The sequence below is a fragment of the uncultured Sphingomonas sp. genome, from assembly GCF_913774285.1.
Lineage (GTDB): Bacteria > Pseudomonadota > Alphaproteobacteria > Sphingomonadales > Sphingomonadaceae > Sphingomonas.
Genome location: NZ_CAJYHX010000021.1, coordinates 55419 through 110374 on the forward strand (window position 1 = coordinate 55419; position 54956 = coordinate 110374).

Genomic DNA, 54956 nt, shown 5'->3' on the forward strand with positions numbered 1-54956 from the left:
GTTCACGCACGCCTCGGCCGGGTGGCGACACCGGCGAACGTGGCCGCACGCCTCGGCCGTCGCGGTTCGGCGGTGACGAGAGCGAGCGTCCTCGCGGCCCCCGTACGCCGCGGCCGGGTGGCAACACCGCGTCGGATCGACCGCGCACGCCGCGACCCGGCGGTGGCGGCGATCGGCCGCAGCGGCCCGGCGGTCCTGGGCGTCCGCCGCGGGGGCGCGGCTGATGCGGATCATCGCCGGAGACTGGCGCGGCCGTCCGCTCGCCGCGCCCAAGGGCGACACCACCCGCCCCACCGCCGATCGCACCCGCGAGGCGCTGTTCTCGATGCTCGCGTCGCGGCTCGGCAGCTTCGAGGAACTGGCGGTCGGTGACTTCTTCGCCGGATCGGGCGCGCTGGGGCTGGAAGCGCTGTCGCGCGGCGCCGCCTCGTGCCTTTTCGTCGAGCAGGACCGGGCGGCGCTCGATGCACTCAAGGCCAATATCGCCAAGCTCGGCGCCAAGGGCACCGATGTCCGGCCGGGTTCGGTAATGGCGCTGGGCCCCGCCCGCGCGCCGCTCGACCTGATCCTGATGGACCCGCCCTATGGCACCGGCGCCGGGATCGTCGCGCTCGACAAGCTGGCCCGGCTCGGCTGGACGGGACCGGGCACGTGGATCAGTATAGAGACGGGCAAGACCGAGGATGTCGAACTCGCCGGCTTCGTGGTCGATGCCGATCGCGTCTACGGCAAGGCAAAACTGACCCTGCTCCGCCCGGAATGATTCCGGAGCCAGGCATGGAGGGTGTCGCGCCTGCGCTGCTCCATGCCTGGCTGGCCGGCAGGTCGCTCGCCCGCGGCCTCCCGGCGCCGGTAGTGGATCGCGGCGGCTACCGGGTCGATACCCGCTCCGACAGCGAATATTGTCGCTGGGTTTTCGCCGCGCCACATCCGGGCGTCGCGGCGCTGGCCCGCGACGTCGATCAGCCTGCGCGTCTGATCAAATTGTGCGGGGCGGACGATGCGCTGCGCCGACTACTGCCCGATGGCTGGCAACTCCACGCGCCCGCCTTCTTCATGCAGGCCGGAAACTGGCCCGCGTCGCCCGCACTTCCGGCAGGCTATCGGTGCGAGTCGTCGCGAGCGGGCCCGGTCTGCCATGTCGCGATCCTCTGGGCGGAGGGCACCCTGGCCGCCTCGGGCTATGCGGCGGAGACCAGCGAAGCATTCGTCTTCGATCGGATCGTCACCGCGCCAGCCCATCGGCGGCGAGGATTGGGCGCTGGCGTGATGGCCACGCTACGGGCGATGCGCACGCGCCACGACATCCCCGAACTGCTCGTGGCAACCGAAGAAGGACGATGCCTTTACCAGCGCCTCGGCTGGCGGGTGCTCTCGCCCTATGCCACGGCCGAGCGTGCTACCTAGCGGCGGCGCGTCAACAGCAGCCCGATCAGGCTGAGACCGGCGGCGCCTGCCAGATACCAGCCGACCATGCCGATGCCGCCGCGCTCGACCAGGGTCTGCGCGATCAGCGGGGTAAGCCCGCCGCCGAGGATACCGCCCAGGTTGAAGGTCACCGAAACGCCGGTGTAGCGGACCTGTGCCGGGAACAGGCTAGGCAGCCAGCCGCCGAGCGGGCCATAGACGAAGCCCATCACGAACAGCCCGACCGCGAGCCAGGCGAACACCGCGAGCAGCGACCCCGGCACCAGCAGCACCGGCATCGCCAGCCCCAGCGGCACCATCGCGACGCAGCCGAGCGCCAGCACGAGGGTCGCGCCGCGCTTGTCGGCCAGCCAGCCGGCGACACCGATACCCAGCGCCATGAACAGGATCGCGGCCAGTTCGGCGCCGAGGAACGCCGCGCGCGGATAGCCGAGCGTCTTGGTGCCGAAGCCGATCGCGAACAGCGTCGCGACGTAGAACAGCGCGAAACAGGCGACGGTACCCAGCGTCCCCGCCAGTATCGCGCCGAGATGGTTGCGGAGCAGCTCGCCCAGCGGCACCTGTGGCGGCGGGGCATGCTCGGCCGCCTCGACGAAGGCCGGAGTCTCGGCGATGCGGAGGCGCACCCACAGACCCAGGCCGACCAGCGCGGCGCTCGCCAGGAACGGCAGGCGCCAGCCCCAGTCGCGGAAGGCGTCGTCGGTCAGGAAGGCGCCGAGCAGCAGGAACAGGCCGTTGGCGGCGATGAAGCCCACCGGCGCGCCGAGCGGCGGGAAGCTGCCATAGCGGTACGCCCAGCCCATTGGCGCATATTCCACGGCCAGCAGGCTCGCCCCGCCCCACTCGCCGCCCAATCCCAGCCCTTGGCCGAAGCGGAGCAGGCAGAGCAGCAGCGGCGCCACCCAGCCGATCATCGCATGGCCGGGCAGGCATCCGATCAGCACGGTCGAGAGGCCCATCAGCATCAGCGAGGCGACCAGCGTGGACTTGCGCCCGAGCCGATCGCCAAAATGGCCGAACACCAGCCCGCCCAGCGGTCGCGCGAAGAAGGCGACGCTGAAGCTGGCATAGGCCGCGACCTGTTGCAGCCAAGGCTCCTGCGCCGGGAAGAACAGTGGGCCGAACACCAGCGCCGTCGCCGTCGCGTAGATGTAGAAATCGTAGAACTCGACCGACGTCCCCACCAGGCTCGCGAACAGGATGCGCCGGTGGGAGGCGGGCGTGGCGGCATGGGCCATGTGCGATCCTCCGGCCGCCTCACTCGGGCCAGTCGTCGCGCGGGTCAAGCCGCGTTCAGCGCAGCGACAGTTTCGGCTCGGTATCGAACCCCTGCACGCGTTTCACCGGAAATAGGGAGTCGGATATGCGCGAATCGCCCATCAAGCGTCTGGTCTATGCGGCCGTCTTCAGCCTGCTCGCGGGCGTGCTGGTCGCCGCCTATAATCCCGTCGATCATGTGAAGGCGGATCTCCGCGCCGATACCAGCGGCGTGCGGGCCAGCCTGCACCTCGCCGCACACGATCTGCTGCGCGGCTGATGCGAAAAGGGCGGGACCCCGGTCCCGCCCTTATGATCAGTGGATGCCGAAGAGGCGGATGCCGGTGAGCATCAGCCAGTAGAGCCCGCCGGACAGCAGCATCGCCGCAGGCAGCGTCATCAGCCACGCCAGCGCCATGTTGCGGATCGTCCGCACCTGCAGCCCCGCACCGCTGCCGACCGACGCGCCCGCCACGCCCGACGACAGGATGTGGGTGGTAGACACGGGAACGCCGAGATGATCCGCCCCCATGATCGTGGCGGCGGCGACGATCTCGGCAGCCGCGCCCATGCCATAGGTCATGTGCTGCTTGCCGATCTTCTCGCCGACGGTGACGACGATCCGCTTCCAGCCGATCATCGTGCCCAGCCCCAGCGCCAGCGCGACGACGATCTTCACCCAGAGCGGAATGAAGCGCGTGCCGCTTTCCAGGCTGTCCTGATAGGCCTTCAGCGCCTTCAACTCTTCCGGCATGAAGCCCTCCGGCTTCTTGGTCGCGAGCTTGCTGGTATCCAGCACGAGATACATGTCGTTGCGGATGTTCGAGCTCGCGCGCGCCGGCACCTTGCTGAGCGAGCCATAGCTCGCCACCTGCTCGGTCAGCGACTGGGACAGCGCCTCCAGCGCGGCGTACACCTTCGCCCCCTCGGCCTTGCGGTGCTGCAGCGCATCGGTGAGGGTCGTGCGCGCCTGGGCCGGCGTCAGCCTCGCGCTGCCGCTGCGGGCGTCGAAGACGCTGGTGGCCGCGTGCGAGGTCTGGACGAAGGCCGCGGTGGCGCTCGTCGGCAGCGTGCGGTTGAGGGCATAGGCGGTGGGGGCGCAGCCGATCAGGATCAGCATGATCAGCCCCATGCCCTTCTGGCCGTCATTGGAGCCATGGAAGAACGAGACTGCCGTGCAGGTGCCAATCAGCAGCGCACGGATGCCGTGCGGCGGCGGCGCATTGCCTTCCGGCGCCCGGAACAGCGTCTTCCGCCTGGACAGCGCGACGCGCATCACCACGATCAGCAGCAGCGCGCAGGCGAAGCCCATCAGCGGGCTCCAGAACAGCGCCGAGAACACCTTGGTCGCCTGGCCCCAGTCGACCCCGGCGGTGCCGCCGCGCGATCCGCTGAGGATCAGCTGGTTGGCGAAGCCCACGCCCAGCACCGAACCGATCAGCGCATGGCTGGAGGAATTGGGCAGGCCGACATACCAGGTCGCCAGGTTCCAGAGCACGGCGGCGAGCAGCAGCGCGAAGATCATCGCGAAACCGCCCACCGAGCCGACATTGAGGATCAGGTCCACCGGCAACAGGGTGACGATGGCATAGGCGACCGCGCCGCTCGACGTCATCACGCCGAGGAAATTGAAGAAGCCCGACCAGATCACCGCCAGCTGGGCGGGCATCGAGTTGGTATAGATCACCGTCGCCACCGCATTGGCGGTGTCGTGGAAGCCGTTGACGAATTCGAACCCCAGCGCGATCAGCAGCGCGAGGCCCAGGAAGGCGAACACGCCCAGCGCCAGCTGCTCGCCCGCCTCGCGGGTGTCGACGACGATGCTCCATCCGGCAAAGGCCAAGCCGCCCACCAGAATGGCGACGAACAGCAGCTTGGCTATGGGGTGGGTTTTATCGGTGAATCGGGGACTTCGCGGCAATTCTGCCGACGGAGCCTGGTCCATTGCTAGCGTCGCCATGATGTTAGCGCCTTTGCGGATGGCTTGTGACGGGGTGATGACAAAGCCGGGAGGACACGGGGCTCAGCGCAGGCATTCGGTGTGCCGGATACGCACCACCTTGCCGCTTTGATCCCGCTCCTCCTGGCGGCCGGGCACGCAGCCGGGCGCGCGCGTCTGCGGCGCCCGCCATGCAACCACTGCCGCGACGATGGCGAGCGTCAGCACCGCTGCCAGCCGGACCTTTGTCCGGCGAGAGGAAAACCAGTTTGCCATGGGTTAATCTGGCGCCGCCCATAGGCGCCGCATTGCGCCAGGGCAATCCGCCGTGCGACGCCCTGCTACGGAATTCGGGTTAGCGGCAGTGAGACTGCCGCGCGCTGTTCAGAAGTCGAGCTGGGCGAACACCCGCGGCCCCGAAGGCGCACCGCCGCCGGCTACCCGCACCATCCAGGCCAAGCCGAGTTCCAGACCCGATCGCGGGCTGCGATAGGTCACGCTCGGCCCCGCATAATGCTGGCCGGCGGGTGCTGCATCGTCGTCTCCGGCAAGCCGGGCGGCGCGCCCCGACAGTTCGATACCGTACCAGAACGGGGCAGGCCCGTGCTGGATCGAAGCGACATAGGCGATATTGGCGCCCGCCTCGCCATCGTCGCGGCGGTGGCGGAGCATGAGATTGGCCTGGAGCCACCAGCGCGCAGTGCGGGACTCGGCGATGCCGCGCAGCTCGGCACCGGCATAGCGCCCAACGCGGTCCACCGAGACCTGGCCCATCAGACCAAGCCCGACTGGCCGGTCTTCCGGTTCGACCAGGCGCACCAGCGCAACCGCGGAAAGGCCATCCAGCGCGAGATGCCCGTCCACCGCCTCCACCTCGGCGCCCACGCCCAGCGCCCAATGCCGGCCGACGCCGCGGCCGATCTCGAGCTCGTGGCTGTCGGCGCCGCCATAGGCGCCCGAATATTGCAGCTGCCACTCACCCGCTTCGGGTTCGAGCTGCTCGATCTGCTCCGGGCCGCTCTGGGCACGCGCCGCGAGCGGCACCGCCAGCGCGGCGATCGCCCATGCCCAGCGTCGCCTCATGCGCGATCGACCTCGCTCGGTCCGTCGCCGCGATCCTCGGCGGCGTGCGGCGCGGGATCGGCGACGGCCCTGGGGCGCCCGTAGAAAAAGCCCTGCGCCTGTTCGCAGCCCATTTCGCGCAGCGCCTCGGCCGCGGCCGGGGTTTCGACGCCCTCGGCGGTCACCGGCATGCCGAGCGCGCGTCCAAGCCCCGCCACCGCGCGCACGATCTTGCGGCTCTCCGCCGAGTCCATCGTGCGGACGAAGGAGCTGTCGATCTTGAGGTGGTTGAAGCGCAGCTGGCGCAGGTGCGACAGGCTCGAATAGCCCTTGCCGAAATCGTCGAGCGCGATGCGGATGCCGGTGCGCTGGAGCGAGCGGAACAGCTCGCTTACCGCGTCAATGTCCTCGATGATCGCATTCTCGGTCACCTCGACGATCAGCCGTCCCGGCGCGAAACCGGTTTCGCTGAGCACCGCGAGCAGTCGTGCCGACAGCCAGGGATCCTTGAGCTGGATCGGCGAGATGTTGATCGACAGGGTCGCATCGGGCGGCCAGTCGCGAGCGGCGATGCACGCCTGGTGGAGGATGCGCACCGAAAGCATGTCGATCAGGCCGATATCCTCGGCAATCGGGATGAAGTCGTCCGGCGCGATCATGCCGCGCGTAGGGTGCTGCCAGCGGGCCAGCGCCTCGTAGCCGACCACCCGACCGTCGGCGAGTGCCATGACCGGCTGGTAATAGGGCAATACCTCGCCCCGCTCGATCGCGCCGCGAAGGTCGGCCTCCAGCGCGGCGCGCGCGCGCAGCCGCGCATCCATTTCGGTCTGGAAGAAGCGGCAGGTGCCCCGCCCCGCCCGCTTGGCCTCGTACATCGCGACATCGGCGGCACGAAGCAATTCGTCGGCCTGGAGCGCATCGTTCGGGCTGCGCGCGATGCCGATCGTGGCGCCGATCTCGATCCGGCGATCGCGGACCTGATAGGGCGCGCTGAGCCCGCGGATGATCCGCGTGGCCAGCCTTTTGGCGGTATCGCTGCCGTCGCCATGCACCAGCGCCAGCACGAATTCGTCGCCGCCCACCCGCGCGAGCAAGCCGCCGCGCGCCAGCTTCGCCAGCCGCTCCGCGACCTGCACCAGCACGGCGTCGCCGGTGTCATGGCCATGCACGTCGTTTACCGGCTTGAAGTGATCGAGATCGATGCAGAACAGGCTGCACTGCGTGCCGTCATCGGCCGCGCGCTCGATCAGCAGGGGCAGTTCGTCCTGCAGCACGCGGCGATTGGCAAGGCCGGTCAGCGGATCGTGCCGGGCCAGCTGGTTGGCGCGCGCCTCGGCGGCTTCGCGTTGGTCGATCTCGCGGGCAAGGTCTGCGGCGCGGCGCACCGCGAGCACGATGAAGCCGATGCCCGATAGCGCGAAGGTGAAGAAATATTCGTCGAGCTGCCACGCCTCATGCGCGGCCATGAACGCGAGCAGCTGCTCGAACATGTCGGTCCGGTCAAACACCATCGCGATCGCGGCCGCGACGCCGAGCAGCACCGCCGCCTCGATCGGGCGGATGACATGGCGGTGAGTCTGTTTCGGGGGCCGGCGCATGCTGTCTCCGTGGCCGGGGGGCCTTATTCATTGTAGAGAGGTTATGAAAATCGCTGCTTCCGTAGCGTTACGGAGGCTACGGGCCTTGCGGGTGCTTGCCCCCGGCGGCGGCGTTCCCTAGTTGTTCACGGATGTCGCTTGCCCCTACTCCCCAGGACACCCCTTATCTGCAGGGCCTGAACGAACCCCAGCGCGAGGCCGTGCTGACCACCGAGGGCCCGGTGCTGGTGCTGGCCGGCGCGGGCACGGGCAAGACCGCGGCGCTCACCGCGCGGCTGGCGCACCTGCTGTGGACGCGAAAGGCCTATCCGTCGGAGATCTTGGCGGTGACCTTCACCAACAAGGCCGCGCGCGAAATGCGCGAGCGGGTCGGCCGGCTGGTCGGCGAGGCGGTGGAGGGCATGCCCTGGCTCGGCACCTTCCACGCGATCGGCGCGAAGATGCTGCGCCGCCATGCCGAGCTTGTGGGCCTGCAGAGCAACTTCACCATCCTCGACACCGACGACCAGCTCCGCCTGCTCAAGCAGCTGATCATTGCCAACGATCTCGATGAGAAGCGCTGGCCGGCGCGCCAGTTGGCCGGGCTTATCGACGGGTGGAAGAACCGCGGCATGATCCCCGCCGACCTCGATGCCGGCGAGTCCGAGAGCTACGCCAATGGCCGTGGCCAGTCGCTCTATGCGCAGTATCAGGAGCGGCTGCGGCTGCTCAACGCCTGCGACTTCGGCGATCTTCTCCTGCACATGCTCACCATTCTTAAGACGAATCGTGAGGTTCTGGAGCAGTATCAGAAGCGCTTCCGCTACATCATGGTGGACGAGTATCAGGATACCAACTCGGTCCAGTATCTCTGGCTGCGGCTGCTCGCGCAGGAGCGCAAGAACATCTGCTGCGTCGGCGACGACGACCAGTCGATCTACAGCTGGCGCGGCGCGCAGGTGGAAAATATCCTGAAGTTCGAGAAGGACTTCCCTGGCGCCGTTGTGATCAAGTTGGAGCAGAATTACCGCTCCACCCCGCACATCCTCGGCGCCGCCTCGGGCGTGATCGCCAACAATGGCGGGCGGCTCGGCAAGACGCTGTGGACCGAGGTCGACGTCGGCGAGAAGGTGAAGGTGCTTGGCGTCTGGGATGGTCCTGAGGAAGCGCGCCGGGTCGGCGAGGAGATCGAGGGGCTGCAGCGCGGTGGGCTCAGCCTCGACGCCACCGCTATCCTCGTTCGCGCGCAGCACCAGACACGCGAGTTCGAAGACCGGTTCATCGCGATCGGCCTGCCTTATCGCATCATCGGCGGCTTCCGCTTCTATGAGCGGCAGGAAATCCGCGACGCGCTCGCCTATCTGCGCGTCGTGGCGCAGCCGGCCGACGACCTTGCCTTCGAGCGCATCGTGAATGTCCCCAAGCGCGGCCTCGGCGACAAGGCGCTGGCCAAGGTGCACCAGTTCGCCCGCGCGCAGGGGCTGCCGCTGGCCACCGCCGCCGCGCGCATCCTCGATACCGACGAGCTGACCCCGCAGGCCCGCCGTTCGCTCGGCAACCTGATCGGCGACATGATCCGCTGGCGAAGCATGGGCGACGATCTGCAGCTCCCGGACCTCGCCCGCATCATCCTCGACGAGAGCGGCTATACCGCGATGTGGCAGGCCGATCGTACCGCCGAGGCGGCCGGGCGGCTGGAGAACCTCAACGAACTCGTCCGCGCGATGGAGGAGTATGAGAGCCTCTCTGCCTTCCTCGAGCATGTCAGCTTAGTAATGGATAACGAGGCCTCCGCCGAGGAGCCCAAGGTGACGATCATGACGATCCATGCCGCCAAGGGGCTGGAGTTCGACACCGTGTTCCTCGCCGGCTGGGAGGAAGGCCTGTTCCCCTCGCAGCGCGCGCTCGACGAGGGCGGGCTGGCGAGCCTGGAGGAGGAGCGCCGGCTCGCCTATGTCGCGATCACCAGGGCGCGGCGGCGGGCAATCATCCTGCATGCCGCCAATCGCCGCATCTATGGGCAATGGACGTCGAGCCTGCCGAGCCGCTTCGTCGGCGAGCTGCCGCCCGAGCATGTCGAGTCGGAAAGCACGATGACCGGGGGCGAGAGCCTGTGGCGGGCGAACTGGAGCGAGCGGAGCGATCCCTTCGCCGATGTGTCGCGCGGCGCCGGGCGCGGGCCGGGCTGGCAGCGCGCGGCGGGGGTCGACACCAAGAACCCGGGTGGCGGCTTCACCAGCCGCACCTTCACCCGCGACCAGCCGCGCGTGCTGGAGAGCCGTGCGTCGGCGGTGAGCTTCGGCGCCAAGCCGCGCGGCGACCTCACGCTCGGCATGCGCGTGTTTCACCAGAAGTTCGGCTATGGCCTCATCGCCGAGATCGAGGGCAACAAGCTGGAGATCGATTTCGAGCAGGCCGGCCGCAAGCGGGTGATGGACAGCTTCGTCAGCGTGCCCGATTGACGGGGAAGGTCAGGCCTCGGGCTCGACCTTCATCAGCGTGTTGCCGACATATTTGTCGAGCTCGGGATCGAACATCTCGCCGATCTCGAACGCGCGGTCGAGCACCGAGACTTCCTTGAGGCCATCGACCTTGAAGGTGGCGATCTTGGGCTCGCGGGGCAGCATACCCTCGCGTGAAACGATCTGCGCGTCGGTGTAGAGCGATTCGTTGCGCGTGTAGAGGATATACGGCGCGACGATCATGCGCGTGCGATTATAGGTCACCTGCAGACAGCGCAGGCGGACGATGCCCTCCAGGACGAAGGGCGTGTTGTTGATAGGTGCTTCGGTCACGGCAGCGCTAACGTTCATGAGACAAATATGATACCAATGCTGCAGAGCAGCAAGTGCAAAGCGCATAGACCATGGGACACGCCTCTCCCAGCTTTGTTTCGGCGATAGCTTCGTTCAGCCGTGCTTCACGCGCAAGGGTAGATGGAAGCACCGTTCCCGGCCTTAGCGCCGGCCGGGTGAATGAAGGAGACTCGCATGAAGCATGTCCTGGCCCTGGTTGCGCTCGCGACCGCAGGCCTTTCGGTCGCAGCGCCGGCCTCGGCGCAGCAATATTCCTCGCCGGATCAGGAGCGCGCCCGGTTCGAGGCCGCGCGCGACCGGTTCGACCGCGAATATCGCCTGTTCCAGCAGGCATCCGAGCGCTACGCCAACTACAGCGACTGGCTGGCCCACGCACCGCCTCCGCCGCGCGTCGACATCCGCGACGAAGGCGATTGGGAGCCGTCGCGCTACTACCGTCCCGGCAGCAGCGAGCGCGTGTTGAGCCGCGACGACCGTGTCTATCGCGGCGACGACGGCCGCTATTATTGCAAGCGCCCCGACGGGACCACCGGCTTGATCGTCGGCGCAGCGGCGGGCGGCCTGTTCGGCAACGTCATTTCCGGCCGCGGTTCGAGCACCGTCGGTACGCTGCTGGGCGCGATTGCCGGCGGCGCGATCGGCAACTCGGTCGACCGCAACAACCAGATGAACAACCAGGACGTGCGCTGCCGCTGAGGCGCGCGCTCGGGGCTTCGCACGCTTCGTCGCGAAGCCCCTTGTCCTCGAACGCGATGATCCTATGTTGATACCGCGGGACCGGGCCCCTCTGGCGGCGGCTTCAGCTGAAGCCCCGTGATGTCGGACCGCATCGAGCGTGCTCGGTGCAGGATCGGCGGTCTTTCCCACTCGCACCACCCTCTCCATCGGGCCGCTCGATCGATGCAATCATCGATTTGGAGCCATGACGATGACGATTGTTGAACGCTTGATCGCTACGCACCGGATGCTGGAGCGCGAGATCCGCAGCGAATTGCGCCGCCGCCTGCCGGACGCCTTTCGCCTGGCGCAGCTCAAGAAGCACAAGCTTGCGGTGAAGGACCGGCTGCACCTGCATCTGCCGGGGCCGGCCGCGCGGCTCGCGCTGATGCCGAGCCGGCGCTGAATGCCGGCGGGATGGGTCCGGCGAGCATTCGCCGGACCCGCGATCCTCAATGCCAGAAGATCAGCAGCAGGATGATGATGGGAAGCGGAATCCCCAACAGCCACAACAGGATGCCCTTACCCATTCCAATCTCCTGAAAACGTCGTTTCGCTTTCGACTAAACCATGGGTTCGCCCTGTTGTTCCGGGCTGGGAACCGAGCGCGTGCTGATGCACTAAGCCCGCAATGCAAACCGACGGCCTTCCCATGCCCCGCCGCCTCACCGCCATCGCCGCCGTGTCGTTCGGCACGGCGCTGGTGGTGATCGACGGCGCCATCGCCACCGTGGCGCTCCCCACCATCGCGCGCGACCTGCACGTCGACTCCTCGGCCGCTGTTGCCGTAGTGACGGTGTATCAGCTGGTGCTGGTGATGCTTCTCCTGCCCTTTTCCGGGCTGGGCAACCGCATCGGCCTGAAGCGGCTCTACCAATGGGGCCAGATCGTCTTCACCGTCGCGACGATCCTGTGCTTCTTCGCCAAAAGCCTGCCCTTTCTGCTGATCGTCCGCGCGGCGCAGGCGGCCGGCGCGGCCGCAGCACTCAGCGTCTCCTCGGCGCTGGTGCGGCAAATCTATCCCGCGAAGCAGCTCGGGCGCGGGCTGGGCGTGAACTCGGTGGTGGTGTCGGTCTCCGCGGCGATCGCGCCCACCCTGGGCGGACTGGTGCTGGCGGTAGGGCCCTGGCCCTGGGTATTCGCCTCCGCCGTCCCTTTCGCGGTGGCCAGCCTGCTGCTCGGCCGCGCGTTGCCCGACATCCCGCGCTCGAAGGCGCCGTTCGACGTGCTTGGCGCAGTGCTGTGCGCGGCCATGTTCGGGCTGGTGATCGGCGGGCTGGAGAGCGGCGTACATGGCGACAGCCCGGTGGTATCGGCCGCGGTGGTGATCGCGGGGATCGCCGTGGGGGTGATCTTCGTCCGCCGCGAACAGGGCGAGGCCGAGCCGATCCTGCCGGTCGACCTGCTCGCCCGGCCGGTGCTGGCGCTCTCGACCATCGGCGCCTTCACCGCCTTCATCGCGACGATGACGCTGCTGCTCGCGCTGCCGTTCCGCCTCCAGCATGGCTATGGCTTCGCGCCGTCGGAAGTCGGCGCGGTGATCGCACCCTGGCCGCTGACGACGATGTTCGTCGCCCCGCTCGCCGGCACGCTTTCCGATCGCTATCCGGCCGGGGCACTCGGCGGCATCGGCATGGCGATCGCGATCTCCGGCCTGCTCGCCCTCGCCTTCCTGCCGCACGACCCCAGCTATTTCGACATCGCCTGGCGGATGTCGCTCACCGGCGCGGGGTTCGGCATGTTCCTCTCGCCCAATGCCCGGCTGATCATCGGCTCGGCACCGGTGGAGCGCGCGGCCGCGGCGGGCGGCCTGATCTCCACGACACGGATGGTCGGCCAGACCACCGGCGCGACGCTGGTCGCCGCACTGCTGGCGATGGGCGTCGGCGCCGGGAGCACCCCGGCGTTGGTCGCCGCCGGCCTCGCGCTGATCGCGGGGCTGTGCAGCCTCGCGCGTCTGCGCCCGTCGATCCGCAACCCGGCGAAGGTCGAGGCGGACCAGGCGCAGCCCGCGCAGATGGGGTAAAGCTTTACCGGCCCCAAACCATCGAAGCATTGCGCAGGGCCGGGCAGCGCGCCAAGAGCGAGACCATGTCACCGCATCCGTTCGCCATCGGCAACTTCCGCGCCTATTTCGTAGCCCGCCTCGCCGCCACGCTGGGCCAGATGGCGATGGTGATCGTGATCGGCTGGCAGGTCTACGATATCGCCCGCCGCACGATGAGCATCAAGGAAGCGGCGTTCCAGCTCGGCATGATCGGCGTCGCGCAGTTCCTGCCGCTGCTGTTCCTGTCGCTCTTTGCCGGCTGGGTGGCGGACAGGCTCGACCGGCGCTGGATCGCGCGCGCCGCGGTTGCACTCGAAGCCGGATGCGCGCTCGCGCTTGCATGGCTGACCTGGCAGCACACCATCACCCTGCCCGCACTGTTCGCCATCGCCGCGCTGCTGGGCGTCGCACGCGCATTTGTGAGCCCGGCGCTCGGCGCGCTGGCCCCGAACCTCGTGCCCAAGCACGTGCTGCCGACGGCGATCGCGCTCAGCTCGCTCGCCTGGCAGACCGGCACCGTGATCGGCCCGGCGATGGGCGGCTATCTCTACGCCGCCGCCTCCTGGCTCGCCTATGCCGTGTCGGGCGGGCTGTTCCTCGTCTCGCTGCTGATGCTCTTCCTGATCGGCGCGGTGCCGGTTGCGAACCGCAAGTTCACCGGCAGCCCCTGGTCGCAGATGGTCGACGGGCTGCATTATGTCCGCCGCAACCGGCTTGTGCTGGGCGCGATCTCGCTCGACCTGTTCGCGGTGCTGCTCGGCGGCGCGACGGCGATGCTGCCGGTCTATGCGCGCGACATCCTGCAGGTGGGATCCGAGGGCCTCGGGCACCTTCGCGCCGCGCCTGCGTTGGGTGCGGTGGTGACGGCCCTGTTCTTCTCCTGGCGCCCGCTCAAGACCAATGTGGGCGTGAAGATGCTGGTCGCGGTCGCGCTGTTCGGCCTGGCGACGGTGGTGTTCGGCGCGGCGGCGCCGCTGCTGGTGCCGGTGCTCGGCCCCAAGGCGGTCGGCACCGATCTGTCGCCCGCCGTGCTGATTTCGCTCGCCGCGCTGTTCGTGCTGGGCGCGGCCGACATGGTTTCGGTGTACGTCCGCCAGTCGCTGATCCAGCTCTACACGCCGGACGAGATGCGCGGCCGCGTCGGTGCGGTCTCCACCCTGTTCATTTCCGGCTCCAACGAGCTAGGCGAAGCCGAAAGCGGCTTCCTCGCCGCGCTGATCGGCCCGGTTGCCGCGGTGATCGGCGGCGGCATCGGCGCGATCCTTGTCACATTGCTGTGGTCGAAGCTATTCCCTGAGCTCAAGCGGGCTCGAACCTTCGATCCTCCGGCCACCCTCGAAGTTCCTCCCAAGGAGATGACGACATGAAGGCCAATACGATCCTCGAGACGATCGGCAACACGCCGCACGTCCGTATCAACAAGCTGTTCCCCGGCGCCGAGGTGTGGATCAAGTCCGAGCGCTCGAACCCGGGCGGCTCTATCAAGGACCGCATCGCACTCGCGATGATCGAGGCTGCCGAGAAGGACGGCAGCCTCCAGCCCGGCGGCACGATCGTCGAGCCGACCAGCGGCAATACCGGCGTCGGCTTGGCGATGGTCGCGGCGGTGAAGGGTTACAAGCTGATCCTGGTAATGCCGGAGAGCATGTCGCTCGAACGCCGCCGGCTGATGCTGGCCTATGGGGCGAGCTTCGACCTCACCCCGCGCGAGAAGGGGATGAAGGGCGCGATCGAGCGTGCGCTGGAGATCGTCGAGAGCACGCCCGGCGCCTGGATGCCGCAGCAGTTCGAAAATTCTGCGAACATCGACGTCCATGTGCGTACCACCGCACAGGAAATCCTAAACGATTTCCGTGACACCCCGATCGATGTGATCATCACCGGCGTCGGTACGGGCGGCCACATCACCGGCGTCGCCGAGGCACTGAAGAAGGAATGGCCGAACCTCAAGGTGTTCGCGGTCGAGCCGGAACTGTCGCCGGTGATCTCGGGCGGCCAGCCGGGTCCGCACCCGATCCAGGGCATCGGCGCGGGCTTCGTGCCCAAGAACCTGCACACCGACGCGATTGACGGCGTGATCAAGGTCGATGCGGCGGTGGCCAAGGACATGGCGCGGCGCTCGGCCGCCGAAGAGGGCATGCTGGTCGGCATTTCCTCGGGCGGCACGCTGGCGGCGATCCTCCAGAAGCTTCCCGACCTGCCCGATGGCGTGCGCGTGCTGGGCTTCAACTACGACACCGGCGAGCGCTATCTGAGCGTGCCGGACTTCCTGCCCGAGAGCTGAGATCTGATCGAAAGGTGGAGGGCGCTGCCCCTCCACGGTCATCCCGGCGGAAGCCGGGATCCATTGACTTCAACGGCGCGGCTCCTGCCGAGCCGGAGTGATGAATGGATCCCGGCTTTCGCCGGGATGACAGCATGTTGGAATCTATTGCTGGGCCTTTGCATCAGCCGTGGAAGCCTCGGCGGTTCCGTTGTCCGCTGGAGCGGTCGGTGTCTCCGCAGCGACAGGCAGCGCCACCTGCACCTCGACCCGGCGGTTCTTCGCCCGCGCCTCGGGATCGTCGGTGCCATCCGCTTTGGCGTTCGGCACCAGCGCGCGGGTTTCGCCGAACGCGATCACCGTCATTCGCTCGGCCGGGACACCCTTCGATAGCAAATAGTCCCGCACTGCCTCCGCGCGCTTGCGCGACGAGACCAGATTGTCGCGGTCATTGCCGCGCGTATCGCTGTGGCCGCCGATCTTGATCGGTCCGCCCGCTGCCAGGGTCGCGTTGCCCAGCATCTCGTCCAGCAGCTTGCGGCCTGCATCGTCCAGCTTCAGCCCGGATGCGCCGAAGGGGACCACGACATCCAGCGGCTTGAGCGCGGGCGTTTCGGGCTCGTCCGGCACCACCTCCGGGCGCAGGATGGACTTGGGCGCCTCGGCGGCGCTGTTGTTGGCGAGGCCATCGTCCTCGGCAAGGATGCTCTTGTTCTCTGCCGCTTCATTGTCGCGGGCGGGCTCCCGCACATTGCAGCCCGCCAGCGCCACCGCGAGCCCCAGCATCGCCCATCTGCTCATGCAACCTCCTCCTGCAGTCGTCGCGCCGCCGGCATGGGGGGCACGTACGAGATGATCGTGTCGCCCGGCTGCGGCGTCGGGCGGCTGGCGTGCGAGAAGAAGCGGAGCAGCCCGCCCTTGCGCACGAGCAGCAGCATGTCCGCCGCGTCCGGCAGGTCGGCCTTGGCGGCGTCGAAATCGAACTGCTCGGTCAGACGCGTCTTGCGGAAGGTCCAGCCGTCGCGGTCGCGCTCGACGATCTCCTCGACGCCGTGCCCGCTGGTGAACAGCGCACGGCCGCGCAGCGACTCCGGCAGCGCCCGGGCATCCTCTTCATCGCCGCCGCTGCCGAGCTGGTAGACATTGTCGCGCCCCATCTCATGGGCGAATTCGTTGCAGACCAGCGCGTTATAGGCCTCGTTGTCGCTGGTCGCGGCGAGTACCTGGAACTGCGACATGTCCAGCCTGTCCTCGGTCGCCTCGGCGAGGATCTCGCCGTGATAGGTGGCGATACCCGCCGAGCGCGCCGGCCGCAGCCGCTGCCAGCTGGTGTCGCAGATCGTCACCGGCACCTCCAGCTGGCGCAGCTGGTCGGCGAGCGCCAGACTCCACGGCGTGCCGCCGACGATCAGCAGCCCGCGCTCGGTGGCGCCGGTCACCTTGAGCAGCTTGGCCACGGGCCCGATCGAGAAGCCGTGCGCGACGATCGTCGCAACCACCACGGCGAAGGACAGGGTCACCAGGATCGATCCGTCGCTGTACCCCAGCTTGTCCAGCCGCAGCGCGAACAGGCCCGAGATCGCCACCGCCACGATTCCGCGGGGCGCAATCCAGGCGACCAGCAGCCGCTCGTTCCACGGCACCTTGGTGAAGGCGAGGCTCAGCAGCACGGTGATCGGCCGCACCAGGAACAGCAGCGCCGCGAGGAAGGCGAGGAAGCGCCACTCGAAATGCCGCAGCACTTCGAAGTCGAGCGAGGCGGAGAGCAGCACGAAGACGCCCGAGATCAGCAGGACGGTGACATTCTCCTTGAACGGATGGATGTCGCGCAATGAGTCCAGCTTCATATTGGCGAGGGCCACGCCCATCACCGTCACCGTGATCAGCCCGGTCTCCTGCTGAATCAGGTTGGAGCCGACGAACACGCCGATCACCGCAACCAGCAGCACCGGCGCCTTCAGATATTCCGGCACATGGCCGCGCTGGAACGCCCAGCCGATCGCCTTGGCGACGACATAGCCGATCAGGCCGGCGACCAGACTCGCGGCGAGCAGCGAGCCCAGCACGCTGAGCAGCGTGCCGCCATCCCCGGCACGGCGGAGATATTCATAGGTCACCAGCCCGCACAGCGCGCCGATCGGATCGTTGACGATCGCTTCCCACTTCAGAATCGCACGGGGCCGCTGCGCGACATTGCTCTGACGAAGCAGCGGCAGCACCACCGTGGGTCCGGTGACCACGAGGATACCGGCGAACAGCGTCGCCACCGGCCAGACGAGCCCGGCAGCATAATAGAGCGCCAGCGTCCCCAGCCCCCAGCCGATCGGCACGCCGAGCAGCACCAGCCGCGTCACCGCGCCGTCGGTGCGACGCAGCTCGCGGAAGTTGAGGCTGAGACCGCCTTCGAACAGGATCAGCGCGACGGCAATCGAGACGATCGGCTCGAGCAGTTCGCCGAACACCGCGTGCGGCTCGATCAGCCCGGCCACCGGCCCGGCGAGCACGCCGGCGACGAGCATCAGCGCGATGGCGGGCCAGCCGGTACGCCAGGCAATCCACTGCGCACCGATGCCGAGCGCACCGATCAGCGCGATGACGAGCGCGGGTTGATGCATCCGGAGAAAATACCTTCTTTCATGCGCAAAGTCGTTGCGCGCCCCGCCCTCAATACGGTTGCACCGCCGCATCGGTTCCGTTTCGCTGGCGGTCGGAACTGTGTTGTTCCCAGTTCAGGCGTGTTCGGATACAGGCGGCCACCCCAATTTTGGAACATCGCACCCGCCCGTGACGCCTGCCCTTCCCACCGCTTCTCCTCCCCTGTGGCTACGTCTCGTCCTCGGCATCGTCGCGCTCGCTGCGCTGGTGGTGCCGACCCTGCTGGTTATCAACGCGCCCAAGGTACCGCACCGCGCCCGTCGCGTGCCGCCGGTCGCGCTGCCCAACCGGGTGGTGCCGAAGGAAGAGCTGCCGCCGGTAGAGCCGGTCGCGATCGCAGATCTCGACCCAGAGGATGCCCGGGCGTTCAACGCGTCCATCCCCTTCTCCACCGATCCGAATCCGGCAGCGCGGCCCTTCCACCTGATCGGGGCGGCCGACAGCCAGGAGCGCGCGGTCGACTGCCTCGCCGCCGCCGAGGTCTACGAGGCCGGCGACGATGCACTGGGCGAGCGGGCTGTTGCGCAGGTGATCCTCAACCGGGTCCGCCATCCCGCCTTCCCGAAGACGGTGTGCGGCGTCGTGTTCCAGGGATCCGAGCGCAGCACCGGCTGCCAATTCACCTTCAGCTGCGACGGCGCGATGCTGCGCTGGTCGCCGACGCCCGCCGCCTGGAGCCGCGCCCGCGAGATCGCGAAGATGGCGCTCCACGGCACGGTGTTCCGCCCGGTCGGCCACGCGACCCATTACCATACCGACTGGGTGGTGCCCTATTGGAGCGCGAGCCTCGACAAGATCGTTGCGCTGCACACGCATCTGTTCTTCCGCTGGGCTGGCTGGTGGGGCACCCCGCCCGCCTTCAACCGCGCCTATGTCGCCGACGAGCCTAAGATCGCGTTGCTCGGCAGGCTCTCGCCGGTCCACCAGGGTTTCGTGGCGCCGACCGAGATCGATTCGGCCAGCCCGATCGGTGATCCCGGTGCCAGCGGCCTGATGTTCGATGCGCGGAAGGCGGCGGCCGGGCTGCCCGCCAGCGCAATCCCCGCGCCGACCGCGGGCGATCCGAACGTGTTTCTCGTCACCCTGTCCGACGACATGCTGCCGGACCTGTTTCCCGCCGTCGCGCTTCGAGCCTGCGGCGACCGGCCCTATTGCAAGTTCATGGGCTGGGTGGATCCGGCCATGAAGCCGCCGCGCCTGCCGCCGACAGGCGAACAGGCCGCCGCGATGTCTTTCAGCTATTTGCGCGACGAGAAGGTCCACTATGTGAAGGCCTTGTGGAACTGCGACCAGTTCCGCCGCTCGGATACCGTCCAGTGCATGCGCCGCGCATTGCTGCCGCGGCCGGCGCCGTCGCCGAGCCCCACTGCCGCGCCCGAACCGGCCCCGCTCGACGGCGTCCGCCGCAAGGCACCGCCCGCACAGAACAAGGCCGGCGCCGCGGCTCCCGCGACACCGGCCTCCGCAGTCCCCAACAGCGATTAGGCTGCCTTGAACATTTCGGGATCGAGCGCCATCACCGCCTCGCTGCCCGCCTCGATCTTGCGGCGCAGGCCGCTCGCATCGGGGAGGAACCGCTCGGCATAGAAGCGCGCGGTGACCAGCTTGGCTTCCAGGAAGGCAACGTCCTCGGCACCCTGTGCCAGCGCCTCGCTTGCCGCCTTGGCCATGCGCAGCCACATCAGGCCGAGCGCGACCAGGCCGGTCAGCTGCATGTACGGATAGGCGCCCGCGCCGACTTCGTTCGGGTTCTTGAACCCATTCTGCGCCAGCCACATGGTGGCACCCTGCAGGTGACCGAGCGCCTTCTCCAGCGCCTCGGCAAAGCCCGCAAGCTTCTCGTTGCCCTTGGCGGCTGCGACTTCCTCGCTCACCACGCGGAAGAAGGCCTGCACCGCCCGGCCGCCGTTCAGCGCCAGCTTGCGCCCGACCAGATCCATCGCCTGCACGCCGTTGGTGCCTTCGTAGATCATCGCGATGCGGGCATCGCGGACATACTGCTCCATGCCCCATTCGGCGATATAGCCATGACCGCCATAGACCTGCTGGCAGTCGGTCGCGACCTTGTAGCCAATGTCCGTGCCAACGCCCTTGATCACCGGGGTCAGCAGCCCGATCAGATCACCGGCGAGCTGGCGCTCCTCCTCGGTGGCGGCAGCATGCTCCATATCGACCTGGAGCGCCCCCCACAGGCACAGCGCACGCAAGCCTTCGATCTGCGCCTTGGCCTCCATCAGCATGCGGCGGACGTCGGGATGGACGAACAGCGTGTCGGCCTTTTCCGCCGGCTCCTTCGGCCCGGTCAGCGCACGACCTTGGCGGCGGTCGCCGGCGTATTGCACCGCGTTCTGCATCGCGACTTCGGCGATGCCGAGGCCCTGCAGGCCGACACCCAGCCGCGCCGCGTTCATCATGATGAACATCGCGGCGAGACCCTTCATCTCCTCGCCGACCAGCCAGCCGGTGGCGCCGTCATAGTTCATCACGCAGGTCGAGTTGGCGTGGATGCCCATCTTGTGCTCGATCGAGCCGCAGCTCACCCCGTTGCGCGCGCCGAGCGAGCCGTCGTCGTTCACCAGGAACTTGGGCACCACGAACAGCGAGATGCCCTTGGTGCTGTCCGGCGCGCCCGGGGTCTTGGCCAGCACCAGGTGGATGATGTTGCTGGTCAGGTCATGCTCGCCCGACGAGATGAAGATCTTGGTACCGGTGATGCTGTAGGAGCCGTCCGGATTGGGCTCGGCCTTCGTCTTGATGAGGCCCAGATCGGTGCCGCACTGCGGCTCGGTCAGGTTCATCGTGCCGCCCCATTCGCCCGAGACCATCTTGGGGACGTACTTGGCCTTCTGCTCGTCCGAGCCCTTGACCAGCAGCGCGGCGATCGCGCCGTGCGTCAGGCCCGGATACATGGCAAAGGCCATGTTCGAGGCGATCATATACTCCTCGAATGCGGTCGCCACGACGTGCGGCATCGCCTGGCCGCCAAACTCCGCCGGCGCGCTCAGCGTGCCCCAGCCGCTCTCGACGAACTGCTTGTACGCTTCCTTGAAGCCTTCCGGGGTCGTCACGCTGCCGTCGGGGTGACGAGTGCAGCCCTGCTGGTCGCCGCTATGGTTGATCGGGAACAGCACCTCGGCGACGAACTTGCCGCCTTCCTCCAGTACCGCGTCGACCACGTCGGGCGTCGCCGCCTGGAAGTGCGGCAGGTTGGTGTAGCGGTCGAGCCCGATGACCCGATCGAGGACGAAGCGCGTGTCGCGCACGGGCGGGGTAAACTGCGGCATTTCAGGTTCCTCAGCGTTCGTTGTTCTTAGTGCTCGTTGTCTTTGCTTTTGATCAGGTCGACGAACTGCGCGAGCTCGGCGATATGCGCGTCGATGTCGCGCTTCTGCGCTTCGAGATGGCGGATGCGGTCCATGCAGCGCTCCAGCGTCACCTGGCGCTGGACGCGCCGGCCGTCGCCGAGATCGTAGAGATCGATCATCTCCTTGATCTCGCCCAGGCTGAAGCCGACGCGCTTGCCACGCAGGATCCAGGCGAGCCGGGCGCGATCGCGGTGCGTGTAGATGCGCTGGGTGCCACGCCGCTCGGGCGCGATCAGTCCCTCGTCCTCGTAGAAGCGTAGCGCGCGCGGGGTGACCCCGAACTCGGCACACAGGTCGGAAATGGAAAAGGCGTCGCGGTCGGGACGCGGTTCGATCGGCGCCAGGGCCTCGATCGGAGCGGCAGCAGCGTTCATATCGTCTTTGTAGTTTACCCTTACGTGAACGTCAAGCGTCGCACCCTAGTTCTTCGGCCGCTTGGTGCTGCCGTTGAAGCGGGCGCGGACGATGTCCTCGTGGAGCAGGATGGAGCGGGTCTGGAGCTCGGCGGCCTCGCTTTCCGTGAGCCCGTTCCTCGAAAGCCGCTCGGCGATGCTGCCGTTGACGGTATCCGCACGTCTCAGCTGCCGCGCCTCGCCGCGGGTCAGCTGGCCGCTGCGCTCGCCCGTGCGGATCTCGCCGCGCGCGGAACGTGGCTGCGTCGGGACATGGATCCCGCGCCCGGCGAAGCTGCCGCCGGCGCTGGAGGGCACGGGGCCGCCCCAGATCTGGGCGGAGGCGGGGAAGGCAGCAGCCACTAGGCAGGCGGCACTCGCAAGGACAAGAACACGCATCGGCGCTCTCCTGACATGACTGCCGACAGGCCCCGGCAGCCTTGGGGAGGCTATCATATGCGGACGCCGCGTCTACTCTCCGCAGAGTGTATGTCCGTCGGCGTCGCGCATCGCCTGGGCCTCGGACACCGACTCCGCCAGCCGCGCGAACTGCGCGCCCGCCAGCGCGGCGCGACCGGTGCAGAGCTGTGCACATGCCGCGGGCAAGGCGCCCGGCAGCGCGAGGTGATCGCCGTCGAAACGCGCGGTGAAGCGGCAGCCGCCATCGCTGCCGAAGGTCAGGGCAAGCCCCTCCCCCTCGCGGCGCACCGCTCCGGTCGCGCGGCAGCCATTACCCTCGCCATAATCGATGACGATGCCGATCCGGTGCCCGGCGCCGGCAGGCACGATACAGAGCCGGTCGGGCCCCCGCGCATAGGCGCCGGCAATGCTCACATCGCGGGGATCGCGCACCAGCCCGCGCTGAATGGCGGCATTCTCCAGATCGGCGGCAGGTATGGAAGGTCCAGCCGCGGGCCCACCGCAGGCGGCGAGCCCGAGCAGCAGCGCCAGACCCGCACGCCTCATGCGTCGCGCACCAGCGCTCCGTTCTCGATACGGCGGTAGAAACAGCTAGGCGCCCCGGTGTGGCAGGCGGGGCCGTGAGGCTCGACGCGAAGCCAGACCGCGTCCTGGTCGCAGTCGATCCGCGCCTCGATAACGTGGAGGAAATGCCCCGAGGTCTCGCCCTTGGTCCACAACCGACCGCGGCTGCGCGACCAGAAGGTGGCCTTGCCGGATTCCAGCGTCACCGCCAGCGCCTCGGCGTTCATGTGCGCAAGCATCAGCACCTCGCCGGTGGTTGCATGGGTGGCGACGGCGGTGATCAGGCCGTTGGCATCATATTTCGGGTCGAGCGTGGCGCCCGTTTCGCGATTGTCGGTCACCGGCGCGCTGTAGCGGCGTTTGGGGTAGACGTCATCCCTCGCTTGTCGGCGCGGCGCGGTTTAGAGGCCGGCGGGTCCTGCGTTCGGAAGGGAGAGTATTCGTGATCCTGTTTGCCTTGGCCCCGCTCGTACTCGCGGCGGCTCCCGTTCCGACGCAGACCGGCCCCAGCTTCGCCTGCGGGACCGCCGCAACGTCGACCGAGAAGGCGATCTGCGCCGACTCGAAGCTCAGCACGCTCGACCAGGAGATGGCACAACTGTTCGGCATCGCCAGGGAAAGTGCGTTCGGCAGCGGCACCTCGAACCAGCTTGCCGCCCAGCGCACGGCGCTACGCGACATTCGGGCATGCGGCACCTCTGGCGCCGAACAGCCGCTGCGCACCTGCATCGAGCGGCGCTATACCGTACGCAACCAGGAACTCGCGATCGCGGCACTGCTCAAGGCGCCCGCCCTGGCACTTACGGTCCTGCGTCGCGGCGATCCGACCTTCGCGCCGATCCTCGAAGCGGTGCAGCTCTGGTCCGAAGCGCCGGTCGACGCCAACTGGTCCGCGCCCGAACGTGCGAAAGCGCGGACCCGCATCGCCACGCTGCTCAAGCCCTATCTTGCAGGGCTCCAGACCAATCCGGACCAGTCGTTCGGCAATTCCATCCTGCGTGAGCCCGGTACGGACGGCATCACCGTGACGACCATCGACGATCTGTTCCGCTCCGATCGCCATTTCACTGCGTTTCTCAACGTGCTCGGGCCCTATCTCGATGCGCCCAAGACCTCCGGCATGCCGCGCACCCTGCCCTGCGCCGCGATCGTCCGGCACCCGAAGCTGCTGGACGCTACCGGCCCGGTATTCGGATCGACGATGGACAATTTCGTCTTCCGGAACGACTGCAGCGAAACCCTGCCCCCGCTGCCGTCGCTCGCCGCGCTGCAGGCCAAGCTGTTCCGCAGCTGGCCGGAATGCGAGGGCACGATCCGCTACATGGCGTACAGCAGCTTCAACCGAGACGTTGATGCCGCACGGCTCGGACTGGTCGCCCCCGGGAAGGTGAAAGCGGTGCCGGCACGCCGGGGTGTGACCAGGGCGGACGTGGACGGGGTCGAACGCGACCTAACCGCCTATTATGCCGCCCATCTGCACCGTGCCCCGGCCGCGGCGGCGATGGCCCGCAGCGCGCTGTCGCAGCTTCTGACGGACGCGCACCAATGTGAGTGAGCGGGCGTCCGTTCGAAAGTCGTAACGACTGGAATGGCTGCCGATTGCGCGAGCCGCACGTGCATGCAACCATCACCCATGTCCATTCTCGCTGCCTTGCTGCTGGCATTCCATGCCCCGCTTTCGGCCGAGGCAATCGACACTTGCCGACTTCCTGAGGGATGGGAAACCGTCCGCGCCCGCGACGCGAAGTTCCTCGTGCTCGGCGAGTTGCATGGCACGGCCGAGTCACCGCAGCTCGTCGGCGATCTCGCGTGCGGTCTGGCGAGAAGCGGCAAGCGCATCCTGGTCGGCATCGAGTTCGATGCGTTCCGAAATCCGGCACTGCAGGAAGCGTGGAAGCTCCCGGATGCCGAATTCGAGAAGCAGTTGCCGACGATAGGCTGGGCCGGCCGAAACGATGGAGTCGCCAGCCGCGCCATGTTCAACCTGGTGGTGCGGCTGCATGCCCTGAAAACGCGGGGAGCGTCGATCGATATAGTCGCGTTCAACGGGCCGCGAAACGAGGCGCAACAGGCGCGCTTCGCGGCGCTTGCCCGGCAAGGCCCGCACGAAGCGGCGCAGGCGGAAAATGTCGCAGATGCTGCCGCTGCGTCACCGCATGACATTGTCCTCGTGCTGGTCGGCGACTTCCACGCGAGAAAGCGTACCGTCGGCGAGGGAGCGGATCGCTTCGACCCGATGGCGCTGCGACTGTCCCGTTCCGGGCCCGTGCTCAGCCTGCGCCTGCGGTACGCCGGCGGAACGGCCTGGAATTGCCAGTTGAAACCCGGACTTCAGCTTCGCAGCGGCGACCCCATAACTGCCAATGCCATCACCTGCGGAGAATATCCCGTCTCGGCTACGACAGACCTGCGACGCCAGCCCTTCGTCCAGCTGGGCGCATTCCCCGGCAGCGCGGAGGACAACGGGTTCGACGGCTTTTTCTGGGTTGGCCCCATCCACGCTTCCGTCCCGGCAGTTCCGGCAGAAGAACCGAAGCCCTGAAGCTCAATGCTTCCGGATCGCCTTCACCAACTCGTCCTTGTCCATCTTCGATCGCCCCTCGATGCCGATATCCTTGGCCTCGTCGTACAGCTCGGCCTTGCTGCGTTCTTCCAGCCTGCCGCCACCCGAATCGAGGCTGCCGTTCGCCTGGGCATTGGCGATGCGCGCCGCCTTCTCCTTCGAGGCGCCCTCCTCGCGCAGCTTCTCGTAGAGCTCGTCATTCTTGATCTGCGAACCGTGATCCTTGGCCATGATCGCTCTCCTTTCTCAGGGGGTTAACCTGCAAAAAGGGTAAACGGTCCTTTTCCCTGTTACAGACCGGAGACAAACCGGGAGGAAGCGCCTATATGCCCGCCAATCGCTCCCGTACCCCCCGAGGGCCAATGCTTACCACACACCCGTTCGATGACGACAAGCTGCGCGAAGAGTGCGGCGTATTCGGCGTTTCCAACAGCGAAGGCGCGGCCGCGATGGTCGCGCTGGGGCTGCATGCGCTCCAGCACCGCGGCCAGGAGGCAGCGGGCATAACCAGCTGGGACGGCCATCAGTTCCATACGCATCGCGCGATGGGCCATGTCGCGGGCAATTTCGATCGCGACGACGTGATCCGCTCGCTGCCCGGCACCACCGCCTGCGGCCATGTCCGCTACGCAACGACCGGCGGCTCGGCGATCCGCAATGTCCAGCCGCTCTATGCCGAGCTGGCCAGCGGCGGCTTCGCGGTCGCGCATAACGGCAATATCTCGAACGCGATGCGGCTGCGGCGCGACCTCGTCCGGCGCGGCGCGATCTTCCAGTCGACCTCGGATACCGAGGTGATCATCCACCTCGTCGCTACCTCGCAATACCGCACGCTGATCGATCGGTTCATCGATGCGCTCAAGCAGGTCGAGGGCGCCTACTCCCTGATCGTGATGACGCCCGAAGGTATGATCGCCTGCCGCGATCCGCTGGGCATCCGGCCGCTGGTGATGGGCCGCCAGGGCGATTCGGTGGTCTTCGCTTCCGAGACCGTCGCGCTCGACGTGTGCGACGCGCAATATGTCCGCGATGTCGAGCCGGGCGAGCTGGTGATCGTCAAGGCCAATGGCGAGATGACCAGCCACAAGCCGTTCGCCCCCCAGGCGCCGCGGCCGTGCATCTTCGAATATGTCTATTTCTCGCGCCCCGATTCGATCAGCGACAGCCGCTCGGTCTATTCGGTGCGCAAGGCGATCGGCGCGCAGTTGGCGATCGAGTCGCCGGTCGAGGCCGATCTCGTCGTACCGGTGCCCGATTCGGGCGTGCCCGCGGCGATCGGCTATGCGCAGCAGTCTGGCATTCCGTTCGAGCTGGGCATCATCCGCTCGCACTATGTCGGCCGCACCTTCATCCAGCCGGGCGACAAGGTCCGCCACCTCGGCGTCAAGCTCAAGCACAACGCCAATCGCGAGCTGATCGCGGGCAAGCGCATCGTGCTGATCGACGATTCGATCGTGCGCGGCACCACCAGCCTCAAGATCGTGCAAATGATGCACGATGCGGGCGCGAAGGAAGTGCATATGCGCATCGCCTCGCCGCCGACCCGCCACAGCTGCTTCTACGGCGTCGACACGCCCGAGCGCGCCAAGCTGCTCGCCGCCAAGATGGATGTGGGCGGGATGACCGACTTCATCCATGCCGACAGCCTGGCCTTCGTCTCGATCGACGGCCTGTACAAGGCGCTGGGCGAGGCTCGCCGCGCGGACATCCATCCTAAGTACTGCGACGCCTGCTTCACCGGCGACTATCCTACGACGCTGACCGACCAGGACGAACTGGCCCCGCCGCCCGACCAGCTGGCGCTGCTCGCCGAGAAGGTTGGCTGAGCCGGTGAGCGACGGTCCGCTGGCGGGACAGACCGCCCTCGTCACCGGCGCCAGCCGCGGCATCGGCGCGGCGACGGCGGTCGCGCTGGGTGCGGCCGGTGCCCATGTCATCCTCACCGCCCGTACCGCGGGTGGGCTCGAGGAGGTCGAGGACGCCATCTTCCAGGCGGGCGGGAGCGCGACGATCGCGCCGCTCGACCTTGCCGAGCATGACGCGATCGGCCGCCTGGCCGGCGCGATCGGCGAGCGCTGGCCGACGCTCGACATGCTGGTGCTCAACGCCGGCATGCTCGGCACGCTGAGCGCGGTGAACGCGATCGACTTCGCCGAATTCGCCAAGGTGCTGACGCTCAACGTCAGCGCGCAGGCCGCGATGCTGGCCGCGTTCGATCCGATGCTCCGCAAGGCCCCGGCGGCGCGGGTGCTGGGCGTCACCTCCAGCGTCGGCCGCACGCCCCGCGCGTACTGGGGCGTCTATGGCGCCTCCAAAGCGGCGTTCGAGAATTTGCTGCTCAGCTACGGGCATGAGCTGGAGAATGTCAGTCAGGTCCGGGTCGGCATCGTCGATCCCGGCGCCACCCGCACTAAGATGCGCGCGCGCGCCTTCCCGGGTGAGGATCCGGCAACGGTGAAGGCACCCGAAGTCGTCGCCGAGCGGATCGTCGCGCTGATGGCCGGCGGGTTTGAACGCGGCCATCTCGAGCGGGTGGGCTGACGGCCTAGTTTTCCTCTTCCTCGCCCTTGGCGGCGGGTGTGGCCGCCGGGGCGGGCTTGGCACAGGCGCAGCGGGCACTCGGCGGCTTTCGCGTGGGCGCGGTGGTCGCGAACTCGGTGCGGGTGAGCGTGCCCGACTTGTCGGCGTCGGCGCCGGTGAACTTGGCGATCGACTTGGCCGCCCATTCCTCGAAGCTCAGCCTGCCGTCGCCATTGGTGTCGAGCTTGGCGAACGCCTTGTGGCGCGCGGCGAAATATTCTTCCCGGCTTACCGCGTCGTTGCGGTCCTTGTCATAGCGGTCGAAGCGCTTCTGCTCGCGGGTCTTGGCGTCAGCCTCGGGAGCGGCGTCGGGCAGCGGTGTGGTCGTGCCTGCCGCGGCCGGCGCCGGTTGCAACACTGCCGCGAGCGGCCCCCGCCCCGGCGCGTGCTGGAACAGCAGAAACCCTCCGAACGCCAGCAACAGCGCCGCACCGGCGCCCACTGCATATCGCCACATGGCAAGCCTCCCCCGAGGAGACTGCAGCCTACACCTTCAGGACGATGCAGCCAAGAGCTAGCGGCCGCTGAGCCGGTGCCAGAGCAACCGCGCGACTCGTTTAGGGGCGCCGATCGGCAGCGGCGCTTCGAACGGCAAGTCGAGGTCCATCCGCGCGCGGTGCGCCATCGCGCCGAGCGCGCGGGCATTGCGGCTCCAGCGACGGCTGAGCGCCTGGGCCAGCTTCGGCGCGGCGAGGCTGCGGGCGGCATCGGCTTCCGCGCCATCGCCGAGATGGCGGGCGAGATCGGCGAGCGCCCAGCCCTCGCCGCCAACCGCCAGGGGATCGCCTACTGCGCCGAGCGCGGTACCGGCCGTGACGAACAGGCTCCCCCGCCCCGCCGCATAGCGGGCGAGCGCCAAGCCATCGAGCGCCTCTTCTTCGACCAGCACTTCCCAGCCATGCACGATCGGCACCAGCGACGCGCCGGTGACGCCGCGCGGCAGCACCTCGGCGGCGAGGCCTCGCAGCACCGGCTCGGCGGGCGGCGGGGCGGTGTCGAGCTTGGCCAGCGCCTCGCGCCACCAGGCGAGCCGCAGCTGGCCGACCGCGGGCTGGCTGGTGGTACGCAGCAGCTGCGCCAGCGCCTCGTCCAGCGCCAGCAATGCCGCCAGCGCCAGCCGGCCGTCGGCAGGCGCATAGGAGAGGATCAGCGCCCGTTCGGGGTCTTCGGGGGGCATGTTTAGGGAAGCGTTCACCCCTTCCCTCTATGGCGGGAGGATCGGCGACGGAAGAGCGAAGGCTCCCGCGCCCTGGGGTTTCGATCGATCGCCATGCGCAGAACGGTTCTCGAGCGGTTTCAGCGGTGCTTCTTCGGGACGCTCCCGAAGGGCGGGCTGCTGACGCGCCTGCGCGGCAATGTCGCCGGCAACACGCTGGCGATGATGGCGATCGCGCTGATCCCCTTGCTGTTCATCGCCGGCTCGGCGGTCGACACCGCGCGGCTCTACATGGTCAAGAACCGGCTGCAGCAGGCGTGCGACGCCGGCGCGCTGGCCGGGCGGCGGTTCATGGGATCGGAGACCGGGACAACGCTGGACGCCGCGGCGACGACGCAGGCGAACGCATTCTTCTCCAACAACTTCAAGGTCGGGCTGTTCGGCACCAAGGCGGTGACGTTCACCCCTTCCAAGACCAGCGAGAACCAGGTCGCGGGCACCGCCACCGCGACCGTGCCGATGACGCTCACCGGCATGATGGGCTTCCGCGACCAGGCACTGACGGTGACCTGCGAGGCGCGCTACGACGTCGCAGATACCGACATCATGTTCGTGTTGGATACGACCGGCTCGATGGCGTGCCTGACTTCGGACGGTACCGCTGGCTGCGGTCAGCAAACCTACAACTACCCCCGACCGACCTACACCGATGCTCCGGGCTATGGCGGTACCGGCTGGGCGACCCAGGAAAAAGCGGGGTCGAAGATCTCGGGTCTTCGCCAGGCCGTGCTCAAATTCTACGACACGCTGGCCGCGGCGGTCGATCCGGCCACCCAGCTCCGCTACGGGTTCGTGACCTACACCTCGACGGTAAACGCAGGCTACGCGATCACATCGATGTCACCCGCGTACATCGTGGATCGTTGGACGTATAACAGCCGTGAGCCTGCCGGAGACGCGAATAACGGCGGATACGGCGGCAATTACAACTATTCCAAAAACTCGAGCCAGTGCGCCGCGACGAACTATCGTACCCCTGCCAGCGGCTTCACAAGCTCCGGTAGCGCGACGCGGACGTACGGCATATGGGACACCAACAAGAATGCCTGCTTTGTCGCTGTACAGCCACTGAAGCCGAACTGGACGTACAAGAAGGTTAGCTTCGACACCAGCCAGTATAAGCTCGGCGGCGCGGTACTAGACCTTAGCAAGGTAACTGGTGAAACCAGCAAGTGGCTAGGGTGTCTCGAAGAACGAGATACGATCCAAGGAGGCAATTTCGACTATTCGAACCTGCCCAAGGACCTGGACCCGGACTTCGTGCCCACGACCGACAACGCAACGCGCTGGCGCCCCATGTGGCCGGAAGTCGTCTATTACCGCAGCCAATATGCCAGCGTGACGTATTCGGGCGACAGCACCAACCCGCTGGGGGACACCAAAAGCACCAACTCGCTCGACACATACACCGCGCTAATGGCGACGCAGAACGTCTCGAACGCGTGGGTCTCTTGCGGCAAACCCGTGCAGCGGCTGAAGGTGATGTCGCGCGCGCAGGTCAGCGACTATGTCAATGCGGCCGACTTCGTGCCGCAGGGCGGCACCTATCATGATACCGGCATGATCTGGGGCACCCGGCTGATTTCGCCGACCGGCCTGTTCGCCATCGATACGCGGCCCCGGCCCGGCCACAATGATCCTAAACGCTACATCGTGTTCATGACCGATGGCGACATGAAACCCAATCCCTGCCTGTACGGCATGTACGGCATCGAGAATTACGACCAGCGCACGACGAACATGGGCACGCAGTGGAACTGTTCCGACAACACCACGCAGCGGGACAACCACAATGCCCGCTTCCTCGCCGCCTGCGCGGCCGCCAAGGCACGCAACATCTCGATCTTCGTCGTTGGCTTCGGGCAGACGCTGACCACCCAGCTCACCCAATGCGCCACGCCGGGGCAGGCCTTCTATGCGGCGGACAACACCGCGCTCAACACCGCCTTCCAGACGATCGCGAAGCGCGTCGCGATGCTTCGGGTCAGCAAATGACCCGCCCCCTCGCCTCCGACGAGCGCGGCGCGACCCTGGTCGAGTTCGCCATCCTGCTGCCGGTACTGCTCGGTCTGCTGATGGGGCTGATGGACCTGTGCTACCAGGCCTATGTCCAGGCGGTGCTCGAAGGCGCGGTGCAGAAGGCGGCGCGCGATTCCACCATCGAGGCGGCCGACACTGGCAGAATCGATAATCGGGTGATTACCACCGTCCGTGAGGTCGCCGGCAACGCGACCGTCACCCCCAGTCGGCTCTTCTATTCCAGCTTCTCGGTGATCAAGTCCGAGGACTTCATCGACAGCAACGGCAACAACAAATATGATTTCGGCGAGTGCTTCACCGACATCAACGGCAACGGCCAGTGGGACATGGATCCCGGCCGCGCCGGCCAGGGTGGCGCCAGCGACGTCACCATCTACAAGGTAACGGCGACCTACACGCGCATCTTCCCCGTCGCGCGGCTGATCGGGCTGAGCAACCAGGTGGTGCTCACCGCCGCGACGCGCTTCAAGAACCAGCCCTATGGCACCCAGTCCATCCCGATGTCGCAGAAGATCTCGTGCTGATGAGCGCATGCCCGCTGCTCCGCCGGCTGATCGCCGCGCGCTCGGGCGCCGCGCTGCTCGAATTCGCGCTCGGGCTGCCCATCGTGCTTACCGCCGGGCTCTGGGCGACCGAGCTGACCAACTATGCGATCACCAACCAGCGGCTGAGCCAGATAGCGCTGGCACTGGCCGACAATGCCAGCCGCGTCGGCGAGTTCAAGGGCACGGGCTTCACCCAGCTGCGCGAGGTCGACCTCAACGACGTGCTGCTCGCCGCCAAGCAGCAGGGCACCCCGCTCAACCTTACCGCCAATGGACGGATCACGCTGTCCAGCCTGGAGGATAGCGGCGGCACACAGCGCATCCACTGGCAGCGCTGCATCGGCGCGAAGGGCGGCGCCACCTACGATTCGCACTATGGCAAGACGGTGAAGGCAGACGGCGTCACCTATGACCCGGACGCTGGCGTGAACACCGCGAGCCCGGGCGACAACAGCAGCCAGCATCCGGGCACCCTCGCCCCGAACGGCATGGGCGAAAACGGCGCCCAGGTGAAAGCGCCCGACAATTCCGGCGTGATGTTCGTCGAGATCAACTATCTCTACACGCCGCTGGTCGGCAAAGGCTGGTTCACCAGCACCAAGACGATGCGCTACGTCGCTTCCTTCGTCGTCCGCGACAATCGCGATTACAGCCAGGTCTACAATCCCGTGACCACGCCGGCGACGAACCGCTCGACCTGCGATCTCTATTCGGCCTGACGAAAAAGGCCCGCCCGACGGGGAGTCGGGCGGGCCTGTTTTCTGCCGATCCGCTGAAGATCAGCGATAGGTGACCCTCTTCACCACGGCGACCACCTTGTCGGCGTTCACCAGGGCGAGCTTCTCCAGGTTCGCGGCATAGGGCAGCGGCACGTCCTCGTTGGTTACGCGCAGCACCGGCGCGTCGAGGTCGTCAAAGCCCTCTTCCATCACGAACGCGGCGACTTCCGACGCAATCGAGCAGACCGGCCAGCCTTCCTCGACCACCACGATGCGGTTGGTCTTCTTCAGGCTCTCCAGCACGGTCTGCTTGTCGAGCGGACGCAGCGTGCGCAGGTCGATCACCTCGGCGTCGATGCCCTCGGCCGCCAGCTTCTCGGCGGCTTCGAGCGCCACGCCCACGCCGATCGAGTAGCTGACCAGCGTGACGTCCTTGCCCTCGCGCATGATGCGGGCCTTGCCGATCGGCAGGACATAGTCATCGAGTTTCGGCACGTCGAAGCTGCGGCCGTACATCAGCTCGTTCTCGAGGAACACGACCGGGTCTTCCGAACGGATCGCCGCCTTCATCAGGCCCTTGGCATCGGCCGAATCATAGGGCGCGATCACGATCAGGCCGGGGACGCTGGCGTACCACGGGCCATAGTTCTGGCTGTGCTGCGCGCCGACGCGGCTGGCCGCGCCGTTGGGGCCACGGAACACGATCGGGCAGCGCATCTGGCCGCCGGACATGTAGTTGGTCTTGGCCGCCGAGTTGATGATGTGGTCGATCGCCTGCATGGCGAAGTTGAACGTCATGAACTCGATGATCGGCTTGAGGCCGCCCATCGCCGCACCGGTGCCGACGCCGGCAAAGCCGTATTCGGTGATCGGCGTGTCGATGACGCGCTTGGGGCCGAATTCGTCGAGCAGGCCCTGGGTCACCTTGTAGGCGCCCTGATATTCGGCGACTTCCTCGCCCATCACGAAGATGCGCGGATCGGCACGCATTTCCTCAGCCATCGCGTCGCGCAGCGCTTCGCGGACGGTGGTCTTCACCATCTCGGTGCCGGCGGGCACGGCGGGATCGGCCGGACGGGTCTTCTCGACGGCGGCGGTCAGCTGGGCGGTGCCGGTCTCGGGAGCCTTTTCGGGCGCCGGGGTCGGCTCGGTCTGCTGGCTGGCGGGGGCCGGTGCGGCGGCGGCCGAGGACGCATCCTCGCCCTCGCCCGCGATCATCGCGATCACGGTGCCGACCTTCACGTTGTCCGTACCCTCGGCGACCAGGATCTTGGCGATCGTGCCTTCGTCGACGGCTTCGAATTCCATCGTCGCCTTGTCGGTCTCGATCTCGGCGAGGATGTCGCCGGACTTCACGACATCGCCTTCCTTGACGAGCCACTTGGCGAGCGTGCCCTCTTCCATGGTCGGCGAGAGTGCCGGCATCTTGAGTTCGATGGCCATCTCAGTAGGTCTCCACCAGCACGTCGGTATAGAGTTCGGCCGGATCGGGCTCCGGCGTCTGTTCGGCGAAGTCCGCCGATTCGTTCACGATTTTGCGGATCTCGGCCTCGAGCGGCTTCAGCTGCTCTTCGGTCACGCCCATGGTCTCGAGCTCGCGCTTCACCGCCTCGATCGGGTCCGACTTGTCGCGGACGGACTGGACTTCCTCGCGGCTGCGATACTTGGCCGGATCGGACATCGAGTGGCCGCGATAGCGATAGGTCTTCATCTCGAGGATGATCGGCCCCTTGCCGGCGCGCACCCAGGCGAGCGCCTCTTCGGCGGCACCGCGGCAGGCGAGCACGTCCATGCCGTCCACCTGGATGCCGGGGATGCGGAAGCTCTCGCCGCGCTTGTACAGCTGATCTTCGGCCGAGGAGCGGTTGACGCTGGTGCCCATGGCATACTGATTGTTCTCGATCACGTAGATGATCGGAAGCTTCCACAGCTCGGCCATGTTGAACGATTCGTACACCTGGCCCTGGTTCGCGGCGCCGTCGCCGAAATAGGCCATGGCGACGCCGCCATCCTCGTTATATTTGTGCGCAAAGGCGAGGCCCGTGCCGAGCGAGACCTGAGCGCCGACGATGCCGTGGCCGCCGTAGAACTTCTTCTCGGTCGAGAACATGTGCATCGAGCCGCCCTTGCCGCGCGAGATACCCGCGCCGCGGCCGGTCAGCTCGGCCATGATCACCTTGGGGTCGATACCGTAGGCGAGCATGTGACCATGGTCGCGATAGCCGGTGATCACCGAGTCCTTCTCGCCGTCAAGCGCCGACTGCAGGCCGACTGCCACGGCTTCTTGGCCGATGTACAGGTGGCAGAAGCCGCCGATGAAGCCGAGGCCGTAGAGCTGGCCCGCCTTCTCTTCGAAGCGGCGGATCAGCAGCATCTGGCGATAGAATTCGAGCAGCTGTTCCTTCGAGGCCTTGAACCGTTCCGGTTCGCTGGGCCGCTCGCGATTCGGTACGGCGGGTGGGGTCGGTGCGTTGCGTGCCGGTGCTTTGGCCACGATCAGATATTCCTCATCCGGGGAGGGGAAAGGCGGGTGCCTATACGCGCGTTATCGCAAAGCTTGCAACCAACGCGCGGGTTCGGCCCACGTACATCCGCACTAAGGCGCTCCGCCGTGGCTGGCAACAGGTGCCGCTACGGCGATCACTTCTTGTCGAGCGGGATGATCACTTCGTCGGGGCGGACGACGTTGAGCTGCTTGCGGGCAAGCTCGTCGACCATGTCGGGATCGGCGCCATGCTTCGGATCGAGCAGATCGACTCGATTCTTGAGTTCGGCACGCTTCTTGTCGAGCAGCGCATAGTCGCGCTGCTTGGCGGCAAGCTCGTGCTGCACTTCCTTGGCGGCGACGATCCCATTGGGCCCCAGAACCGCATTATAGGCAAAGAAGCCGATGGCGATCAGCGCCGCGGCGGGAAGCCCCGCGCGGCGCAGCAGCGTGGACATGGGCGAAGCGCGCTTCATGCCCGTGTTTTTCGCTGATCGATCGGCTCTTAGCAAGATTGCGGTTCCTACCTAGTTCAGGCGCGGCGCAGCACCGAACGGCCGGCATAGACCGCCGCGTCGCCCAGCTCTTCCTCGATGCGGATCAGCTGGTTGTACTTGGCGAGCCGGTCCGAGCGCGCGAGGCTGCCGGTCTTGATCTGGCCGCAGTTGGTGGCGACCGCGAGATCGGCGATCGTCGCGTCCTCGGTCTCGCCCGAACGGTGCGACATCACCGCGGTGTAGGACGAGCGCTGGGCGAGGCTGACAGCCTCGAGCGTCTCGGTCAGCGTGCCGATCTGGTTGACCTTGACGAGCAGCGAGTTGGCATAGCCGCCCTCGATGCCGCGCAGCAGGCGCTCGGGATTGGTGACGAACAGATCGTCGCCGACCAGCTGGACCTTGCCGCCGAGCAGGTCGGTCAGCGCCTTCCAGCCTTCCCAGTCGTCCTCGGCCATGCCGTCCTCGATCGAGAAGATCGGATAGTCGGCGGCGAGCTTCGCCAGGAACTCGGCATTCTGGGTCGAGCTGAGGGTCTTGCCCTCGCCCACCATCTTGTAGGCGCCGTCCTTGAAGTACTCGGTGGCGGCGCAGTCGAGCGCGAGCATCACGTCGTCGCCGGGCTTGTAGCCGGCGGCCTCGATGCTGGTCATGATGAAGTCCAGCGCTTCGGTGGTCGATGCGATGTTCGGCGCGAAGCCGCCCTCGTCGCCCACGCCGGTCGCCAGGCCCTTCTCGTGCAGCTTCTTCTTGAGCGTGTGGAAGATTTCCGAACCGCAGCGCACCGCCTCCACGATGTTCTCGGCGCCCACCGGCACGATCATGAATTCCTGGAAGTCGATCGGGTTGTCGGCATGCTCGCCGCCGTTGATGATATTCATCATCGGCACCGGCAGGACGTGCGCGTTGACGCCGCCGACATAGCGATAGAGCGGCAGCCCGCGCGCATCGGCCGCGGCCTTGGCAGCGGCGAGGCTGACGCCGAGGATCGCGTTGGCGCCCAGGCGGCCCTTGTTGGCGGTGCCGTCGAGCTCGATCATGGTGCGGTCGAGATCGGCCTGGTCTTCGGCGTCGAGGCCGAGAACCGCCTCGGCAATCTCACCGTTCACCGCATCGACGGCGCCTTCGACGCCCTTGCCGAGCCAGCGGGACTTGTCGCCGTCGCGCTTTTCCACGGCCTCATGGGCACCGGTGGAGGCGCCCGATGGCACGGCGGCGCGGCCGAAGCTGCCGTCGTCCAGCAGGACATCCACTTCCACCGTGGGATTGCCACGGCTGTCGAGAATCTGGCGGGCGTGGACGTCGATGATTGCGGTCACGTCATGGTCTCCGTAACATATCTGGAATGAGGCGCGCGGTGCCTCTAGCGGTTCGCAAGGGAACTCGCAAACGGGGCCGTTGTTGTTTCGGCGCGACATGGAGGGTTTTTGATCATGGCAGACGAAACGGCCAACATCGCGGGCGATCCGCTCGCAGGCAACATGGGTGAAACCGGCGCGGCAAGCGGCGGCACCGAGAGTGGTACGGGCGCGGAAGGCAGCAGCTTCACCCGCAACGCCACCGACACGATTCGCGAGGAAGCGGCCAAGTACGCCGATCAGGCCAAGGAGCATATCCTGGGCTTCGCCGGCACCGGCAAGGAGCGCGCGACCAGCGCACTCGACGAAGTCGCCGAAATGATGCGGACCGCAGCCGGCGACGTCGATGCCAAGCTCGGCGCGCAGTACGGCCAATATGCCCGCACCGCTGCCGACGGCATTGCCGGCTTCGCGGACTCGCTCCGCGGCAAGGAAGTCAACGAGCTGCTCGACGAGGCGACCGAGTTCGTCAAGAAGAGCCCGGCGATCGCGGTGGGCACCGCAGCGGCGCTCGGCTTCGTGCTGGCGCGGGTGATCAAGTCGGGCATCGAGGCCTCGGGCACGACCCCCGCGAACGACAGCACGGCCGCCCCGACCGGCAACACGCCGTCGACCGACGACCTCAAGGTCGAGCCCGCCGGCTTCGGCAGCGGTTCGTCGGCGTCGCCCGGCACCACCCAGAGCTAAGGACGGGCAGCACAGGGCATGGACGCCCCCCGAACGGAAGACGCCGGCATCGGTGAGCTGATCGGCCAGCTCACCGAAGACGCCAAGGATTATGCCCGCGCCGAGGTCGACTATTTCAAGGCCGTCGCCCAAGCCAAGGTGACCGAGGTCAAGGGCGCGGCGATCGCCGCCGTCCTGGCCCTCGCGCTCGCTTTGGCGGCGGCGATCGGGCTGATCGTCGGCGCCATCCTGACGCTGGCGACCCTGGTCGGCCCCGGCTGGGCGACGCTGATCGTGGTCGGCGTCAGCCTCGTCGTCGCGGCGCTGCTCGGCTGGGCGGCGGCACGCGGCATCCGCAAGGCGATGGGAGCGCAGGCATGACGGTACCCCGCGATCCCGACGCCGCCCGGGCGCGTGCCCGCGCGGCGCGCGACAAGCTGATGACGACGGTCGGCACCATCCAGGAGCGGCTCAAGCCGCGCAACATCGCGCAGGAAGCGATGGAGAACGCCAAGCAGAGCGTGACCACCATTGCGCGCGAAGGCACCGAAGCTGTCCGCGAACGCCCGTGGCTCGCTGCCGCGGTCACCAGCGGCATCGGCCTGGTGCTGGCGCGCGGCTGGATCGTCGACATTTTCCGCAAGGGCAAACACGAAACCGCCGGACCGCCCAAGGGTTCGGAACACAAAGACAGCAATGCAGAAGGATGACGCCATGAGCACCGAAACCGAAACCGGATCGCGCCTCACCGAAAACCCCGCGCTGCTGCTCGCCGGCGGCGTCGCGGTGGGCGTGGTGATCGGCATGCTGCTGCCGCGCTTCGAGCGCGAAAAGGCGGCGCTGGAGCCGATCGGCCGCAAGCTGGCTGACGGCGCCGCCGCCGCGGTGCAGGCCGCAAAGGACAGCGGCCGCGAGCAGATCGAGTCGCTGATCCCGAACAGCGACGCCACCAAGGAACGCGTCTCGGCGCTGTTCGGCACGGTGATCGACGCCGCCAAGGACGCGACGTCGAAGCGTTAAGCCGCCTATAAGGGGGTTGAGTGCGATGCTGCAGTGCCGGTAAGGGCTGCGGCATCCCCCCACCCCCAGGAGGCGCAATGAGCAAGCTTCACCTGGTCTTCGGCGGCCGCGTTGCCGATCCGACGACCCTCGATTTCGTCGATCCCTCGAAGCTCGACGTGGTCGGCATCTTCCCCGATTATGCGAGCGCCGAGAAGGCGTGGCGCGCGGCTGCGCAGCGCACGGTCGACGATGCCGAGATGCGCTATGTGGTGGTGCACCTCCACCGCCTGCTCGATCCGGATATCGAGGCCGGCAAGGCCTGATCTTCGGGGCGCGACGCACACTCGCTGGAGTTCGCGCTCGCCAACAACACAACCCTCGTCATCCCCGCGAAGGCGGGGATCCATTGGCGCAGGTGTTTCGGCTCTTGCTGCAGCGCACAGGCGAATGGATCCCCGCCTTCGCGGGGATGACGGTGGTTTGATGATATGGTGGTCTGACCTCAGGGCCGATCGCTCACGGCAGCAGCGCCAGATCCGGCTCCACGAAGCCGCGCCGTGCTTCCACCGAGAATAGCCGCTCACGGCTGTAGAAGCGCAGCGGCCAGTCACGTCGGCCCATTGGCGACGCCAGCAGGCCGTTTATCTGCGCGAGCAAATTCCCTTCCCCTGCCTGCTCCAGGAAAAGCCGCACGCCAGCGACATATGCCCGCGTGATCGTCTCGTGATAGCCGCTGTGATCGTCGTTGACGCCGCCCAGGCTCTCGTTGAAGCGGCGGATCAAGCCGCCGATCTCGGCATCCACATCGATGTCGGGCCGCTCAATCAGCAGATACAGGCATGCGGCGAGATGCGCCTCGTGCGTCCAGTCCTCGCGCGACAGGTCGCAGGCGAGCAGCCCCTCCCCGATCCGGACAATCGCCGCGGCGCTGGGGAAGCACCGCGGCGGAAGGTCGGCCGTGTCGCTCAGGCGAGTGCCCGCACCCTGGGTGCAGCGGCGCGGACGCCCTCCTCGACATGATCCTCGAACTGCGCGAAATTTTCGACGAACTGGTCAACCAGTCGTTCTGCCGTCGCGTCATAGTCCGCCTTGTCCGGCCACGTCTCGCGCGGGTCGAGGATCGCCGTATCGACCCCCGGCACCGCAACCGGCACCTCGAAGCCGAAATAGGGGTCTACGCGGAACTCGGCCGCATTTAGGCTGCCGTCGAGCGCGGCATTGAGCAGCGCCCGCGTCGCCTTGATCGGCATGCGATGGCCCACGCCGTATTTGCCGCCGGTCCAGCCGGTATTGACCAGCCAGCACGCGACATTCCCCTCCGCGATCCGCTTCTTGAGCAGATTGCCATAGACCGAGGGGTGCCGCGGCATGAACGGCGCGCCGAAGCAGGTGGAGAAGGTCGCCTCTGGCTCGGTCACGCCGATCTCGGTGCCCGCCACCCGCGCGGTATAGCCCGAGAGGAAGTGGTACATCGCCTGCTCGGGCGTCAGCCGCGCGATCGGCGGGAGTACGCCATACGCGTCGGCAGTCAGGAAGATCATGTTCTTTGGCACCGGCCCGAGATTGTCGGCCGAGGCATTGGGGATGAAGTCGATGGGGTAGGAGCCGCGGCTGTTCTCGGCGAGCGTCGCGTCGTCGAGGTCGAGTGCGCGCGTCTCCGGGTCCATCACCACATTCTCCAGCACCGTGCCGAAGCGCTTGGTGGTGGCGAAGATCTCGGGCTCGGCCTCGGGCGAGAGGCGGATCATCTTGGCGTAGCAGCCGCCCTCGAAATTGAAGACCGCCGTGTCCGACCAGCCATGCTCGTCGTCGCCGATCAGCGTGCGGCTGGCATCGGCCGACAGCGTCGTCTTGCCGGTGCCCGACAGGCCGAAGAAGATCGCCGTATCGCCCTGAGGCCCGATATTGGCCGAGCAGTGCATCGGCATGATTCCCTGTTCGGGCAGCAGATAGTTGAGCAGGCCGAACACGCTCTTTTTCATCTCGCCGGCATAGGCGGTGCCGCCGATCAGGATCAGCTTGTCGGTGAAATTGACCGCGATCACCGTCTCGCCCCGGGTGCCGTGGTGCGCGGGATCGGCGCGGAAGCTCGGCAGGTCGATGATCGTGTATTCGGGCACGAAATCCGCCAGCGCTTCCGCCTCAGGCCGCACCAGCATCGTGCGGATGAACAGATTGTGCCAGGCAAGCTCGTTGATCACGCGCACCCGCACGCGATGCTCGGGCTGCGAGCCGCCATAGAGATCCTGCACGAACAGTTCGTCGCGCTTGCCCAGCTCGGCGAGGAAATCGGCCTTGAGCGCGGCGAAGTGCGCGGGCGTCATCGCCTGGTTGGTCTTGCCCCACCACACGCTGGTCTCGGTCTCGGCATCGCGGACGATGAACTTGTCCTTGGCCGAGCGCCCGGTATGCTTTCCCGTAGCAACCACCAGCGGACCTTCGGCGGCCAGGCTACCCTCGCCGCGACGGATCGCGTGCTCGACCAGCGGCGCGGCAATCAGGTTCCAATGGAGCGTTGCCGATGTGGCAATACCCTGTTCGCCAAGACCATGGCGCGACTGACGCATGTTCAAAACACCCTCCTCAACCATTGTCGCGCTATTTGTATGACAAAGCAGATCATTGTTTTGCCGCGCAACTTTATTTCGAATCGCCTCCTGACATGCGTCTGCCGAGAGGGTCAATCCGGGTAAGCGTTGTCGGTCGGTTGAGGCGGAAGAAACTTTGGTCTAACGGGTGTCGATGCTGATTTTGCGCCAGCCCCGGGTAGCCGGATGACCGCCACGATCGCGCTGGTCGATGACGACCGCAACATCCTGACCTCGGTATCGATCGCCCTCCAGACCGAAGGGTTTCTCACCCGCGTCTATTCGGACGGTGAAAGCGCGCTCAAGGCGCTGATCGAGAATCCGCCCGAGCTGGCGGTGCTCGACATCAAGATGCCCAAGATGGACGGGCTGGAGCTGCTCCGCCGCCTGCGCGAGAAAAGCCAGATCCCGGTGATCTTCCTCACCAGCAAGGATGACGAGCTGGACGAGGCGCTCGGCCTGGCGATGGGCGCGGACGATTATATCGCCAAGCCCTTCTCGCAGCGGCTGCTGATCGCTCGTATCCGCGCGATCCTGCGCCGCACTGAGCCGGCCGCACCGGTCCCCGAGGGTGCTGCGCCGGCCGAGCCTGCCGAAGCGCTGGAGCGCGGTCGCCTGAGCATGGACCCCGCCCGCCACAAGGTCACCTGGGGCGGCGTCAACGTCACGCTGACCGTCACCGAATTCCTGATCCTGGAGACGCTCGCCCAGCGCCCCGGCATCGTCAAGACGCGCAACCAGCTGATGGACGCGGCCTATCAGGACGACATCTATGTCGACGACCGTACGATCGACAGCCACATCAAGCGCGTCCGCCGCAAGTTCCGGCAGGTAGACCCGGAATTCGACGCGATCGAGACGCTCTATGGCGCGGGCTATCGATTCTCGGATGAATGACGAGCGTGACCTGGCGCTGCGATGGTCGGGCCGGGTCAGCCTCACGCCGCGGATCCTGGCGGTCAACATCTTCGCGTTGGCGCTGCTGTGCGGCGGCTTCTTCTATCTCGACAGCTATCGCAGCCGCATCGTCGACAGCCGTGTCGAGCAGACCAGCCGCGAGGTGCGGCTGATCGCCCAGGCCCTGGCCTCGGCGACCGACAAGCGGCGTGACCTGCTGGTGCTCAGCCTCGCCCGTGACATGGGCACGCGCATCCGCCTCTACGACCCGCAGGGCAAGCTGCTGAGCGACAGCCGCGAGCTCGGCCTGCGCAACCTGGTGCTGCGCGACCCCGACAAGGATCCCGTAGGCCAGACGATCGCCCGCTTTCTTGACGCGGTGATCGACAAGGTCGCAGGCGCCGATCGCGCGCCGCTTTACCGCGAGCGGCCGCGCGACGCCGGGCTGGATTGGCCGGACGTGAAGACGGCGCTGGAGACGCACGCCGCCGCCGCGTCGGTCTGGCGCGCGCCCGATCGCACGCCCGTCATCACTGCCGCCGCGCCGATTACGGGGCTCGGCGTGGTGATGACTGCGTTCAACGCCCGCGACATCACCCAGACGGTGCGGCTCGAGCGCTACCGGCTGGGCGTGGTGCTCGGCATCGTCTCGCTGGTCTCGGTGCTGCTCTCCCTGTTCCTCGCGCGCACCATCGTCCGCCCGTTGCGGCGGCTGGCGCTGGCGGCGATCCGGGTCCGGCTCGGTCGCGCCCGCGAGGTGGTCGTCCCCCGTTTGCCCGAACGCCGCGACGAGATCGGGATGCTCGCCCGCGCGCTCTCCGACATGAGCGGTGCGCTTCGCGCCCGCATCGACGCGACCGAAACCTTCGCTGCCGACGTCACCCATGAGCTGAAAAACCCCCTCGCCTCGCTCCGCTCCGCGGTCGAGGGCCTGTCGAACGTCAAGCATCCCGCCCTGCGCGACCAGCTGCTCGACATCGTCCGCGACGACGTCCACCGGCTCGACCGGCTGATCACCGACATCTCCGAGGCCTCGCGCATCGACGCCCAGCTCAGCCGCACCACCTTCGAGCCGTTCGACCTGGGCGCGCTGATCGCCGCGCTGATCGACCAGCGCGAGACCCGCGGCGTACCCGAGGAAGTCCGCCTCCGCTTCGATCGCCCGCGCGGCCTCTCGATGGAAGTGATGGGCGACCCCACCCGGCTGGAACGTGTGTTCGAGAACCTGATCGAAAACGCCCTGTCCTTCTCGCCCCCGGGCGGCCTCATCGCGATCTCGGCGCAGGAGGAGGACGACACGCTCGCCGTCTGGGTGGAAGACGAGGGCCCCGGCGTCCCCGAGGAAGCCCGCGAGGCGATCTTCCGCCGCTTCCATTCGGTGCGCCCGTCCAGCGAAGCGTTCGGCCAGCATTCGGGGCTCGGGCTTGCCATTGCCCGCACCATCGTCGAAGGCCATCAGGGAAGCATCATCGTGGAATCGCGGGAGGATCGATCGCAGGGCGCACGCTTCGTGGTGCGGCTGCCATTGGCAGCCCGCACATGAATCCGCCCGTCGCCCCGCCCGCGCTCCCGGCAAGCTATAACGAGAGCAACATGCAACGGCGTCGCCCCAAACATATCCTGCTCGTCACCGGCATGTCCGGCGCCGGCAAGTCGACCGTGCTGCGCACGCTCGAGGATCTCGGCTGGGAGGTGGTGGACAACCTCCCCCTCCTCCTCCTCAACCGCCTGCTCGATACCGCGCCGGGCGCCGATGGCGGCGACGACGAACGCCCGCTCGCGCTCGGCCTCGGCACGCAGACGCGCGGCTTCGACGCCGAGAGCATCGTTCAGCGCATCAAGAAGCTGCGCGAGGACCAGGGGCTCGACGTCGGCACGCTGTTCCTCGAATGCACCGGCGCCGAGCTGCTGCGTCGCTTCTCCGAGACGCGACGGCGCCATCCGCTGGCGCAGGACCGCCCCGCCGAGGACGGGATCGCCCGCGAGCGCGAGCTGCTCGGCCCCTTGCGCCGCTGGGCCAACCGGCTGATCGACACCACCGACATGAAGGCGAACCAGCTGTCGCAGACGATCCGCGGGATCTTCTCCGCGGATGGCGGCAAGACGACCTTCAGCGTCACGTCGTTCGGCTTCTCGCGCGGACTGCCGCGCGACGCCGACTTGGTCCTCGACATGCGCTTCCTGCGCAATCCGCACTGGGATCCGGTGCTTCGTCCCGGCACGGGACTCGATGCCGACGTCTCCGCCTATATCGCCGCAGACCCGGCCTATGACGCCGCGATGGCACAGATCGAGTCGCTGCTGCTGCTGCTCCTCCCTCGCTACCAGGCGGAGGGGAAAGCCTATGTGACGATCGCCTTCGGCTGCACCGGCGGGCGGCACCGCTCGGTCCATGTCGCCGAACGGATGGCCCGCCGGTTGCGCGACGAAGGATTTTCGCCCACGGTGACGCACAGAGATTTGCAGACCGCGCCACAGGACTCCCTGGAGGGGGCGCCGGTGTCCATGGCTAGGGGCGGAGAATAGAATGATCGGGTTGGTGCTCGTGACGCACGGACGACTCGCCGAGGAGTTCGTCGTCGCGATGGAACATGTAGTCGGGAAGCAGGAGCAGGTCGCCGCGATCTGCATCGGCCCCGAGGATGACATGGAGGGCCGCCGCGCCGACATCGCCAGCGCCATCGGCGCGGTCGATTCGGGCGAAGGCGTGATCGTGCTGAGCGACCTGTTCGGCGGCACCCCCTCCAACCTCGCCATCTCGCTGATGAAGGCGGGCAAGGTCGAGGTGATCGCCGGCATCAGCCTGCCGATGCTGATCCGCCTCGGCAGTGCCCGCAAGACCATGTCCGTTACCGACGCGGTGCTCGCCGCGCGCGACGCCGGCCGCAAATATGTGACGGTCGCGTCGGAAATGCTGGGGCCGCCGCAATGAGCCGGGTGTCGCGCGAGGTTTTGATCGAGAACCGCCGCGGCCTCCACGCCCGCGCCAGCATGGCCTTCGTCACGCTCGCCAGCACCCAGCCCTGCGAGCTGACCGTCGAAAAGGACGGCAACAGCGCCGCCGGCACGTCGATCCTCGACCTGATGATGCTCGGCGCCGCGAAGGGCGACACGATCACGATCTGGGCCGAAGGCGACGGCGCCGAAAGTGCGGTGCAGGCGCTGGTCGAGCTGGTCGAAGCGCGGTTCAACGAGGAGTGACCTCTCCTCCTTGCGCTCCCCTCCCGCTTGCGGGAGGGGTGAGGGGAGGGATTGACGTGGAAGTGGCGCTGCTAGGTTCCGGCCCCTCCCCTAGCCCCCCCCGCAAGCGGAAGGGGAACGCGGGCGAAGCGCGCCGCACCCCCAACTAGCCCCCGCCCCCATCCCGCCCTATAGCGCGCGGATGCCACGCGAAATCACCGCCTACTCGAACCCCCTCATCAAGCGCATGCGGAACCTGCGCGACAAGCGCCACCGCCGCGAAGAGGGGCTGTTCCTTGCCGAAGGCCTGCGCATCCTCACCGAAGCGCGCGAGGCCGGCCGGATCCCCGACTACCTGTTCTACACCGCCGAAAGCGCCCGCCACCCGCTGGTCACCGCGCTCGTCACCGCCACCGAGGCCCGCGATGGCGAGGCGATCGAGACCAATGCCGACATCCTCTCCAAGCTCTCCGGCAAGGACAATCCGGGCGCGGTCGTCGGCGTCTACCCCGAGTTCGCCCTGGACCTCGCCGATATCGACCGCAGCACCGCGCCGATCTGGCTGGTCGCCGAGCGGCTGCGCGATCCCGGCAATCTCGGCACCATCCTGCGCACCGGCGACGCGGTGGGCGCCGGCGGGCTGATCCTGCTCGACGACTGCGTCGATCCCTTCTCGGTCGAGGCGGTGCGCGCGAGCATGGGCGCCTTGTTCACCGTCCCCGTCGCCCGCGCCCGCTGGGAGGAATTCGAGCCCTGGCTGCGCGCCGGCCCCGGCCAGCTCGTCGGCCTCAGCCTCGATACGACCCACGACTATCAGGCCCCGCGCTACGCCGCGCCCACCTTCCTGCTCACCGGCAACGAGGCGCAGGGCATGCCGCCGCATATGGAAGCCGCGTGCGATCTGCTGGTAAAGATTCCCATGCTCGGCAAGGCGGACAGCCTCAATGCGGCAGTGGCAACGGCGGTGATGGCCTATGAAGTACGCAACCAGTTCCGGAACGCCTGAGCGCGCGCGCCGCGCCGCCGCAGCCCTCGCGCTCGCGTGCGGCCTCGGCGCCGCCCTCCCCGCCGCCGCGCAGACGCCCGCGCCGCCGACCGCCCGCGAGCAGCCCCGCGCCGAGACGCCCCCGCTCGACGCCGAGGAGCAACTGCTGCTCGGCGACTGGCGCGTGACCGGAGTCGACGGCCATCCGGTGGTCCCCGGCAGCCACGCCCGGCTGAAGCTGGAGGGCCTGCGGATCAGCGGCTATACCGGCTGCAACGCGCTGGGCGGCAACTACCGGGTGGAACGGGGCTATCTCACCACCGGCGGCGTGATTACCACCCGCCGCGCCTGCTCGCCGGCGCTAATGCGGCAGGAAGCGGCGCTGCTCGCCCTGCTCGACCAGCGCCTGGCAGTCCGCCAGAGCCATCGCGGCCGGCTGCTTCTGACCGGACGCGACGGGAAGACGCTGGTGCTGGTGCGGGCGACCGGCTGATTTTGCGCGACATCCTTGCCGATCAGATGGCCACTTCGATCTCGAACCGCACGCCCTCGGGACGATATTGGATCGTGGGATGGCCGCGCACATGACGCCGAAATACGCGCTCGATCATCTTCGAGCCGAAGCCGGTTCGCGTGGGCGCCGTTACCGGAGGGCCGTCATGCTCCCTCCAGCAGAAGAAGAGGTAGCGCCCATCCGCGGCGTCGCGCAACACCCATTCGACCGATACGCGACCTGACGGAACCGACAGCGCACCATATTTGACTGCGTTGGTGGCTAGCTCATGGATGGTCATCGACAAGGCCAGGGTAAGCTCTGGCGAGAGGCGAACTTCGTCGCCCTGCGAGAGAATTCGCACCCCTGCCCGGTCCCTGAACGGCGCCAGCGCCTGCGCGATCACATCGTGGATACTGGCGCCTTGCACCACCTCCTGGATCAGCAATTCCTGTGCAGCGGCAAGGCTGGCAATCCTGCCTGTAATCGCGTCGGCAGCATCCTTCAGACTCGCGGAATCCCGCAGCGTCTGGCGGACCACGGCGGTGACCGTGGCCAGGCTGTTCTTCACGCGATGCTGCAATTCCTGCGCCAGGACCGCACGATGTTCCTCGGCGAACTTCCGGCCTGAAATGTCCGTCGAAAAGCCGATCATCTCCAGCGGCGTGCCGTCCGCGCGATATTGGAGATCGCCATGCACCGCCACCCAGCGCTGTTCGCCCGCAGGCGTAAGGATGCGATACTCGATCTCGTACGGGTCGCCATTCTCCAGCGTCGCGCGCACGGCTGCCTGCATGAACGGCAGGTCCTCGGGATGGATCGTGGCGAGCAGATCCGCATAGCCGAAATGCTCGTCCTCGGACCGTCCGAAGATGCGCTTGCACCCCGGTGATGGCGTCAGCTCCAGCTCGGGCAGCGTCAACGTCCAGGTGCCAAGGCCGCCGGCCTTAAGCGCGAGCTTGAGCCTCGCCTTTCTGGACGCGAGCTCGGCGTCGCGCTGCGCCAGTTCGGCCGCCAGCGCGTCGCGGTCCTTCTCGAGCATGTGCATCCGGTGGCGCTCGATGGTCACGTCCATCTGGGACGCGACGAAGTACCGGAGCGAACCGTCGTCGCAGAAGACGGGTGCCACCATCAGCCGGTTCCAGAACGGCGTTCCGTCGCGCTTGTGGTTCAGCAGGTCCAGCTCGATCGGTTCGCGTCGCGCGATCGCATCGCGCAATCGCTGGACATCGTTCGGATCGGTCAGTGGGCCCTGAAGAAATCGGCAATTGCGGCCGAGGATTTCGGACGCCGAGAACCCGGTCAGCGCCTCGAACGCGGCGTTTACATAGATGAGCGGAGAATCGGGCAGCGTAGGGTCGCTGACTACCATCGCGACGGGCGTCAGGTTGAAGCCGACCTGCATCGGATCGCACGCGTTCAGCCCGCGCGCATAGGCGTCTATTGCAGCTTGGACCTCTGGCGATCGGGCTTCTGCAGGAAACGAAAACGCAGCGCGTGTCTCGAAGTCACTCCGGGCATTCACCGCACCAAGTTCGCGCAATTCACCGCCAGCCAAGCAGTCCCTCCCTGTCGGTGCAATACGCGCACGCGTTCGGCATTTGTCGCAGGCTACTAAACCGCAGCTCGACGACAAGGATTCTAACTTCGGTTAGAACGGCATAGGCGAAAAAAGGGTCCACATGCGACGGAGAGTCAGCAACAACCCAGACACATGTGTCTCGAAATGGGAACGATTGCGCTATTCCGCCGCAGCCGCTTCCTCCACTTCACCGCCCTCCGGCGCCGGGAGTTCCGCCGTCGGCGCCCGCGCGATCACGTCTACCGTGTCGATCGCGTCCAGCGCGCTGTTGCCGGTATCGACGTTGAGCGCCTGGAAGCGCCGCGCGGAGACCATCACCCGGCCTTCGAAGCTCGCGACGAACTTGTTGTAATTCTCCACCGCGCTGTTCAGCCCGCCGCCGACGCGCTTGAGGTGGCCCGCCGCCGTCGCCAGCCGCTCGTAGAGTTCCTTGCCCAGCTTGCCGACTTCGCGGGCATCCTCGGTCAGCTTCTGCTGGCGCCACATCGCCGCCACGGTGCGGGCGAGCGGCAGGAAGGCCGAGGGACCGGCGATGATCACCCGGTTGCGCGCCGCGCGCTCCCACAGCTCCATGTCCACTTCCAGCGCGCTCGACAGGAAATTGTCGCCGGGGATGTACATGATCACGAAATCGGGCGCCTTTTCGAACTGCGCCCAATAGGCCTTGCGCGACAGCGCGTCGGCATGGGTGCTCATCGCCTTGGCATGGGCCTTGAGCGCGGCGGTGCGTTCCTCGGCGCTGGTCGCCTCGGCCGCCTGGAGATAGCCGTCGAGCACGCACTTCACGTCGACGATCAGCTGCTGGTCGCCCGGCAGGCGGATGATGAAGTCCGGCCGCAGCATGCCGTCCTCGGTGGTGACCGAGACCTCCGCCGCGAAATCGACATGGCCCGAAAGCCCGGCGATCTCGATCAGGTTGCGGAACTGCTGCTCGCCCCAGCGGCCGCGCGTCTTGGGGGCGGCGCGCAGGGCGTTGACCAGCTTGGAAGTTTCGGCGCGCGTCTCGCCCAGGCTGGCATGGACGGCGCTGATCGCCTCGCGCAGCTGGCCATAGCTGTCGCTGCGATCTTTCTCGACGCGCTGCAGCCCTTCCTCATAGCGCTTGAGCGTGGTGTCGATCGGCTGGAGCAAGGTGCGCAGCCGCTCCTCGTTCTTCTCGCCCGCCTGGTGGAAGCGCGCCTCGGCGCGTTCGAGAAAGGCGCGCTGCGTCTCGTCGAGCATCTTGGCGGCGGATTCGCGGAACTGGCCGGCCATCATCTCGCGCGCGTTGACGAACTCGGTCAGCCGCTCCTCGAAGGCGCCGGCCTTGGCCTTTAGCTCGGCCAGCTCGATGCGGGCGGCGTCGCGCTCGTTGCGGAGCATCGCGGCTTCCTCGCGCAGGCGGGGGAGCTGGGCGACGCGTTCCTCGGCCATGGCGAGATCGGTGATCGCGGCCTTGAAATCGGCCTCGCGCCGGGCGCTCTCCGCCCGCGCCTCGCTCGTGCCGCGCGCGCCGATCAACCAGCCGACCACCACGCCCGCGACCAGGGCAACCATCACAAAGGCAACAACGAACGGATCCAACACACGCCTCCCGGGGAACAGGACGCGAACTTACGCCGTGCGGGACGGGGCCGCAAGGGCGGGTGCGGTCGGTTCGGCGCGGGTTGGAGAGGGTTCGGTGGATAAGTAACCGGGCCCGTCACCCCCGTCGTCATTCCGGCGAAAGCCGGAATCCATTGGGGGCACAGTCACGGCTTACACCGAAACGGCGTGGCGAATGGATCCCGGCTTTCGCCGAGATGACGGCAATTGGGGAGGGAATGGCAGCGCTCAGGCCGCCTTGCGGGCCTTGTTGAGCTTCTTCAGCAGCATGTCGCGCTTGAGCCGCGAGAGATGGTCGAGGAACACGATGCCCTCCAGATGGTCCATCTCGTGCTGGATGCAGGTGGCGAGCAGGCCCTCGAAGACCTCGTCATGCGCCTCGCCCTTCTCGTCGAGCCAGGTCACCCGGCAGCGCGCGGGGCGCTCGACATCGGCGAACTGGTCGGGAACGGACAGGCAGCCTTCGGTATAGACCGAATACTCTTCGGCGGGCTCGTGGATCTCGGGATTGATGAAGATGCGCGGGTGCCGGATCGGCTTGCCCTCCTCGTCCTCTTCCTCCTGCAGGTCCATGACGATCAGCCGCTTGGGCACGCCGACCTGGATCGCGGCGAGGCCGATGCCCGGCGCATCGTACATCGTGTCGAACATGTCGCCGATCAGCGTGCGAACGTCGTCATCGACCGCCTCGACAGGGGTGGAGACGAGACGCAGACGCGGATCGGGTACTTCGACGATGGGGAGGATGGCCATCGCCTAAATTTAGGAGAGCGGGGCGTGAGCGTCAAGCAACCGGGCGGCGTGCGCGCAGCGCCTGGGCGAGCGTGCCCTCGTCGAGATAGTCGAGCTCGCCCCCCACCGGCAGACCGTGGGCGAGCTGGGTGACGCGGATCGGGAAGGCTTCCAGCCGCTCGGAGACATAGTGCGCGGTGGTCTGGCCCTCGAGCGTGGCGTTCATCGCGAGGACGACCTCGTCGATGCCGCCCGCGCCCACCCGGCGGACCAGCGCGTCGATGCGCAGGTCCTCGGGCCGCACCCCGTCGAGCGCCGAGAGCTTGCCGCCCAGCACATGGAAGCGGCCGGGGAACAGCCGCGCGCGGTCGAGCGCCCAGAGGTCGGCGACTTCCTCGACCACGCATAGCGAGCGGTCGTCGCGGCGCGGGTCGGCGCAGATGGCGCACGGGTCGTGCGTGTCGACATTGCCGCAGATGTGGCAGGTGGTGAGCTTCTGGCTGACCGCGCTGAGCGCGGCGAGCAGCGGGTCGAGCGTCGTCTCGCGCTTCTTGAGCAGGTGCAGCACCGCCCGCCGCGCCGATCGCGGCCCGAAACCGGGCAGCCGCGACAGGGCCTGGGTCAGCGCTTCGATTTCGGGAGAGGCCATGGCGCAACACATAGGGGCTTGCATGCGCGCCTGCCAAGCGGTTGAGGAGACACATGCGCATCCTCTTCATGGGAACCCCCGATTTCGCCGTGCCGGTGCTCGATGCCCTGGTCGAGGCCGGGCACACGATTGTCGCCGCCTATAGCCAGCCGCCCCGCCCCGGCGGCCGCCGCGGCAAGGCGCTGACCCCCTCCCCGATCCATGCCCGCGCCGATGCGCTGGGGATCGAGGTGCGGACGCCGCTCAGTCTCAAGGGCGCGGACGAGCAGGCGGCGCTGGCCGCGCTCGATGCGGATGTGGCGGTGGTCGCGGCTTATGGCCTGCTCCTGCCCAAGGCGGTGCTGACGGCGCCGCGGCTGGGCTGCCTCAACGTCCATGGCTCGCTGCTCCCCCGCTGGCGTGGCGCGGCCCCGATCGAGCGGGCGATCCTCGCGGGCGACGCGGAGACCGGCGTCGGCATCATGCAGATGGAGGCCGGGCTCGACACCGGCCCGGTGCGACTGGAAGGACGCACGCCGATTGATCGCAAGACGGCAGGCGACCTGCGCGCGGAACTGAGTGTCATGGGCGCTCGGCTGATGGTGCAAGTGCTGGTGGACTTCGACGCGTATCCCGCCGTGCCACAGCCCGAGGACGGCATCACCTATGCCGCCAAGATCGACAAGGCCGAAGCGCGAATGGACTTCACCAAGACCGCGGTAGAGGTCGAGCGGGCGGTGCGCGCGTTCAACCCGGCGCCCGGCGCGTTCTTCGAGCTGAACGGCGAGCGCTTCCGGGTGCACGCCGCCGATCTGGTCGACGCGAACGGCCCGGCCGGCACCGTGGGGGAAGACCTGCTGATCCATTGCGGCGAGGGCGCGATCCGCCCGACCTCCATCCAGCGCGCCGGCCGCGGGGTGATGACGGTCGCCGAACTGCTGCGCGGTTTCCCCATCCCCGCAGGGACGCAGCTTTGACGCGCTTTGCCCTGACCGTGGAGTTCGACGGCCGCCCCTTCATGGGCTGGCAACGGCAGGATCATGGCCCCAGCGTCCAGCAGGCGATCGAGGACGCCGCCTATGCGGTCACCGGCGAGGAGGTGGTGGTCCACGCCGCCGGACGCACCGACGCCGGCGTGCACGGGCTGGGCATGCGCGCGCATGTCGATATCGCGAAACCGATGACGCCGTTCCGGCTGATGGAGGCGCTCAATGCCCGCATCCGCCCGCACCCCGTCGCAATCCTGGCCTGTGAGGAAGTTTCGGAGGACTGGCACGCACGTTTTTCGTGCCTTAGCCGTCATTATGAATATCGGATCGTAACGCGCCGCGCGCCGCTTACTTGGGAAAAGGGCCTCGCCTGGCGCCTGTCCGGACCACTCGACGTTCCCGCGATGCGGGCGGCCGCCGCGTTCCTCGTAGGCCGCCACGACTTCACGACCTTCCGCTCGGCGCACTGCCAGGCGGAGAGCCCGGTGCGCACGCTGGACCGGCTGGATGTCGTGGAAACCGGTGACCGGATCAGCGTGTTCGCGTCGGCGCGGTCGTTCCTGCATCATCAGGTGCGCTCGATGGTCGGCTGCCTGTCGCTGGTCGGCCAGGGCAAATGGGCACCCGAGGACGTGCGCGACGCACTCGAAGCGCGCGACCGGACCACCTTAGGCCTGAACGCGCCCCCTGACGGGCTGTTTTTCCTGCGCGCGGAATATCCTAGCGACTGAACTTCGCCGCCAGTTCGACATGGGTGGACCAGCGGAACTGCCCCACCGGCTGCACCCAGTCGAGCCGATAGCCGCCTTTGCACAAGATCTCCGCATCTCGCGCGAACGTACTGGGGTTGCAGGAAACATAGGCAAGGATCGGCGCCTTGGAAGCGGCCAGCTCGCCGACCTGCTCGCGCGCGCCGGCCCGCGGCGGATCGAGCACCACCGCGTCGAACCGGTCCAGCTCGGCGGTGGTGACGGGCCGACGGAACAGGTCGCGATGATCGCCGAACACCTGCCGCCCTGCCGCGCCGCCCGCCGCCTTGAGCGACAGGATGGCGTCGCGCGCGGCTTCGCCCGCATAGACCCGCGCCGTGTCCAGCGCGAAGGTGAAGGTACCGAGCCCGGCGAACAGGTCCGCGACGTTCCGTGCGCCGCCGACGATCTCGCGCACGGCCGCCACCAGCGCCGCCTCGCCCTCCGGCGTCGCCTGCAGGAAGCTGCCGCTCGGCAACGGCACCGCAACCCCGCCCAGCGTGATGGTCACCGGCACCGGCTCCCACCGCGCGGTCGGGCCGAAACCCTCGTCGATCGCGAACCGGGCGAGCTTTTCGGCCTCGGCGAACGTCGTGATCGCCTCGGCCGCTGCAAGCCCTTCCGGGTCGATGCCCTCCACCAGCACGTCGCGGCCCTGATCGCTCAGCGCCAGATGCACGTTCACCCGCCGCGCATCGGGCAGCAATGTTGCGAACAGCCGACGCAGCGGTGCCAGCAGCGCGAAAAGTTCGGGCGCGAGGACATGGCATTCGACCAGGTCGATCAGCTTGTGGCTTCCTGCCTCGGTGAAGCCGATCCGCACCTGCTTGCCGCGCCGCTCGGCATGGAGCGTCGCCCGGCGCCGGGTGCGTGGCGGCGAGAGCAAGGGCGTGCGGATCTCCGTTTCCAGCCCCTGCGCTGCAAGTGCGGTCCGCACGCGCTCGACGAGGAAGTGGCTCCATGCCGCATCGTCGAGATGCTGGAGCTGGCAACCGCCGCAGCTCGGAAAATGGCGGCAGGGCGGCGTCTGGTGGTGCGGACCGAAGCGGATCGTGCCGTTCTCGCCCACCCAATCGCCGGGCGCCGTGAGCGGGAAGTGCCGGCCGTCGCTTGTAACGCCGTCGCCCCGCGCCGCGACGCGCACCACTTCCACTTCGCTCAAAGACATTCCGAACACGCTTCCGCCAGTTGAGCGACGAGCTGATCGGCGAAAAAGGCGGGACCTGCAAGCTGTGCCGCGCGGCCGTGCAGCCAGACGGCCGCAGCAGCCGGATCGACGCCGCTCCCGCCCTGCCCGATCTGCGCGCCCAACACGCCGGCGAGGATGTCGCCGGTGCCGGCGGTCGACAGCCAGGGCGAAGCGCCCGCGAGCACGCGCACGCTGCCGTCGGGACCCGCGATGACCGTATCGCCGCCCTTGTGGACCACGGTCGCACCGCTGGCAGCCGCTGCCTGCAACGTTCGGTCGATCTTGCTACCCGAGCCGCCAAACATCCGGTCGAACTCGCCGCCATGCGGGGTGATCCATACGGGCGCCTCACGCGCGGCGAGCGTCGCCGCCGCGGTGGTGCCGAGAAGGCTCAGCGCGTCGCCGTCCACCACCAACGGCTTGTCGGCGGCGAGCCCCATCCGCAGGAATGCCTCGGCCCGACGATCGCGACCAAGCCCTGGCCCCAGCACAACGGCATCAATGCGGTCGCCGGCGAGGAAGTCGGCCAGATCATCGGCATCGTCAATCGTCCGCCGGACCAGCGCGTCCGGCGCCGGACCCGCAGGCTCCGGCCCGGCAAGCATCACATAGCCGGCACCGCTCGCCATCGCTGCCCGCGCGGCCAAGCGCCCCGCGCCGGGCATCGCGCCTTCCACCACCGCTAACAGTCCGCGGGTATATTTGTGGCTCTGCGGGCCCGGCGTCTTCAGCCGCGGCCGGGCAACGGTGTGCCAGGCACTGTCGACCGGGATGCCGATATCGGCAAGCAACACATGGCCGCAGCGCGACAGGCCTCCGCCGAGCACATGCGCCGGCTTGAGCGCGCCAAGCGCGACAGTGGCGTTCACGCCGCGCGGCGCTCCCAGTTCGTCGCCACTGTCGGTGTCCATGCCCGAAGGCAGGTCGATCGCCAAGGTGAAGTCGGCCCCGCGCACCAGCTCGCTCAGTACCGCGGCGGTACTGCGCTCCAGTGGACGGGTGAGCCCGATGCCGAATAGCCCGTCGATCACCACGGGCCGTGCCGGCGCGCCGTACAGCGAGGTCGTCGGCCCCTCCCAACGGGCGTGCATACGTTCGGCAGCGCCCTGCTTGGGCGCGCCTGAGGCCGCGACGAGCACATCGAGCCCCCAGTCGCGCAAATATCGTGCAACCACATACGCATCGCCGCC

At 67.6% G+C, this 54956-nt stretch carries 59 protein-coding genes (1 of these 59 only partly in view); 31 read left to right on the top strand and 28 right to left on the bottom strand.

Going from position 1 to position 54956, the window contains the following annotated elements:
* The first annotated feature begins 223 nt into the window (after positions 1-223).
* On the top strand, positions 224-763 hold the full coding sequence (gene rsmD, locus QZ670_RS09720) for a 16S rRNA (guanine(966)-N(2))-methyltransferase RsmD (RefSeq protein ID WP_121077279.1): 540 nt from the start codon (positions 224-226) through the stop codon (positions 761-763).
* A 14-nt stretch (positions 764-777) separates the two neighbouring features.
* Positions 778-1407 carry a GNAT family N-acetyltransferase gene (locus QZ670_RS09725; protein ID WP_294254416.1) on the top strand — a complete coding sequence of 210 codons (630 nt, stop codon included), beginning with the start codon at positions 778-780 and terminating at the stop codon, positions 1405-1407.
* On the opposite strand, the gene QZ670_RS09730 is transcribed toward QZ670_RS09725, so the two are convergent.
* Positions 1404-2666 carry an MFS transporter gene (locus tag QZ670_RS09730; RefSeq protein WP_294254419.1) on the bottom strand — a complete coding sequence of 421 codons (1263 nt, stop codon included), beginning with the start codon at positions 2664-2666 and terminating at the stop codon, positions 1404-1406. The genes QZ670_RS09725 and QZ670_RS09730 overlap by 4 nt on opposite strands.
* Before the next feature lie 125 nt (positions 2667-2791).
* Between QZ670_RS09730 and QZ670_RS09735 the strand changes: the two genes are divergently transcribed.
* The gene (locus QZ670_RS09735) at positions 2792-2965 is read left to right on the top strand and encodes a hypothetical protein (RefSeq protein ID WP_294254423.1); all 174 of its coding nucleotides are present in this window, start codon (positions 2792-2794) and stop codon (positions 2963-2965) included.
* A gap of 36 nt (positions 2966-3001) precedes the next feature.
* Here the strand turns inward: QZ670_RS09735 and QZ670_RS09740 are convergent, their stop codons facing one another.
* The 4 genes from QZ670_RS09740 to QZ670_RS09755 all read right to left on the bottom strand — a co-directional run bounded on the left by QZ670_RS09740 (position 3002) and on the right by QZ670_RS09755 (position 7284).
* The gene (locus QZ670_RS09740) at positions 3002-4645 is read right to left on the bottom strand and encodes an inorganic phosphate transporter (RefSeq protein WP_294254426.1); all 1644 of its coding nucleotides are present in this window, start codon (positions 4643-4645) and stop codon (positions 3002-3004) included.
* Between the two features lie 63 nt (positions 4646-4708).
* Complete coding sequence (locus QZ670_RS09745) at positions 4709-4900, bottom strand: hypothetical protein (RefSeq protein ID WP_294254429.1); 192 nt, start codon at positions 4898-4900, stop codon at positions 4709-4711.
* Positions 4901-5008: 108 nt separating this feature from the next.
* On the bottom strand, positions 5009-5707 hold the full coding sequence (locus tag QZ670_RS09750) for a hypothetical protein (RefSeq protein WP_294254431.1): 699 nt from the start codon (positions 5705-5707) through the stop codon (positions 5009-5011).
* Positions 5704-7284: an EAL domain-containing protein gene (locus tag QZ670_RS09755; RefSeq protein WP_294254433.1), complete on the bottom strand. Its 1581-nt coding sequence runs from the start codon at positions 7282-7284 to the stop codon at positions 5704-5706. Before QZ670_RS09755 ends, QZ670_RS09750 begins: the two co-directional genes overlap by 4 nt.
* 131 nt (positions 7285-7415) lie before the next feature.
* Here QZ670_RS09755 and QZ670_RS09760 point away from each other — a divergent pair, with 131 nt between their 5' ends.
* Positions 7416-9725, top strand: coding sequence for a UvrD-helicase domain-containing protein (locus tag QZ670_RS09760; RefSeq protein ID WP_294254434.1), 2310 nt, complete (start codon positions 7416-7418; stop codon positions 9723-9725).
* A gap of 9 nt (positions 9726-9734) precedes the next feature.
* Here the strand turns inward: QZ670_RS09760 and QZ670_RS09765 are convergent, their stop codons facing one another.
* On the bottom strand, positions 9735-10058 hold the full coding sequence (locus QZ670_RS09765; protein ID WP_294254436.1) for a WYL domain-containing protein: 324 nt from the start codon (positions 10056-10058) through the stop codon (positions 9735-9737).
* A 195-nt stretch (positions 10059-10253) separates the two neighbouring features.
* On the opposite strand from QZ670_RS09765, the gene QZ670_RS09770 reads away from it, so the two are divergent.
* The 5 genes from QZ670_RS09770 (at position 10254) to cysK (ending at position 15127) form a co-directional block, all read left to right on the top strand.
* Positions 10254-10775 carry a glycine zipper 2TM domain-containing protein gene (locus QZ670_RS09770; protein WP_294254437.1) on the top strand — a complete coding sequence of 174 codons (522 nt, stop codon included), beginning with the start codon at positions 10254-10256 and terminating at the stop codon, positions 10773-10775.
* Positions 10776-11007: 232 nt separating this feature from the next.
* Positions 11008-11202, top strand: a complete 195-nt coding sequence (locus QZ670_RS09775) for a YdcH family protein (RefSeq protein ID WP_294254440.1) — start codon at positions 11008-11010, stop codon at positions 11200-11202.
* Between the two features lie 225 nt (positions 11203-11427).
* Positions 11428-12822: an MFS transporter gene (locus QZ670_RS09780; protein ID WP_294254442.1), complete on the top strand. Its 1395-nt coding sequence runs from the start codon at positions 11428-11430 to the stop codon at positions 12820-12822.
* A 65-nt stretch (positions 12823-12887) separates the two neighbouring features.
* Positions 12888-14210, top strand: coding sequence for an MFS transporter (locus tag QZ670_RS09785; protein ID WP_294254443.1), 1323 nt, complete (start codon positions 12888-12890; stop codon positions 14208-14210).
* Positions 14207-15127, top strand: a complete 921-nt coding sequence (cysK, locus tag QZ670_RS09790) for a cysteine synthase A (RefSeq protein WP_294254445.1) — start codon at positions 14207-14209, stop codon at positions 15125-15127. The genes QZ670_RS09785 and cysK overlap by 4 nt, the downstream gene beginning before the upstream one ends.
* A gap of 144 nt (positions 15128-15271) precedes the next feature.
* Here the strand turns inward: cysK and QZ670_RS09795 are convergent, their stop codons facing one another.
* Together QZ670_RS09795 and QZ670_RS09800 are read right to left on the bottom strand one after the other, a co-directional pair.
* The gene (locus tag QZ670_RS09795; protein WP_294254446.1) at positions 15272-15892 is read right to left on the bottom strand and encodes an OmpA family protein; all 621 of its coding nucleotides are present in this window, start codon (positions 15890-15892) and stop codon (positions 15272-15274) included.
* A gap of 11 nt (positions 15893-15903) precedes the next feature.
* Positions 15904-17721 carry a sodium:proton antiporter gene (locus QZ670_RS09800; RefSeq protein WP_294254448.1) on the bottom strand — a complete coding sequence of 606 codons (1818 nt, stop codon included), beginning with the start codon at positions 17719-17721 and terminating at the stop codon, positions 15904-15906.
* Positions 17722-17890: 169 nt separating this feature from the next.
* Between QZ670_RS09800 and QZ670_RS09805 the strand changes: the two genes are divergently transcribed.
* Positions 17891-19246 (top strand): cell wall hydrolase, encoded by a 1356-nt coding sequence (locus tag QZ670_RS09805; RefSeq protein WP_294254450.1) that lies wholly within the window; start codon positions 17891-17893, stop codon positions 19244-19246.
* Here the strand turns inward: QZ670_RS09805 and QZ670_RS09810 are convergent.
* The 5 genes from QZ670_RS09810 to hisI all read right to left on the bottom strand — a co-directional run bounded on the left by QZ670_RS09810 (position 19243) and on the right by hisI (position 22843).
* Positions 19243-21045 carry an acyl-CoA dehydrogenase C-terminal domain-containing protein gene (locus QZ670_RS09810; RefSeq protein WP_294254452.1) on the bottom strand — a complete coding sequence of 601 codons (1803 nt, stop codon included), beginning with the start codon at positions 21043-21045 and terminating at the stop codon, positions 19243-19245. The two genes, QZ670_RS09805 and QZ670_RS09810, sit on opposite strands and share 4 nt — an antisense overlap.
* A gap of 26 nt (positions 21046-21071) precedes the next feature.
* Positions 21072-21500, bottom strand: a complete 429-nt coding sequence (locus QZ670_RS09815; protein WP_294254454.1) for a MerR family DNA-binding transcriptional regulator — start codon at positions 21498-21500, stop codon at positions 21072-21074.
* 45 nt (positions 21501-21545) lie between these two features.
* On the bottom strand, positions 21546-21917 hold the full coding sequence (locus tag QZ670_RS09820; RefSeq protein WP_294254456.1) for a hypothetical protein: 372 nt from the start codon (positions 21915-21917) through the stop codon (positions 21546-21548).
* Positions 21918-21989: 72 nt separating this feature from the next.
* Complete coding sequence (locus tag QZ670_RS09825) at positions 21990-22484, bottom strand: hypothetical protein (RefSeq protein WP_294254458.1); 495 nt, start codon at positions 22482-22484, stop codon at positions 21990-21992.
* On the bottom strand, positions 22481-22843 hold the full coding sequence (hisI, locus tag QZ670_RS09830) for a phosphoribosyl-AMP cyclohydrolase (RefSeq protein WP_294254460.1): 363 nt from the start codon (positions 22841-22843) through the stop codon (positions 22481-22483). Before hisI ends, QZ670_RS09825 begins: the two co-directional genes overlap by 4 nt.
* 101 nt (positions 22844-22944) lie before the next feature.
* On the opposite strand from hisI, the gene QZ670_RS09835 reads away from it, so the two are divergent.
* Both QZ670_RS09835 and QZ670_RS09840 read left to right on the top strand, forming a co-directional pair.
* Positions 22945-24057 carry a hypothetical protein gene (locus QZ670_RS09835; RefSeq protein WP_294254463.1) on the top strand — a complete coding sequence of 371 codons (1113 nt, stop codon included), beginning with the start codon at positions 22945-22947 and terminating at the stop codon, positions 24055-24057.
* A 78-nt stretch (positions 24058-24135) separates the two neighbouring features.
* A complete protein-coding gene (locus tag QZ670_RS09840) occupies positions 24136-25044 on the top strand; it encodes a hypothetical protein (RefSeq protein ID WP_294254466.1) in 909 nt (302 codons plus the stop codon).
* Between the two features lie 3 nt (positions 25045-25047).
* On the opposite strand, the gene QZ670_RS09845 is transcribed toward QZ670_RS09840, so the two are convergent.
* The gene (locus QZ670_RS09845; protein WP_294254468.1) at positions 25048-25296 is read right to left on the bottom strand and encodes a Rho termination factor N-terminal domain-containing protein; all 249 of its coding nucleotides are present in this window, start codon (positions 25294-25296) and stop codon (positions 25048-25050) included.
* A gap of 131 nt (positions 25297-25427) precedes the next feature.
* On the opposite strand from QZ670_RS09845, the gene purF reads away from it, so the two are divergent.
* Both purF and QZ670_RS09855 read left to right on the top strand, forming a co-directional pair.
* The gene (purF, locus tag QZ670_RS09850; RefSeq protein WP_294254473.1) at positions 25428-26891 is read left to right on the top strand and encodes an amidophosphoribosyltransferase; all 1464 of its coding nucleotides are present in this window, start codon (positions 25428-25430) and stop codon (positions 26889-26891) included.
* Positions 26892-26895: 4 nt separating this feature from the next.
* Positions 26896-27606 carry an SDR family NAD(P)-dependent oxidoreductase gene (locus QZ670_RS09855; protein ID WP_294254476.1) on the top strand — a complete coding sequence of 237 codons (711 nt, stop codon included), beginning with the start codon at positions 26896-26898 and terminating at the stop codon, positions 27604-27606.
* A 4-nt stretch (positions 27607-27610) separates the two neighbouring features.
* Here QZ670_RS09855 and QZ670_RS09860 read toward each other — a convergent pair whose 3' ends face one another.
* On the bottom strand, positions 27611-28102 hold the full coding sequence (locus tag QZ670_RS09860) for an EF-hand domain-containing protein (RefSeq protein ID WP_294254479.1): 492 nt from the start codon (positions 28100-28102) through the stop codon (positions 27611-27613).
* A 57-nt stretch (positions 28103-28159) separates the two neighbouring features.
* Complete coding sequence (locus QZ670_RS09865; RefSeq protein WP_294254481.1) at positions 28160-28840, bottom strand: squalene/phytoene synthase family protein; 681 nt, start codon at positions 28838-28840, stop codon at positions 28160-28162.
* A gap of 75 nt (positions 28841-28915) precedes the next feature.
* On the opposite strand from QZ670_RS09865, the gene QZ670_RS09870 reads away from it, so the two are divergent.
* From QZ670_RS09870 to QZ670_RS09880, 3 genes are read left to right on the top strand one after another with little or no spacing between them, the layout of a single operon-like run.
* On the top strand, positions 28916-30856 hold the full coding sequence (locus QZ670_RS09870) for a TadE/TadG family type IV pilus assembly protein (RefSeq protein ID WP_294254483.1): 1941 nt from the start codon (positions 28916-28918) through the stop codon (positions 30854-30856).
* Positions 30853-31425 (top strand): TadE/TadG family type IV pilus assembly protein, encoded by a 573-nt coding sequence (locus QZ670_RS09875; RefSeq protein ID WP_294254487.1) that lies wholly within the window; start codon positions 30853-30855, stop codon positions 31423-31425. Before QZ670_RS09870 ends, QZ670_RS09875 begins: the two co-directional genes overlap by 4 nt.
* Positions 31425-32165, top strand: coding sequence for a histidine kinase (locus QZ670_RS09880; protein ID WP_294254489.1), 741 nt, complete (start codon positions 31425-31427; stop codon positions 32163-32165). The genes QZ670_RS09875 and QZ670_RS09880 overlap by 1 nt, the downstream gene beginning before the upstream one ends.
* A gap of 60 nt (positions 32166-32225) precedes the next feature.
* On the opposite strand, the gene QZ670_RS09885 is transcribed toward QZ670_RS09880, so the two are convergent.
* The 4 genes from QZ670_RS09885 to eno form a co-directional block, all read right to left on the bottom strand.
* Positions 32226-33608, bottom strand: a complete 1383-nt coding sequence (locus QZ670_RS09885) for a pyruvate dehydrogenase complex E1 component subunit beta (protein WP_294254493.1) — start codon at positions 33606-33608, stop codon at positions 32226-32228.
* Between the two features lies 1 nt (position 33609).
* The gene (gene pdhA, locus QZ670_RS09890) at positions 33610-34659 is read right to left on the bottom strand and encodes a pyruvate dehydrogenase (acetyl-transferring) E1 component subunit alpha (protein ID WP_019367919.1); all 1050 of its coding nucleotides are present in this window, start codon (positions 34657-34659) and stop codon (positions 33610-33612) included.
* A gap of 146 nt (positions 34660-34805) precedes the next feature.
* Positions 34806-35126, bottom strand: coding sequence for a septum formation initiator family protein (locus QZ670_RS09895; RefSeq protein ID WP_093295166.1), 321 nt, complete (start codon positions 35124-35126; stop codon positions 34806-34808).
* 56 nt (positions 35127-35182) lie between these two features.
* Entirely contained in the window at positions 35183-36463 is a 1281-nt protein-coding gene (gene eno, locus QZ670_RS09900) for a phosphopyruvate hydratase (RefSeq protein WP_294254507.1), read from the bottom strand.
* 114 nt (positions 36464-36577) lie between these two features.
* On the opposite strand from eno, the gene QZ670_RS09905 reads away from it, so the two are divergent.
* The 5 genes from QZ670_RS09905 to QZ670_RS09925 all read left to right on the top strand — a co-directional run bounded on the left by QZ670_RS09905 (position 36578) and on the right by QZ670_RS09925 (position 38493).
* Entirely contained in the window at positions 36578-37189 is a 612-nt protein-coding gene (locus QZ670_RS09905) for a hypothetical protein (protein WP_294254509.1), read from the top strand.
* An 18-nt stretch (positions 37190-37207) separates the two neighbouring features.
* Positions 37208-37549 (top strand): phage holin family protein, encoded by a 342-nt coding sequence (locus QZ670_RS09910; protein ID WP_093295171.1) that lies wholly within the window; start codon positions 37208-37210, stop codon positions 37547-37549.
* Positions 37546-37878, top strand: a complete 333-nt coding sequence (locus tag QZ670_RS09915; protein ID WP_294254510.1) for a DUF3618 domain-containing protein — start codon at positions 37546-37548, stop codon at positions 37876-37878. The genes QZ670_RS09910 and QZ670_RS09915 overlap by 4 nt, the downstream gene beginning before the upstream one ends.
* Positions 37879-37882: 4 nt before the next feature.
* Positions 37883-38188: a hypothetical protein gene (locus QZ670_RS09920; RefSeq protein WP_294254512.1), complete on the top strand. Its 306-nt coding sequence runs from the start codon at positions 37883-37885 to the stop codon at positions 38186-38188.
* 77 nt (positions 38189-38265) lie between these two features.
* The gene (locus QZ670_RS09925; RefSeq protein ID WP_294254514.1) at positions 38266-38493 is read left to right on the top strand and encodes a DUF4170 domain-containing protein; all 228 of its coding nucleotides are present in this window, start codon (positions 38266-38268) and stop codon (positions 38491-38493) included.
* A 193-nt stretch (positions 38494-38686) separates the two neighbouring features.
* Here the strand turns inward: QZ670_RS09925 and QZ670_RS09930 are convergent, their stop codons facing one another.
* Together QZ670_RS09930 and QZ670_RS09935 are read right to left on the bottom strand one after the other, a co-directional pair.
* Positions 38687-38974, bottom strand: a complete 288-nt coding sequence (locus QZ670_RS09930) for a hypothetical protein (protein ID WP_294254516.1) — start codon at positions 38972-38974, stop codon at positions 38687-38689.
* Positions 38975-39135: 161 nt separating this feature from the next.
* Entirely contained in the window at positions 39136-40737 is a 1602-nt protein-coding gene (locus tag QZ670_RS09935; RefSeq protein WP_294254519.1) for a phosphoenolpyruvate carboxykinase, read from the bottom strand.
* 207 nt (positions 40738-40944) lie between these two features.
* Between QZ670_RS09935 and QZ670_RS09940 the strand changes: the two genes are divergently transcribed.
* From QZ670_RS09940 to QZ670_RS09970, 7 genes are all read left to right on the top strand, one after another.
* Positions 40945-41655 (top strand): response regulator transcription factor, encoded by a 711-nt coding sequence (locus tag QZ670_RS09940; RefSeq protein ID WP_294254521.1) that lies wholly within the window; start codon positions 40945-40947, stop codon positions 41653-41655.
* On the top strand, positions 41648-43198 hold the full coding sequence (locus tag QZ670_RS09945) for a stimulus-sensing domain-containing protein (protein ID WP_294254524.1): 1551 nt from the start codon (positions 41648-41650) through the stop codon (positions 43196-43198). Before QZ670_RS09940 ends, QZ670_RS09945 begins: the two co-directional genes overlap by 8 nt.
* 50 nt (positions 43199-43248) lie before the next feature.
* Positions 43249-44181, top strand: coding sequence for an RNase adapter RapZ (gene rapZ, locus QZ670_RS09950; protein WP_294254527.1), 933 nt, complete (start codon positions 43249-43251; stop codon positions 44179-44181).
* 1 nt (position 44182) lies between these two features.
* Entirely contained in the window at positions 44183-44587 is a 405-nt protein-coding gene (locus QZ670_RS09955) for a PTS sugar transporter subunit IIA (protein ID WP_064312096.1), read from the top strand.
* A complete protein-coding gene (locus tag QZ670_RS09960; RefSeq protein ID WP_294254533.1) occupies positions 44584-44856 on the top strand; it encodes an HPr family phosphocarrier protein in 273 nt (90 codons plus the stop codon). Before QZ670_RS09955 ends, QZ670_RS09960 begins: the two co-directional genes overlap by 4 nt.
* A 181-nt stretch (positions 44857-45037) precedes the next feature.
* Entirely contained in the window at positions 45038-45841 is an 804-nt protein-coding gene (locus QZ670_RS09965; protein ID WP_294254536.1) for an RNA methyltransferase, read from the top strand.
* Positions 45810-46313, top strand: a complete 504-nt coding sequence (locus QZ670_RS09970) for an META domain-containing protein (RefSeq protein ID WP_294254539.1) — start codon at positions 45810-45812, stop codon at positions 46311-46313. The genes QZ670_RS09965 and QZ670_RS09970 overlap by 32 nt, the downstream gene beginning before the upstream one ends.
* Before the next feature lie 22 nt (positions 46314-46335).
* Here the strand turns inward: QZ670_RS09970 and QZ670_RS09975 are convergent, their stop codons facing one another.
* From QZ670_RS09975 to recR, 4 genes are all read right to left on the bottom strand, one after another.
* On the bottom strand, positions 46336-47871 hold the full coding sequence (locus QZ670_RS09975) for a PAS domain-containing protein (RefSeq protein ID WP_294254540.1): 1536 nt from the start codon (positions 47869-47871) through the stop codon (positions 46336-46338).
* A gap of 183 nt (positions 47872-48054) precedes the next feature.
* Positions 48055-49431: a DNA recombination protein RmuC gene (gene rmuC, locus QZ670_RS09980; protein WP_294254545.1), complete on the bottom strand. Its 1377-nt coding sequence runs from the start codon at positions 49429-49431 to the stop codon at positions 48055-48057.
* Positions 49432-49707: 276 nt separating this feature from the next.
* Positions 49708-50232: a peptide deformylase gene (gene def, locus QZ670_RS09985; RefSeq protein WP_294254547.1), complete on the bottom strand. Its 525-nt coding sequence runs from the start codon at positions 50230-50232 to the stop codon at positions 49708-49710.
* Between the two features lie 31 nt (positions 50233-50263).
* Entirely contained in the window at positions 50264-50860 is a 597-nt protein-coding gene (gene recR / locus QZ670_RS09990) for a recombination mediator RecR (protein ID WP_064312102.1), read from the bottom strand.
* A 53-nt stretch (positions 50861-50913) separates the two neighbouring features.
* Here recR and fmt point away from each other — a divergent pair, with 53 nt between their 5' ends.
* Together fmt and truA are read left to right on the top strand one after the other, a co-directional pair.
* Positions 50914-51816: a methionyl-tRNA formyltransferase gene (fmt, locus tag QZ670_RS09995; protein WP_294254552.1), complete on the top strand. Its 903-nt coding sequence runs from the start codon at positions 50914-50916 to the stop codon at positions 51814-51816.
* Positions 51813-52559 carry a tRNA pseudouridine(38-40) synthase TruA gene (gene truA / locus QZ670_RS10000; RefSeq protein ID WP_294254555.1) on the top strand — a complete coding sequence of 249 codons (747 nt, stop codon included), beginning with the start codon at positions 51813-51815 and terminating at the stop codon, positions 52557-52559. Before fmt ends, truA begins: the two co-directional genes overlap by 4 nt.
* On the opposite strand, the gene QZ670_RS10005 is transcribed toward truA, so the two are convergent.
* Positions 52549-53739, bottom strand: a complete 1191-nt coding sequence (locus QZ670_RS10005) for a class I SAM-dependent RNA methyltransferase (protein WP_294254783.1) — start codon at positions 53737-53739, stop codon at positions 52549-52551. The genes truA and QZ670_RS10005 overlap by 11 nt on opposite strands.
* Positions 53736-54956 carry the 3' portion of an NAD(P)H-hydrate dehydratase gene (locus QZ670_RS10010; protein ID WP_294254559.1) on the bottom strand. 183 nt of this gene lie beyond the right edge of the window, so 1221 of the gene's 1404 nt are visible here — the last part of the coding sequence; its start codon lies off the right edge, out of view; it ends in the stop codon at positions 53736-53738. Before QZ670_RS10010 ends, QZ670_RS10005 begins: the two co-directional genes overlap by 4 nt.

Excerpts from the sequence above, each read along its gene's own strand:
- QZ670_RS09860 (WP_294254479.1), bottom strand. The coding sequence starts at position 28,102 with ATGTGGCGATATGCAGTGGGCGCCGGTGCGGCGCTGTTGCTGGCGTTC.
- def (WP_294254547.1), bottom strand. The coding sequence starts at position 50,232 with ATGGCCATCCTCCCCATCGTCGAAGTACCCGATCCGCGTCTGCGTCTC.
- QZ670_RS09875 (WP_294254487.1), top strand. The coding sequence starts at position 30,853 with ATGACCCGCCCCCTCGCCTCCGACGAGCGCGGCGCGACCCTGGTCGAG.
- QZ670_RS09785 (WP_294254443.1), top strand. The coding sequence starts at position 12,888 with ATGTCACCGCATCCGTTCGCCATCGGCAACTTCCGCGCCTATTTCGTA.
- QZ670_RS09925 (WP_294254514.1), top strand. The coding sequence starts at position 38,266 with ATGAGCAAGCTTCACCTGGTCTTCGGCGGCCGCGTTGCCGATCCGACG.
- QZ670_RS09825 (WP_294254458.1), bottom strand. The coding sequence starts at position 22,484 with ATGAGGCGTGCGGGTCTGGCGCTGCTGCTCGGGCTCGCCGCCTGCGGT.
- QZ670_RS09945 (WP_294254524.1), top strand. The coding sequence starts at position 41,648 with ATGAATGACGAGCGTGACCTGGCGCTGCGATGGTCGGGCCGGGTCAGC.
- QZ670_RS09740 (WP_294254426.1), bottom strand. The coding sequence starts at position 4,645 with ATGGCGACGCTAGCAATGGACCAGGCTCCGTCGGCAGAATTGCCGCGA.
- QZ670_RS09820 (WP_294254456.1), bottom strand. The coding sequence starts at position 21,917 with ATGCGTGTTCTTGTCCTTGCGAGTGCCGCCTGCCTAGTGGCTGCTGCC.
- QZ670_RS09970 (WP_294254539.1), top strand. The coding sequence starts at position 45,810 with ATGAAGTACGCAACCAGTTCCGGAACGCCTGAGCGCGCGCGCCGCGCC.
- QZ670_RS09880 (WP_294254489.1), top strand. The coding sequence starts at position 31,425 with ATGAGCGCATGCCCGCTGCTCCGCCGGCTGATCGCCGCGCGCTCGGGC.
- QZ670_RS09895 (WP_093295166.1), bottom strand. The coding sequence starts at position 35,126 with ATGAAGCGCGCTTCGCCCATGTCCACGCTGCTGCGCCGCGCGGGGCTT.
- QZ670_RS09750 (WP_294254431.1), bottom strand. The coding sequence starts at position 5,707 with ATGAGGCGACGCTGGGCATGGGCGATCGCCGCGCTGGCGGTGCCGCTC.
- QZ670_RS09725 (WP_294254416.1), top strand. The coding sequence starts at position 778 with ATGGAGGGTGTCGCGCCTGCGCTGCTCCATGCCTGGCTGGCCGGCAGG.
- QZ670_RS09745 (WP_294254429.1), bottom strand. The coding sequence starts at position 4,900 with ATGGCAAACTGGTTTTCCTCTCGCCGGACAAAGGTCCGGCTGGCAGCG.
- QZ670_RS09795 (WP_294254446.1), bottom strand. The coding sequence starts at position 15,892 with ATGCTGGGGCTCGCGGTGGCGCTGGCGGGCTGCAATGTGCGGGAGCCC.
- fmt (WP_294254552.1), top strand. The coding sequence starts at position 50,914 with ATGCGCATCCTCTTCATGGGAACCCCCGATTTCGCCGTGCCGGTGCTC.
- QZ670_RS09905 (WP_294254509.1), top strand. The coding sequence starts at position 36,578 with ATGGCAGACGAAACGGCCAACATCGCGGGCGATCCGCTCGCAGGCAAC.
- QZ670_RS09885 (WP_294254493.1), bottom strand. The coding sequence starts at position 33,608 with ATGGCCATCGAACTCAAGATGCCGGCACTCTCGCCGACCATGGAAGAG.
- QZ670_RS09800 (WP_294254448.1), bottom strand. The coding sequence starts at position 17,721 with ATGCATCAACCCGCGCTCGTCATCGCGCTGATCGGTGCGCTCGGCATC.
- rapZ (WP_294254527.1), top strand. The coding sequence starts at position 43,249 with ATGCAACGGCGTCGCCCCAAACATATCCTGCTCGTCACCGGCATGTCC.
- QZ670_RS09815 (WP_294254454.1), bottom strand. The coding sequence starts at position 21,500 with ATGAACGCTGCTGCCGCTCCGATCGAGGCCCTGGCGCCGATCGAACCG.
- QZ670_RS09960 (WP_294254533.1), top strand. The coding sequence starts at position 44,584 with ATGAGCCGGGTGTCGCGCGAGGTTTTGATCGAGAACCGCCGCGGCCTC.
- QZ670_RS09770 (WP_294254437.1), top strand. The coding sequence starts at position 10,254 with ATGAAGCATGTCCTGGCCCTGGTTGCGCTCGCGACCGCAGGCCTTTCG.
- QZ670_RS09755 (WP_294254433.1), bottom strand. The coding sequence starts at position 7,284 with ATGCGCCGGCCCCCGAAACAGACTCACCGCCATGTCATCCGCCCGATC.
- rsmD (WP_121077279.1), top strand. The coding sequence starts at position 224 with ATGCGGATCATCGCCGGAGACTGGCGCGGCCGTCCGCTCGCCGCGCCC.
- QZ670_RS09940 (WP_294254521.1), top strand. The coding sequence starts at position 40,945 with ATGACCGCCACGATCGCGCTGGTCGATGACGACCGCAACATCCTGACC.
- QZ670_RS09955 (WP_064312096.1), top strand. The coding sequence starts at position 44,183 with ATGATCGGGTTGGTGCTCGTGACGCACGGACGACTCGCCGAGGAGTTC.
- QZ670_RS09935 (WP_294254519.1), bottom strand. The coding sequence starts at position 40,737 with ATGCGTCAGTCGCGCCATGGTCTTGGCGAACAGGGTATTGCCACATCG.
- QZ670_RS09845 (WP_294254468.1), bottom strand. The coding sequence starts at position 25,296 with ATGGCCAAGGATCACGGTTCGCAGATCAAGAATGACGAGCTCTACGAG.
- recR (WP_064312102.1), bottom strand. The coding sequence starts at position 50,860 with ATGGCCTCTCCCGAAATCGAAGCGCTGACCCAGGCCCTGTCGCGGCTG.
- purF (WP_294254473.1), top strand. The coding sequence starts at position 25,428 with ATGCTTACCACACACCCGTTCGATGACGACAAGCTGCGCGAAGAGTGC.
- QZ670_RS09735 (WP_294254423.1), top strand. The coding sequence starts at position 2,792 with ATGCGCGAATCGCCCATCAAGCGTCTGGTCTATGCGGCCGTCTTCAGC.
- QZ670_RS09780 (WP_294254442.1), top strand. The coding sequence starts at position 11,428 with ATGCAAACCGACGGCCTTCCCATGCCCCGCCGCCTCACCGCCATCGCC.
- cysK (WP_294254445.1), top strand. The coding sequence starts at position 14,207 with ATGAAGGCCAATACGATCCTCGAGACGATCGGCAACACGCCGCACGTC.
- rmuC (WP_294254545.1), bottom strand. The coding sequence starts at position 49,431 with ATGGTTGCCCTGGTCGCGGGCGTGGTGGTCGGCTGGTTGATCGGCGCG.
- QZ670_RS09840 (WP_294254466.1), top strand. The coding sequence starts at position 24,136 with ATGTCCATTCTCGCTGCCTTGCTGCTGGCATTCCATGCCCCGCTTTCG.
- QZ670_RS09810 (WP_294254452.1), bottom strand. The coding sequence starts at position 21,045 with ATGCCGCAGTTTACCCCGCCCGTGCGCGACACGCGCTTCGTCCTCGAT.
- QZ670_RS09870 (WP_294254483.1), top strand. The coding sequence starts at position 28,916 with ATGCGCAGAACGGTTCTCGAGCGGTTTCAGCGGTGCTTCTTCGGGACG.
- QZ670_RS09965 (WP_294254536.1), top strand. The coding sequence starts at position 45,038 with ATGCCACGCGAAATCACCGCCTACTCGAACCCCCTCATCAAGCGCATG.
- QZ670_RS09915 (WP_294254510.1), top strand. The coding sequence starts at position 37,546 with ATGACGGTACCCCGCGATCCCGACGCCGCCCGGGCGCGTGCCCGCGCG.
- QZ670_RS09730 (WP_294254419.1), bottom strand. The coding sequence starts at position 2,666 with ATGGCCCATGCCGCCACGCCCGCCTCCCACCGGCGCATCCTGTTCGCG.
- QZ670_RS09910 (WP_093295171.1), top strand. The coding sequence starts at position 37,208 with ATGGACGCCCCCCGAACGGAAGACGCCGGCATCGGTGAGCTGATCGGC.
- QZ670_RS09760 (WP_294254434.1), top strand. The coding sequence starts at position 7,416 with ATGTCGCTTGCCCCTACTCCCCAGGACACCCCTTATCTGCAGGGCCTG.
- QZ670_RS09920 (WP_294254512.1), top strand. The coding sequence starts at position 37,883 with ATGAGCACCGAAACCGAAACCGGATCGCGCCTCACCGAAAACCCCGCG.
- QZ670_RS09775 (WP_294254440.1), top strand. The coding sequence starts at position 11,008 with ATGACGATTGTTGAACGCTTGATCGCTACGCACCGGATGCTGGAGCGC.